Source organism: Actinoplanes palleronii, assembly GCF_016862315.1.
GTDB lineage: Bacteria > Actinomycetota > Actinomycetes > Mycobacteriales > Micromonosporaceae > Actinoplanes > Actinoplanes palleronii.
In genome coordinates this window covers 1-57134 of the sequence record NZ_BOMS01000033.1, presented here as the reverse complement: position 1 = coordinate 57134, position 57134 = coordinate 1, and the positions used below count along the sequence as shown (strand labels likewise).

At 70.6% G+C, this 57134-nt stretch carries 50 protein-coding genes (1 of these 50 running past the window's edge); 23 read left to right on the top strand and 27 right to left on the bottom strand.

Going from position 1 to position 57134, the window contains the following annotated elements:
- Positions 1–218, bottom strand: the beginning of a protein-coding gene (xylA, locus tag Apa02nite_RS12465) for a xylose isomerase (RefSeq protein ID WP_067695834.1). Its footprint begins 967 nt before the window's first position; the window shows 218 of its 1185 coding nt (coding positions 1–218); the start codon lies at positions 216–218; its stop codon lies beyond the left edge, outside the window.
- Positions 219–304: 86 nt separating this feature from the next.
- On the opposite strand from xylA, the gene Apa02nite_RS12460 reads away from it, so the two are divergent.
- Positions 305–1426: an ROK family protein gene (locus Apa02nite_RS12460; RefSeq protein ID WP_203825217.1), complete on the top strand. Its 1122-nt coding sequence runs from the start codon at positions 305–307 to the stop codon at positions 1424–1426.
- A gap of 68 nt (positions 1427–1494) precedes the next feature.
- On the opposite strand, the gene Apa02nite_RS12455 is transcribed toward Apa02nite_RS12460, so the two are convergent.
- Complete coding sequence (locus Apa02nite_RS12455) at positions 1495–3222, bottom strand: substrate-binding and VWA domain-containing protein (RefSeq protein ID WP_203825186.1); 1728 nt, start codon at positions 3220–3222, stop codon at positions 1495–1497.
- Between the two features lie 248 nt (positions 3223–3470).
- Positions 3471–4529 carry a lactonase family protein gene (locus Apa02nite_RS12450; RefSeq protein ID WP_203825185.1) on the bottom strand — a complete coding sequence of 353 codons (1059 nt, stop codon included), beginning with the start codon at positions 4527–4529 and terminating at the stop codon, positions 3471–3473.
- Positions 4530–4639: 110 nt separating this feature from the next.
- Between Apa02nite_RS12450 and Apa02nite_RS12445 the strand changes: the two genes are divergently transcribed.
- Both Apa02nite_RS12445 and Apa02nite_RS12440 read left to right on the top strand, forming a co-directional pair.
- Positions 4640–4837 carry a hypothetical protein gene (locus Apa02nite_RS12445; protein ID WP_067695843.1) on the top strand — a complete coding sequence of 66 codons (198 nt, stop codon included), beginning with the start codon at positions 4640–4642 and terminating at the stop codon, positions 4835–4837.
- A 74-nt stretch (positions 4838–4911) separates the two neighbouring features.
- Complete coding sequence (locus Apa02nite_RS12440) at positions 4912–5970, top strand: LacI family DNA-binding transcriptional regulator (protein WP_239164272.1); 1059 nt, start codon at positions 4912–4914, stop codon at positions 5968–5970.
- An 18-nt stretch (positions 5971–5988) separates the two neighbouring features.
- Here the strand turns inward: Apa02nite_RS12440 and Apa02nite_RS12435 are convergent, their stop codons facing one another.
- Entirely contained in the window at positions 5989–6768 is a 780-nt protein-coding gene (locus Apa02nite_RS12435; protein WP_203825184.1) for a hypothetical protein, read from the bottom strand.
- Positions 6769–6908: 140 nt separating this feature from the next.
- Between Apa02nite_RS12435 and Apa02nite_RS12430 the strand changes: the two genes are divergently transcribed.
- Entirely contained in the window at positions 6909–8387 is a 1479-nt protein-coding gene (locus Apa02nite_RS12430; RefSeq protein ID WP_203825183.1) for an AfsR/SARP family transcriptional regulator, read from the top strand.
- A gap of 50 nt (positions 8388–8437) precedes the next feature.
- Here Apa02nite_RS12430 and Apa02nite_RS12425 read toward each other — a convergent pair whose 3' ends face one another.
- Genes Apa02nite_RS12425 through Apa02nite_RS12410 form a run of 4 tightly spaced genes read right to left on the bottom strand, consistent with a single transcriptional unit; the run spans position 8438 to position 12641 of the window.
- Entirely contained in the window at positions 8438–9034 is a 597-nt protein-coding gene (locus Apa02nite_RS12425; protein ID WP_067695855.1) for a GTP-binding protein, read from the bottom strand.
- Complete coding sequence (locus Apa02nite_RS12420) at positions 9015–9401, bottom strand: DUF742 domain-containing protein (protein ID WP_067695858.1); 387 nt, start codon at positions 9399–9401, stop codon at positions 9015–9017. Before Apa02nite_RS12420 ends, Apa02nite_RS12425 begins: the two co-directional genes overlap by 20 nt.
- On the bottom strand, positions 9391–9810 hold the full coding sequence (locus Apa02nite_RS12415; protein ID WP_067695861.1) for a roadblock/LC7 domain-containing protein: 420 nt from the start codon (positions 9808–9810) through the stop codon (positions 9391–9393). Before Apa02nite_RS12415 ends, Apa02nite_RS12420 begins: the two co-directional genes overlap by 11 nt.
- Complete coding sequence (locus Apa02nite_RS12410; protein WP_203825182.1) at positions 9810–12641, bottom strand: sensor histidine kinase; 2832 nt, start codon at positions 12639–12641, stop codon at positions 9810–9812. Before Apa02nite_RS12410 ends, Apa02nite_RS12415 begins: the two co-directional genes overlap by 1 nt.
- Before the next feature lie 379 nt (positions 12642–13020).
- On the opposite strand from Apa02nite_RS12410, the gene Apa02nite_RS12405 reads away from it, so the two are divergent.
- Positions 13021–13725: a hypothetical protein gene (locus Apa02nite_RS12405; protein ID WP_203825181.1), complete on the top strand. Its 705-nt coding sequence runs from the start codon at positions 13021–13023 to the stop codon at positions 13723–13725.
- Between the two features lie 12 nt (positions 13726–13737).
- Positions 13738–14853: a hypothetical protein gene (locus Apa02nite_RS12400; protein ID WP_203825180.1), complete on the top strand. Its 1116-nt coding sequence runs from the start codon at positions 13738–13740 to the stop codon at positions 14851–14853.
- A gap of 76 nt (positions 14854–14929) precedes the next feature.
- Here Apa02nite_RS12400 and Apa02nite_RS12395 read toward each other — a convergent pair whose 3' ends face one another.
- The 3 genes from Apa02nite_RS12395 to Apa02nite_RS12385 form a co-directional block, all read right to left on the bottom strand.
- Positions 14930–15430: a hypothetical protein gene (locus tag Apa02nite_RS12395; RefSeq protein ID WP_203825179.1), complete on the bottom strand. Its 501-nt coding sequence runs from the start codon at positions 15428–15430 to the stop codon at positions 14930–14932.
- Positions 15431–15605: 175 nt separating this feature from the next.
- Complete coding sequence (locus tag Apa02nite_RS12390) at positions 15606–17543, bottom strand: M48 family metallopeptidase (protein ID WP_203825178.1); 1938 nt, start codon at positions 17541–17543, stop codon at positions 15606–15608.
- A gap of 173 nt (positions 17544–17716) precedes the next feature.
- A complete protein-coding gene (locus Apa02nite_RS12385; protein WP_203825177.1) occupies positions 17717–19108 on the bottom strand; it encodes a beta-N-acetylhexosaminidase in 1392 nt (463 codons plus the stop codon).
- Between the two features lie 25 nt (positions 19109–19133).
- On the opposite strand from Apa02nite_RS12385, the gene Apa02nite_RS12380 reads away from it, so the two are divergent.
- Positions 19134–19670, top strand: a complete 537-nt coding sequence (locus tag Apa02nite_RS12380) for a GNAT family N-acetyltransferase (protein WP_203825176.1) — start codon at positions 19134–19136, stop codon at positions 19668–19670.
- 102 nt (positions 19671–19772) lie between these two features.
- On the opposite strand, the gene Apa02nite_RS12375 is transcribed toward Apa02nite_RS12380, so the two are convergent.
- Positions 19773–20729, bottom strand: a complete 957-nt coding sequence (locus Apa02nite_RS12375; RefSeq protein ID WP_203825175.1) for a helix-turn-helix transcriptional regulator — start codon at positions 20727–20729, stop codon at positions 19773–19775.
- 62 nt (positions 20730–20791) lie between these two features.
- Here Apa02nite_RS12375 and Apa02nite_RS12370 point away from each other — a divergent pair, with 62 nt between their 5' ends.
- The 4 genes from Apa02nite_RS12370 to Apa02nite_RS12355 all read left to right on the top strand — a co-directional run bounded on the left by Apa02nite_RS12370 (position 20792) and on the right by Apa02nite_RS12355 (position 26562).
- Positions 20792–21718, top strand: a complete 927-nt coding sequence (locus Apa02nite_RS12370) for an ABC transporter ATP-binding protein (protein WP_239164271.1) — start codon at positions 20792–20794, stop codon at positions 21716–21718.
- A 2-nt stretch (positions 21719–21720) separates the two neighbouring features.
- Entirely contained in the window at positions 21721–22458 is a 738-nt protein-coding gene (locus Apa02nite_RS12365; RefSeq protein ID WP_203825174.1) for an ABC transporter permease, read from the top strand.
- Positions 22459–22538: 80 nt separating this feature from the next.
- A complete protein-coding gene (locus Apa02nite_RS12360) occupies positions 22539–23735 on the top strand; it encodes a magnesium and cobalt transport protein CorA (RefSeq protein ID WP_203825173.1) in 1197 nt (398 codons plus the stop codon).
- 229 nt (positions 23736–23964) lie between these two features.
- Positions 23965–26562: a lipopolysaccharide biosynthesis protein gene (locus tag Apa02nite_RS12355; RefSeq protein WP_203825172.1), complete on the top strand. Its 2598-nt coding sequence runs from the start codon at positions 23965–23967 to the stop codon at positions 26560–26562.
- Between the two features lie 88 nt (positions 26563–26650).
- Here the strand turns inward: Apa02nite_RS12355 and Apa02nite_RS12350 are convergent, their stop codons facing one another.
- Positions 26651–27283 carry a hypothetical protein gene (locus Apa02nite_RS12350; protein ID WP_203825171.1) on the bottom strand — a complete coding sequence of 211 codons (633 nt, stop codon included), beginning with the start codon at positions 27281–27283 and terminating at the stop codon, positions 26651–26653.
- Positions 27284–27518: 235 nt separating this feature from the next.
- Between Apa02nite_RS12350 and Apa02nite_RS12345 the strand changes: the two genes are divergently transcribed.
- Entirely contained in the window at positions 27519–27848 is a 330-nt protein-coding gene (locus Apa02nite_RS12345; RefSeq protein WP_203825170.1) for a hypothetical protein, read from the top strand.
- 88 nt (positions 27849–27936) lie between these two features.
- Here the strand turns inward: Apa02nite_RS12345 and Apa02nite_RS12340 are convergent, their stop codons facing one another.
- The 4 genes from Apa02nite_RS12340 to Apa02nite_RS12325 form a co-directional block, all read right to left on the bottom strand.
- Positions 27937–28923, bottom strand: a complete 987-nt coding sequence (locus Apa02nite_RS12340; protein WP_203825169.1) for a 3-oxoacyl-ACP synthase III family protein — start codon at positions 28921–28923, stop codon at positions 27937–27939.
- Between the two features lie 97 nt (positions 28924–29020).
- Positions 29021–29896, bottom strand: coding sequence for an MHYT domain-containing protein (locus tag Apa02nite_RS12335; RefSeq protein WP_203825168.1), 876 nt, complete (start codon positions 29894–29896; stop codon positions 29021–29023).
- Positions 29897–30226: 330 nt separating this feature from the next.
- Positions 30227–31108 (bottom strand): response regulator, encoded by an 882-nt coding sequence (locus Apa02nite_RS12330; protein ID WP_203825167.1) that lies wholly within the window; start codon positions 31106–31108, stop codon positions 30227–30229.
- An 82-nt stretch (positions 31109–31190) separates the two neighbouring features.
- Positions 31191–31748: a PadR family transcriptional regulator gene (locus Apa02nite_RS12325; RefSeq protein WP_203825166.1), complete on the bottom strand. Its 558-nt coding sequence runs from the start codon at positions 31746–31748 to the stop codon at positions 31191–31193.
- Positions 31749–31904: 156 nt separating this feature from the next.
- On the opposite strand from Apa02nite_RS12325, the gene Apa02nite_RS12320 reads away from it, so the two are divergent.
- Entirely contained in the window at positions 31905–33134 is a 1230-nt protein-coding gene (locus tag Apa02nite_RS12320) for an FAD-binding protein (RefSeq protein ID WP_203825165.1), read from the top strand.
- Positions 33131–33769: a maleylpyruvate isomerase family mycothiol-dependent enzyme gene (locus Apa02nite_RS12315; RefSeq protein ID WP_203825164.1), complete on the top strand. Its 639-nt coding sequence runs from the start codon at positions 33131–33133 to the stop codon at positions 33767–33769. Before Apa02nite_RS12320 ends, Apa02nite_RS12315 begins: the two co-directional genes overlap by 4 nt.
- 84 nt (positions 33770–33853) lie before the next feature.
- On the opposite strand, the gene Apa02nite_RS12310 is transcribed toward Apa02nite_RS12315, so the two are convergent.
- On the bottom strand, positions 33854–34276 hold the full coding sequence (locus Apa02nite_RS12310) for a rhodanese-like domain-containing protein (protein ID WP_067695920.1): 423 nt from the start codon (positions 34274–34276) through the stop codon (positions 33854–33856).
- Positions 34277–34347: 71 nt separating this feature from the next.
- Here Apa02nite_RS12310 and ftrA point away from each other — a divergent pair, with 71 nt between their 5' ends.
- Positions 34348–35364, top strand: coding sequence for a transcriptional regulator FtrA (gene ftrA / locus Apa02nite_RS12305; RefSeq protein ID WP_203825163.1), 1017 nt, complete (start codon positions 34348–34350; stop codon positions 35362–35364).
- Here ftrA and Apa02nite_RS12300 read toward each other — a convergent pair.
- Both Apa02nite_RS12300 and Apa02nite_RS12295 read right to left on the bottom strand, forming a co-directional pair.
- Positions 35343–35930 carry a hypothetical protein gene (locus Apa02nite_RS12300; protein WP_203825162.1) on the bottom strand — a complete coding sequence of 196 codons (588 nt, stop codon included), beginning with the start codon at positions 35928–35930 and terminating at the stop codon, positions 35343–35345. The genes ftrA and Apa02nite_RS12300 overlap by 22 nt on opposite strands.
- Before the next feature lie 10 nt (positions 35931–35940).
- Complete coding sequence (locus Apa02nite_RS12295) at positions 35941–37938, bottom strand: beta-galactosidase (RefSeq protein ID WP_203825161.1); 1998 nt, start codon at positions 37936–37938, stop codon at positions 35941–35943.
- A 45-nt stretch (positions 37939–37983) separates the two neighbouring features.
- Between Apa02nite_RS12295 and Apa02nite_RS12290 the strand changes: the two genes are divergently transcribed.
- The gene (locus tag Apa02nite_RS12290) at positions 37984–40086 is read left to right on the top strand and encodes a glycosyl hydrolase family 95 catalytic domain-containing protein (RefSeq protein WP_203825160.1); all 2103 of its coding nucleotides are present in this window, start codon (positions 37984–37986) and stop codon (positions 40084–40086) included.
- A 415-nt stretch (positions 40087–40501) separates the two neighbouring features.
- Here Apa02nite_RS12290 and Apa02nite_RS12285 read toward each other — a convergent pair whose 3' ends face one another.
- The 3 genes from Apa02nite_RS12285 to Apa02nite_RS12275 are packed head-to-tail and all read right to left on the bottom strand — an operon-like array spanning position 40502 to position 44048.
- Complete coding sequence (locus tag Apa02nite_RS12285; RefSeq protein ID WP_203825159.1) at positions 40502–41446, bottom strand: carbohydrate ABC transporter permease; 945 nt, start codon at positions 41444–41446, stop codon at positions 40502–40504.
- Complete coding sequence (locus Apa02nite_RS12280) at positions 41443–42444, bottom strand: ABC transporter permease (protein ID WP_067705165.1); 1002 nt, start codon at positions 42442–42444, stop codon at positions 41443–41445. The genes Apa02nite_RS12285 and Apa02nite_RS12280 overlap by 4 nt, the downstream gene beginning before the upstream one ends.
- Complete coding sequence (locus Apa02nite_RS12275) at positions 42441–44048, bottom strand: extracellular solute-binding protein (RefSeq protein WP_203825158.1); 1608 nt, start codon at positions 44046–44048, stop codon at positions 42441–42443. The genes Apa02nite_RS12280 and Apa02nite_RS12275 overlap by 4 nt, the downstream gene beginning before the upstream one ends.
- Positions 44049–44270: 222 nt before the next feature.
- Here Apa02nite_RS12275 and Apa02nite_RS12270 point away from each other — a divergent pair, with 222 nt between their 5' ends.
- From Apa02nite_RS12270 to Apa02nite_RS12260, 3 genes are all read left to right on the top strand, one after another.
- Positions 44271–45362, top strand: a complete 1092-nt coding sequence (locus Apa02nite_RS12270) for an ROK family transcriptional regulator (protein ID WP_203825157.1) — start codon at positions 44271–44273, stop codon at positions 45360–45362.
- Between the two features lie 202 nt (positions 45363–45564).
- A complete protein-coding gene (locus Apa02nite_RS12265; RefSeq protein ID WP_203825156.1) occupies positions 45565–48345 on the top strand; it encodes a glycoside hydrolase family 3 protein in 2781 nt (926 codons plus the stop codon).
- Positions 48346–48428: 83 nt separating this feature from the next.
- Entirely contained in the window at positions 48429–48824 is a 396-nt protein-coding gene (locus Apa02nite_RS12260) for a hypothetical protein (protein ID WP_203825155.1), read from the top strand.
- Between the two features lie 233 nt (positions 48825–49057).
- On the opposite strand, the gene Apa02nite_RS12255 is transcribed toward Apa02nite_RS12260, so the two are convergent.
- On the bottom strand, positions 49058–50722 hold the full coding sequence (locus tag Apa02nite_RS12255; protein ID WP_203825154.1) for a cellulase family glycosylhydrolase: 1665 nt from the start codon (positions 50720–50722) through the stop codon (positions 49058–49060).
- A 497-nt stretch (positions 50723–51219) separates the two neighbouring features.
- On the opposite strand from Apa02nite_RS12255, the gene Apa02nite_RS12250 reads away from it, so the two are divergent.
- Complete coding sequence (locus Apa02nite_RS12250; RefSeq protein ID WP_203825153.1) at positions 51220–51777, top strand: hypothetical protein; 558 nt, start codon at positions 51220–51222, stop codon at positions 51775–51777.
- Between the two features lie 4 nt (positions 51778–51781).
- Here the strand turns inward: Apa02nite_RS12250 and Apa02nite_RS12245 are convergent, their stop codons facing one another.
- Genes Apa02nite_RS12245 through Apa02nite_RS12235 form a run of 3 tightly spaced genes read right to left on the bottom strand, consistent with a single transcriptional unit; the run spans position 51782 to position 54664 of the window.
- Positions 51782–52396 (bottom strand): GNAT family N-acetyltransferase, encoded by a 615-nt coding sequence (locus Apa02nite_RS12245; RefSeq protein WP_203825152.1) that lies wholly within the window; start codon positions 52394–52396, stop codon positions 51782–51784.
- 4 nt (positions 52397–52400) lie between these two features.
- On the bottom strand, positions 52401–54026 hold the full coding sequence (locus Apa02nite_RS12240) for an APC family permease (RefSeq protein ID WP_307871961.1): 1626 nt from the start codon (positions 54024–54026) through the stop codon (positions 52401–52403).
- Positions 54023–54664 carry a GOLPH3/VPS74 family protein gene (locus tag Apa02nite_RS12235; RefSeq protein WP_067705180.1) on the bottom strand — a complete coding sequence of 214 codons (642 nt, stop codon included), beginning with the start codon at positions 54662–54664 and terminating at the stop codon, positions 54023–54025. The genes Apa02nite_RS12240 and Apa02nite_RS12235 overlap by 4 nt, the downstream gene beginning before the upstream one ends.
- A gap of 250 nt (positions 54665–54914) precedes the next feature.
- Between Apa02nite_RS12235 and Apa02nite_RS12230 the strand changes: the two genes are divergently transcribed.
- From Apa02nite_RS12230 to Apa02nite_RS12220, 3 genes are all read left to right on the top strand, one after another.
- Positions 54915–55763 (top strand): helix-turn-helix domain-containing protein, encoded by an 849-nt coding sequence (locus Apa02nite_RS12230; RefSeq protein ID WP_203825151.1) that lies wholly within the window; start codon positions 54915–54917, stop codon positions 55761–55763.
- A gap of 42 nt (positions 55764–55805) precedes the next feature.
- The gene (locus tag Apa02nite_RS12225) at positions 55806–56021 is read left to right on the top strand and encodes a DUF397 domain-containing protein (protein WP_067705176.1); all 216 of its coding nucleotides are present in this window, start codon (positions 55806–55808) and stop codon (positions 56019–56021) included.
- Positions 56022–56275: 254 nt separating this feature from the next.
- On the top strand, positions 56276–57094 hold the full coding sequence (locus Apa02nite_RS12220) for a trypsin-like peptidase domain-containing protein (RefSeq protein WP_203825150.1): 819 nt from the start codon (positions 56276–56278) through the stop codon (positions 57092–57094).
- Positions 57095–57134 lie beyond the last annotated feature (40 nt).

Below are 57134 nucleotides of genomic sequence, written 5' to 3'. Positions count from 1 at the left end.
GCGATGAGGCCGTCCCGGGTCTGCGCGTCGGCGCCGAACGGCACGAGGTCGTCGTCGTGGAACGTGATGCCGTACGCGCCGATCTCGGCGAGCTTGTGCACCGCCTCGATCGGGTCGAGGGCCGCGCGGGTGGCATCGCCGAACGGGTCGCGCGCCTGCCAGCCGACGGTCCAAAGACCGAAGGAGAACTTGTCTTCACGGGTGGGCTGAACCGACACGGTTACCTCCGGGAAACGCCTTCGATTTGTTTATTGGTTGAATTATTTGGCGGACGTATGGCATTGTCAAGGCCGTGACGGCCCGGATGATCAACCCTTCGAGTGTTCCCGTCCGGCAGTCGAGCATCCGAGCCCATAATCTCGCGCTTCTCCTGAACACCGTGGCGAACAGCGCGGATCCGCCGTCCCGGGCCGCCCTCGCGACCGTCACCGGGCTCACCCGGGCCACCGTCTCGGCGCTCGTCGACGACCTGATCGCGGGTGGCCTGCTGACCGAGCTGGACCCGCCGCCGCGCACCGGGGCCGGACGCCCGGCGGCCGGGCTCGCGCTCACCGCGGCCGGGCCGGCCGGGCTGGGCTGCGAGATCAACGTCGACTACCTGGCCGCCTGCGTGGTCGACCTGACCGGCGCCGTCCGGCAGCGCTTCACCGAGCACGCCGACCAGCGCCCGGCCGCCGCACCCGACGCGCTCGCCGCGCTGGGCCGGCTGGCCGCCCGGGCCCGGCTCGCCGCCGAGGCCGAGGGGCTCGTGGTGGCCGGGATGGCGCTCGCCGTGCCGGGCCTGGTCTCGCCCGCCGGCCTGGTCCGGGTCGCCCCCAACCTGGGCTGGCAGGACGTGGACGCGCCGGCGCTGCTGCGCGGTGTGCCGGAGATCGCCGACCTGCCGGTCGTCGTCGACAACGAGGCCAATCTCGCCGCTCTCGGTGAGCTGCGGGTCGCCGGGGCCGAAGCCACTTTCCTGTACGTGTCCGGCGAGATCGGCATCGGCGCCGGACTGGTGATCGACGGCGAGCTGTACCGCGGCGTGCGGGGCTGGAGCGGCGAGATCGGGCACCTCACCGTCTATCCGGACGGGCGGCCCTGCCGGTGCGGCTCGCGCGGCTGCCTGGAGCAGTACGCCGGCCAGGAGGCGCTCACCGCTGACGAGCCGCTGGCCGCCGCCGCGCTCGGTATCGCGCTGTCCGCGGCGGTCAACCTGCTCGACGTGCCGATGATCGTGCTGGGCGGGGCGTACGCGCTGCACTTCGAGCGGTTGCGCGCCGGGATCGAGACGGAGTTGCGGCGGCGGGTGCTGACCGCGGGGCTGGCGCCGGTCACGCTCCGGGCGGCACGACTGGGCACCGATGCCGCGGTGCGCGGAGCGGCCGACTCGGTGATCCGCGGGGTGCGCGACGACCCGGCCGGGTGGCTGCGCCGGGCGGGCTGAGGTCGTACCGGAAAAAGAAAAGCGGTCGCCGCCCCGGCAGGGACGGCGACCGCGATGACTTCCGAGGATTACTGGTCGACGCCGGTCCGGGAACCGATCGCCTGGAGGAAGATGTCGGTGATCTTCGCAGGGTCCGGCGCGAAGAAGACGCCGCTGCCCCTCACCGCCTTCTGGATCGTGTTCAGCTCGTTCTTGTCGACCTCGTCGCCGATGCCGATCAGCACCAGTCGCACGAAGTGCTTCGGGTCCTGGACCTTCTTCAGCTCGGCGAGCAGGGCTTCCTGCGAGATGCCGGCCTCGTCCTGGTTCTCGCCGTCGGTGAACAGGATGACCGAGTTGACCTTGCCGGGCTTCCAGTTCGCCAGGGCGTACTTGTAGGCGTCCCGCACGGTCGTGTAGAGACCGGTGTTGCCCTCCTTCTTCGGGAACAACTGCGGGATGGTCGCCTGGACCCGGTCACGTCCGGTGCCGGCCAGCGAGGTGATCGGGATGAGCTCCTGCCAGGGCCGGTTCTTCGGCCCCATGTCCGTGGAGAAGCGCCACACGCCGACCGACCACGCGTCGCTGAACAGCGACAGCCCGGTCACCGCGGCGGCCTGGGTCACCTGCGCCCGGGTCTTGTTGCCCGCGTTGGGCACGATGTTGCTCATCGAGCCGGAGACGTCGAAGACCGCGAGCACCCGACCGGCCTGCGTGATCGCGTTCCAGGAACCGACCACCTTGCTCACCGCGCTGGCGTCGAGACCGGCCGCGGCGGTGCCGCCCTGGTCACCGCCACCCTGAGCGGAGTTGCCGGTGGTGATCGCCGGGGACGCCGCGGGGGCGCCGACCGGAGCCACGAAGCCGGAACCGTACGTGCCGTCCGGCGACCGCAGCCCCTGCGCGGCCAGCAGGTTCTTGAACGAGCCCGAGGTCAGCTGCTGCAGGAAGGCCTGCGCGGCGCTGATCTTCTGACCGTCGACGACCTGCGGGAGCACCAGGTACGGGTAGTCCAGCGGCACGGAGCTGGGCTCCAGGTAGACCGCGCTGAGCTCGACCGGCGGACGCTTCGCGTTGTACGAGATCACGTCTTCCTCGGAGAGCGGCGCCGCTCCGAGACTGTCCGCGATGGAGGCCTCGTCGGCCGCCCGGGGGAATCGCTGCAGCAGCTCGTCCCGCAGCTGCGACAGGTTCTGCGACACGAAGGTGAGTGCCGAGACCTGCTTCTCCAGCGCACCGGCGCCGGTGCCGATCGACTGACCGACGGACATCAGTGTGATCAGACCGGAGGCGTCCCGGGCCGGGTTGACGATGCCGAACTTCAGCGTGTCAGCCGACGCGGTCAGCTTGCCCAGCAGGGCGTTCCAGGAGACCTTCTTGCCCTGCCAGCCGAGACTGTCGGCGATCGGCTTGGGCACCGCGATGACCAGCGGGCTCTGCGCCACCGAGGTGGACTTGGTCGGCACGAAGCCGGACGCCTCGTTCTGCAGGCGCAGCTGCCAGGTGGACGAGTCCGGGAGCCAGACGTCGGGCACCGCGACCGAGCCGGATGGGTCACCCAGTCCGGTCAGGTTCACGCCGTGCTCACGTGCGATCACGCTGGCGACGTCGGCAGAGGCCACGTCGGCAACGGCGACCGAGACACAGGTGCCGTCGATGTTGCCGCCCTCCTGCGACCACTTCTGGGCGGCCTGCGTGACAGCGGGTGATATTTCGGGAGCCGCCGCGACATTGAGCTTGATGGAACCGGTGCAGCTCGAATCCGTCAGACGGCTATATGCGAACCACGTACCCGTGATTACGACGACGATCGCCATCGCACCACCGACGACGCTCGCCCCTTTTAAGTTGAAGTTCCTACGATGGCGGCCAGACACGCGCTCCATACTGCGCATCCCAAGACCTGAATGCCATATACGTTCGGCCGAAACTTACTCAGATTGGCGTTCTTTGATCTAGAAGCGACAGAGAGTGACGGCTCGATCTCGATCAGTATCGCCTGCGGCCACCCGGGCGCCGGATTTAGTTGGAAAGATCACGGACATGCCCGGGTGACCGATGACGCCTATGGCCTGATCATCGTCGGGTTCCATCGGAGCAGACAGGTGGGGCTCGGCTCACTGGTCGGAGCCCCCTGCAAAGAGGGAATTCCGCTGTCCGGATCGACGCGGAATACCGTCACGTTGTGTGAACGCTGATTGGCTACGTAGAGGTGATCGCCAATCAAGATCATGTGTCGCGGCCACACTCCACCGGTCGGTGACTCGTCGATCGGAGTGGCGTTCTCACCGTCCCACGCGAAGGTCGACACGGTGTCCGGACCGCGGTTCGCCACGTATACGAACCGGCCGTCCCGGCCCATCGCCACCTCGGACGGATAGACCGCGCCGGTCGCGGTGCTCGCCGCCACCTCGCCGCGTGCCGCCCACGTCGGACCACCGGCCGGGCGGTACCAGCTCAGCGTTCCGGACAACTCGCCGGCCAGCACGAGCGCCCCGTCGGCCGAGTGGGTCAGGTGCCGCGGACCGGTACCGGGCTTGGCCTCCACCGCCGGCTCGGGCCGGCCGAGGCGACCGGAGATCGGGTCCAGCCGGGACCGCCAGACCCGGTCCGAGCCGAGGTCGGAGATCAGCACGTCCGGCCCGTTGCGGTCCGGCGCCACCAGGTGCGCGTGCGGGCCGGCCTGGCGCTCCTGGTCCGGCCCGGAACCGGCCAGGGTGAGCAGGTCGCTGCGCTCCCCCGGCGCGCCCTCGGCGTCCAGCGGGTGCACCGACACCGAGCCGCTCGCGTAGTTCGCCACGACCAGGTGCCGGCCGTCCGCGGTGACCGCGAGGTGGCACGGGTCGGCGCCACCGGTGGGCCGGACCGCGAGCGGGGTCAGCGAGCAGTCCGGGGCCACTGCGAAGGCGGAGACCGTGCCCTCGTCCAGCTCGTTCACCGCGTAGAGCACCGGGAGGGTGGGGTGCTGCGCGAGGAAGGACGGCGACGGGGTGCGCGCGGCCAGGCCGAGCCGGGTCAGCCCCCCGGTTGATGGATCCCGCCGCAGCAGGTCGATGCCGTCACCGTCGCCTCCCTTGTCACCTGTGTAGCAACCGACGAAGACGTGCTCAGCGTTCGCGCCCATGCCACAGATCCCACCACAGGCCGCACCGGAAACGTGGCAGGGTGCCCTCTTGACCGGTACAGAAGAGGGGCTTACTGTACCGGTATAGAAACCAGTCAGGGGAGGAAGTCATGGAACTGCCAACCACCTACCTCCGGGGTCTGCACGCCACGAACCGCGAACTCCTGAGCGCACGGCCGGACGCCCCGGTCGTGCCGGAGGCTCCGCCGCGACCGCCGTACCTGCGGCTCTCGCTCGCCCGCACGCTCTACCGGGTGTCCGCCGCGATCGCACCGGCCGGACGCCGCCCCGAAGCCCTCTTCCGATGACGGGGGCGCGCCTCCGGCCACCGTCCGGCTGGAGGCGCGCCGCCGGCCCGACCTACGGTGTAGGGGTGCCCAGGGTGACGTTGCAGACGATCGCGGACCGCGTCGGTGTGAGCCGGATGACCGTCTCCAACGCGTTCTCCCGCCCCGACCAGCTCTCGCCGGAGCTGCGGCAGCGGATCCTGGACGCCGCTCAGGAGCTCGGCTACGCCGGGCCCGACCCGACCGCCCGGGCGCTCGCGAAGGGCACCACCGGCACGATCGGCATCCTGCTCACCGACTCGCTGCGGTACGCGTTCACCGACCTGGTGGCCGGCGGCTTCCTCGGCGCCATCGCCGACGAGCTGGCGCCCACCGGCCTGGCCATCACGCTGCTCACCTCGGCCGGCACCGGCGACCTGATCCCGGCCCGGGACGTGGCGATGGACGGCGCGCTCGTCTACTCCTGCGACCCGACCTCACCCGCGGTCTCCTGGCTGCACCGCCGCCGGCTGCCGCTGGTCTTCGTCGACCAGGCCCCGGTGGACGGCTACGCCTGCGTCAACGTCGCCGACCGGGACGGCGCCCGCGCCGCCGCCCAGCACCTGATCGACCTGGGTCACCGCCGGATCGCGTACGCGGTGGTCGGCGCGCACGGGCCGTTCGGGCTGCTCACCGACGCCGCCACGCCCGTCGAGGGATACGCCTCGGTCCAGCGCCGGCTCGGCTGGGACGACGTGCTGACACCGGCCGGCATCCACCCGCCGGTCATCCGGGAGCCGTTCGAGCGGGTCGACGACGTCCGCCGGGACGCCCGGGAACTGCTCTCCCGGCCGGACCGGCCGACCGCCGTGCTCTGCTTCTCCGACGTCACCGCGCTCGGCGTCCGGCAGGCCGCCGACGACCTCGGGCTGCGGGTCCCGGAGGACCTGTCCCTGGTCGGCTTCGACGACGGCCCGATCGCCACCCAGATCCAGCCCGGCCTGACCACGGTCCGGCAGGACGTGGAGGAGAAAGGCCGCAGTGCCGCAGCGCTGCTGAACGCGGCGCTGCGGCTCTCCCCCGGCGAGGCGCCGCACCTGGTGCTGCCGGCGACCCTGGTGGTCCGTGGCAGCACCGGGCCGGCGCCGGCGGAGGGCGCGCGGGCCCCCGTCTGACCCGCGCGCCGTCCGCCCTCAGCCGTTCAGCAGCTCGTACGCCGCCTTCGGCGCCGCCACCTGGGCCGAGCCGGCCGGCGCCTGCGGGGACGGGGCGCTGCCGTACCGGTCGTAGGTGACCAGGTAGGTGTCGGCCTTCACCTTGCCGGCCGCGGGCACCTTCACGGTCGCCGTGCTGATCCGGCCCCGGTCGTCCAGGACCGCCTCGAACGGCACCGCCTTGGCCTTCGCACCCAGCGCGGTCAGGGTGGCCGCCTCCACCACGTCGGCCTCGGTCGCCTCGGTCAGGTCGACGGTGCCGGTGAAGTGGCCGGGCGACGTCTCGGTCAGCCCGTCGGCCGCGTCGATCAGGGTGCTCACGAAGCCGGGGTCGCTCTGCCCGTCGTACGTCAGGTCCTTCTTCGCGTCGGCGCCCAGTCGGGACAGGTCCAGCTTCATCCACTTCTTCGGCAGCTTGGGCAGGCCCAGGTTCGCCGGGGCGTCGCCGAACGAGATCTTCGCCCAGGAGTCCTCGCCGACCACCATGAACGTCATGCTCAGGGTCAGGCCGGCCTCCGGGATCTTCTCGTTGATCTCCGTCGTCATCGCCTTGCCCGCGGTGTCGACCACACCCGACAACCCCTGGGTCCCGCCCTTGATCACGTAGTGGAACGGTTCGGCCGACGCCGCCGGCACCGCCTTTTTCAGGGTCTCCGCGGGCGTCGGCGGTGTCGGCTGCTCGGCCTCGGTCGCCTGCCCGCAGCCGGCCAGGATTCCGATGGCGGCCACCGCGGCCAGTCGCTTGGTCAGCACAGTCATCGCCTTGTCTCTCTACGAAGGTCACATCGACACATCGAAGCCTCCGGGGTGGGTCTGCCGTCGCGCTGCGGATATGCTGCTGCCGGCTGCCGTCCCGCTGCCGTTTCCGTAAAAGTGCTGCTCACAGGGGGTAACCGGCGGTGGAGCCGGAACCGCGGTTCGAGATCCTCGGCACGTTGCGTGCCTTCCGGGGAGCCGATCCCGTCGACCTGGGCCCGGCCAAACAGCGGGCCGTGCTGGCCGTCCTGCTGCTGCAACCGGGCCGGGCGGTGCCGACCCACCGGATCGTCGACGCGGTGTGGGGCGAGGACCCGCCGGAGAACGGCGCCAACGTGGTCCAGAAGTACGTGGCCGGGCTGCGCCGCACCCTCGGCCGGGAACGGCTGCCGCTGACCGGCGGCGGGTATTCGCTGGAGGTCGACGCCCGCGCGGTGGACGCCGAGCTGTTCCGTACCGAGATCGCCCGGGCCGGCGCCGAGCACCGGGCGGGCCGGCCCGAGCCGGCCGCCGCGATCGTCCGGGACGCGCTCGCCCGCTGGCACGGCGACGCGCTCGCCGGGCTGACCGGGCCGGTCTTCGACGCCGCGCGCACCCGGCTGAGCGAGGACCGGGCCGGCGCCTGGGAGCTGTGGGCCGAGCTCCGGCTGGCCGGTGGCGACGAGCACGGCCTGGTGACCGAGCTGACCCGGCTGACCGGTGAGTTCCCGCTGCGCGAGGGGCTCCGGGCGCACCTGATGGTCGCGCTGCACCGGGCCGGCCGGCAGGCCGAGGCGCTCGCGGTGTTCCGGGACGCCCGGGAGTACTTCCTGGACGAGATCGGCGCCGAGCCGGGCGAGCGGATGCAGGAAGTGCACCGGCGGATCCTGCGCGGCGAGCTGGAGCAGCCGCCGTCACCCGACCCGGTCTCGCCACCTCCGCAGCCCTACAGCCCGCCGGCCGCGCCGGTGTCGCCGATGCCCGGCATCACGTTCCCGGCCGCGATGACCCAGCCGCGGCGCGACGCCGCACACTGGTTGGAGATCGTCGGTGCCGGGCTGCTGCCGCTGTTCACCTGCGGGCTCGCGGGCTGGGTCTACTTCCTGTACGCGGCGATCCAGCGCGGCCGGCGACGGCACTACCTGGTCGCCGCGCTCTACTTCGCCGCCGTGCCGTGGATCGTCGTGTGGTTCGCGATCGACCCCAGCCCGCTCGACTCCGACATCACCAGCACCGCCGAGGACGTCGCGGTCGCCTCGCTGTTCGTGCTCACGCTGTCGTCCATCCTGCACGGCGTGATCCTCGCGTCGCAGCGCGGCGACACCCGGGCCGCCCGCACCCGGCGGGACCTGGCCCGCCGGTTTGCCGCGGTCAACCCGCTCGGCGCGGTGCAGGCCGGGATCGGCCGGCCCGACCTGCTGCGGTACTTCGACGACGGCGGGCTGATCGACCTGAACCACGCCCCGCCGCAGGAGTTCACCCGGCTGCCCGGGGTCACCCCGTTCGACGCGCACCGGATCGGCCTGGACCGGCACCAGAACGGGCCGTTCCGGCAGCCGGCCGACCTGGTGCTGCGCGGCCTGCTGCCACCTTCGCGGCTGCGGCGGGTCGAGTCCTGGCTGATCTGCCTGCCGGGGCTCTAGCTCGTTGCCGGCTTCCCAGCGGCTGCCGGCTCCCCAGCGGCTGCCGCTTCCTAGCGGCTGCCGGCGGACGCGTATTGGCGGCGGGCCACGTACTCGACCAGCTCGATCAGGACGTTGCGGGCGGCCACCTGGTCACGGGCGTCGAACAGCACCACCGGCACACCAGGGTCCAGGTCGAGGGCGCGGGACACCGCCTCCGGGCCGAACCGCTGGTCGGCGCCGAAGCAGTTCACCGCGACCACGAACGGCGTGCCCCGCTGCTCGAAGTAATCGATCGAGGGGAAGCAGTCCGCCAGCCGGCGGGTGTCGGCCAGCACCACGGCACCGAGCGCACCCTGCGACAACTCGTCCCAGAGGAACCAGAACCGGTCCTGCCCGGGCGTGCCGAACAGGTAGAGCTGCAGGTCCTCGGTGATCGTGATGCGACCGAAGTCCATGGTGACCGTGGTGGTGGTCTTGCCCTCCACGCCGGACAGATCGTCGGCGCCCTCGGCCCCGGTGAGAATCTCCTCGGTCTGCAGCGGCCGGATCTCGCTGACCGAACCGACCATGGTGGTCTTACCCACGCCGAAGCCGCCCGCGATCAAGATCTTGAGCGCGACGGGGATGCGCGAGCCGCCACTGCGGTCAGAGCGCACGGAGTCCATTGACAACCGCCTTGAGTACGTCGACGTCGTGCGGCTGAGTGGCCGCCGGGGGTTCGTACAGCGAGATGAGACCCGCTGAGCGTAGATCACCAAGGAGAACCCGGACCACGCCGATCGACAGGTCCAGGTGGGACGCCACCTCGACCACGGAGATCGGCTCCCAGGCCGCGGCCACGATGGCGTGGTGCTCGGGTTGCATCTGGATGCCGGACGCCAGGTCCGGGACGGTGGCCACCACGAACGCGACCAGGTCGAAGTCGCCACCGGACGGTGCGACACGACCCTGGGTCATCGCGTACGGGCGGACCACCGGACCGGCGTCATAGTCCATCCAGTCGTGCGCCGTGTTCGAAGGTTCAGAGGGCATCGGGCGCCAAAATGGTGCGCTCCGGGGCGCTCATCGTCTGTCCGACCCGGGTGACCAGCATCGCCATCTCGTACGCGATCAGGCCCAGGTCGGCGTCGGCCGACGCGAGGACGGCCAGACAGGCGCCCTGCCCGGCGGCGGTGACGAAGAGGAAGGCCTCCTCCATCTCCACCACCGTCTGGCGGACCTGCCCGGCCTGGAAATGCCGGCTCGCACCCTTGGCCAGGCTCTGGAATCCGGCCGCCATCGCCGAGAGATGCTCCGCGTCCTCGCGGCTCATCGCGGCCGAGGCCCCGAGCATCAGGCCGTCCGCGGAGAGCACCACGGCCTGCTGTGCGGTCGGCACCCGCTCGACGAGATCGTCGAGGAGCCAGGTGAGATTCGCGCTCTGCTTCGTCGTCTGTGCCACTATGCGTCCTTCTCCGGCCTGTTCACTTGAATGCCGCCAGGGCTGTCGGCATGGTCGCCGTCCGCGCCGTCCCCCGCCCCGGATGCTGTCTCGTCACCGGCGCCCGCGAGATCCACGAGAGCCGGGAAAATGACGGTAGCCGCTTCCGCGAACCCGGTGCCGCTCGCCTGCGCGGCACCCCCGTCATGGTCGCCGTCCGTGCTGACCGGCGGTTTCTCCTCGTTCGGCGCCGCGGGCGTCCGGGACGCCTGGATGCGGCCCCGGGCGGTGCCCATCTGCAACGCGCTCATCAGCGTACGTACCTGTTCCGGGGTGCGTTCCGGTGCGGTGGACTCCTGCTCCACCACCGGCTGGCGCAACTGCGGCGCCAGGCTGGCCTGCCGGACCCGCTTGGGCAGGCCGTCCACGCCGAGCTGCACGGTCTCCTCGTCGGGCACGACCGGCGTGGCGGGCTGCGCCTCCGCCTCCGGTGTGACCGCCGGCGGTGCGGACGTCGGTGCGGCCGGCGCCGAGTTGCGGGGCACCGATCGGGCGCCGAGCGCGCCGGCCACGTCGTCGAGTCGTCCGGGGGTCGCCTCGGGCGGCAGCTCGGCGGGCGGGATCTCGGGGATCCGCCGCACCCGTCGCCGCTGGACCAGGCCGTCCGGCGTGAACCCGGAGGCGACCGAGCTCGGCGCCGGTCCCTTGTTCTCGGCGGTGGCCCGCTTCCCGTTCTCCAGGCCGGCCGGCGCGGCCACCGCGGCCGGTCCGTTCTCGCCGTTGACCCGCGGCCGCGGGATCGAGGGCACCTGCTGCAACTCGCCGCTGCCGGACCACTGCAGGGCGGCCAGCGAGTTGCGGGACGGATCGTCGCGGCCGGAACCGACCAGCGGGGTGTTCCCGCCCTTCGGGGAGCCGCTGCCGCCACCCTGCGGGTTGCCGTTGGAGGCGCCGGCCGGCATCGCCGGACCGGGCGCCTCGGTCACCAGGTCGCCGGGGACCAGCACGATCGCGGTGATGCCACCGTACGGCGAGGGCTGCAGCGACACCCGGATGTTGTGCCGGGTGGCCAGCTGAGCCACCACGAACAGGCCGAGCCGGGCGCTGTCGGCCGGGTCGAACTCGGGCGGCTCGGCCAGCCGCCGGTTCGCCTCCTCGAGCCCGGCCGGGGTCATCCCCAGGCCGCGGTCCTCGACCTCGATCGCGTAGCCGTTCGGCAGCACCTGGCCGGAGACCTGCACCCGGGTGTGCGGCGGGGAGAACGACGCGGCGTTCTCGATCAGCTCGGCGAGCAGGTGGATGACGTCACCGACCGAGCGGCCGTACAGCGCGGACTGGCCCACCGAGCGGATGTCGACCCGCTTGTAGTCCTCCACCTCGCTGATCGCGCCACGGACCACGTCGATCACCGGGACCGGGTTGCGCCAGCCCCGGCCGGGTGCCGCGCCGGCCAGGATGACCAGGTCCTCGGCGTGCCGCCGCATCCGGGTGGCGAGGTGGTCGACCCGGTAGAGGTCCTCCAGCTCCTGCGGCTCGGTCTCCCGGCGTTCCATCTTGTCCAGCAGTGAGAGCTGGCGGTGCAGCAGCGTCTGGCTGCGCCGGGCGATGTTGAGGAACACCTCGTTGATGCCGCGCCGGACGTTCGCCTCCTCGACGGCGGACTGCACCGCGGTGCGCTGCACGTCGTTGAAGGCCTGGCTGAGCTGACCGATCTCGTCCCGGCCGTACTCCAGCGGGGGCGTCTCGACGTCCACGTCGACGGCCTCGCCGCGCTGCAGGCGGCGGACCACGGTGGGCAGCCGGTCGGTGGCCATCTCCAGGGCTTCCCGGCGCAGCTTGATCAGGCGGCCCACGATCGACCGGCCGACGCGCACCGACACCCAGATGGCCAGGATGAACGCGACCAGGCCGAGCAGCGCGGACAGGCCCAGCCAGAGGAAGACCCGGACCGCGAACGGGGTCGCGTCCTGGGCCACCTCGTCGACCGTGCGCAGCTCGAACGCGCGCAGGTCGGCGGAGACCTGGTCGTAGATCGGCTGCCACTCGGCGCCGCTGACCGGCGGCTGACCACCGGTGTAGCTCTTGTTGATCAGCAGGTTCTGCAGCTCGTCCAGCCGGACGAAGGACTTGCCGCTGGTGATCAGCTGGGAGTAGTCGCCCTGCGCGCCCTCCGGCATGTCCTCCACGCCGGTCTTGAGCAGGTAGCGCGAGGTGGCGATGTACTCGATCAGCCGGCCCCGGGAGGGCTGGTCGATCGTGCCGGCCGCGTTCGCGCCGGCCAGCATCGCGTCCACCCGGCTCAGGTACTCCTGGCCGCGGTAGCCGGTGATCAGGCCACGGACCTCGCGGTCGACCCGCTCGTGGAAGAAGACCGCGGCGGCCGACGAGACGTTGAAGCCGGCGTCCACCACGTCGTCGTACGCGGTCACCATGTTGAGCAGCTCGACCTCGCGGCGGTCGACCCGGGTCCGGGTGCCCTCCAGGTCGTCGAGCTTGGAGAACAGTGCCTCGGACCGGACGTGCAGGTCCTCGCTCATCTCGAGCTCGCCGGCCGCCGCGCGGAACCCGGCGATCGCCTGATCGGTGGCGGCCCGCTGGGCCTTCAGATCGGTGATCGGGGTCTTCGGCGCGGACAGGTAGACAGCGGAGAAGTGGCGCTCGCGCTGCAACTGCGCGATCAACTGCAGGGCCGGGTCACCGAGCCGGTGCACCGCGTCGCGAGCCGAGAGCAGGTCCATCGCCGGACCGATCGTCGCCGCGGTCGCAAAACCCCAGAGCGCGAGCAGCGCGACCAGAGGCACCGAGACCATCGCGATGATCTTCGATCTGATCGACCAGTTGCGGCTTCTCATCAAGCTCCGCCCGAGTGGGTCCGGTAGGGGAAAGGCGGCACACCACCGATCCGGGAAACGACCGATCAGAAGCAGACGGCTGCGCCCCGGGCAAGATGCGCTCCGGAAGAATACGTAAAGACGTGCGTCACAGCTAGCTCTCAAGTCATCGAAAACTTACCTTCCATTCCGTTTGTCCACCGGAGACCGTGGTTGATCTTCGTTCCCCGATCGTCGGAGTTACGACAGATCACGTCCGGCGACCCGTCCCGGCTGCGAACTCTCGGCCACCGGAGGGTGACAGCCCGGCATCGGGCCCGATTTCCGGCCGGTTTCGCCGAACGCGATTGATGAACGGGTCCGAGTGGGAATACCTACCGGGGAAGAAGGAGGAAGCCTGATGTCCCCCACCGCCACCATCGTCCTAATCGTCGCTGTCCTGCTCGTGCTGGCCGCGATCGTGCTCGGGGTCCGCGCCGCGCGGCGACGCCGGTTGCAGCAGACCTTCGGGCCCGAATACGACCGCGTGGTCGCCGACACCGGCAACCGCACCGAGGCGGAACGCGAACTGACCGAGCGCACCAAGCGGCACGCCAAGCTGGAACTGAAGCCGCTCTCCGCGGAGCACCGGGCGACGTACGCCGCCGCCTGGGAAGAGGTCCAGATCCGGTTCGTGGACAGTCCGAAGGAGGCGGTGGAGACCGCCGACGAGCTGGTCACGAGCTTGATCGGCGAACGCGGCTACCCGACCGGCGACTACGATGAGCGGTTCGCCGACCTCTCCGTCGAGCACGCCACCACCCTGGAGCACTACCGCGCCGCGCACGAGATCAGCCAGCGCAGTAAGAACAACACCAGTGAGTCCGGCGAGAATGACGAGACCGGCACCGAGGACCTGCGCCAGGCGCTGGTCCACTACCGGGCCCTCTTCGCCGACCTGCTCGGTGAGGACCCGGTGTCGAGCGCCGGCAGCACCGCGTCAGTACCCGCACCGCGTACGGCCACGGAGGACGTCACCACGACCGCCGAGGACCGTTCCGTGAGCGAGCAGCCCGCCCCCGAATCCGGCGTCGCCCCTTCCCGGCCCGACGCCACCAGCCGCTGAGGAGCACCCACGATGCGCTTCTTCTCCAACGAGGCCAAGGACAACGTCGACGACCAGGACGAGCGCACCGGCGCCGTGCCGCAGCAGCGGGCCGGATCGCCGTGGCAGGACGCACCGGCCGGTGACGGCCCGGACGGGCGGCCGGCCGAGTCCGGCGCCCACCGCGATCTGAGCGACGACGACACCACGAAGATCAATGACGTGCACCAGGACGCCGGCAGCGACGTGACCCAGCCGATCGGCGGCCACCGGAGCGACCTCGACGATCGCCCGGACCTCGGCGACGACACGTCGTTCCGGACCGACACGTCGGATAAATCCGACAGCAGCACGACCGATTGGTCCGGCAGCGGCGCCAAGACCGACGACAACAACGCCGTTGACCTCGATCTCGACGACCGCACGAACGACGACGACCGCAAGGACGTCATCGACCGCAAGGACGATCTCGACCGCAGGGACAGCCTCGACGATCACACGACCGACGAGGCTGCTGCCGAGGCCGGCCGCGACACCGCCGGGATCGACCACGACACCGTCGAAGCCGGCCGCGACACCGCCGGGATCGACCATGACACCGTCAAGGCCGACCAGGACGCCCTCGACGGCGACCGGGACACCACCGACGTCGAGGACACCACTGACAAGGCGGCCACCTGGGATCGGGCCGGCGAAGAGGATCGGGTCGCCGACGAGCAGGTCGCCGACGAGGAGCAGGCCGAAAAGGACGAGGCGGAGCGTTCCATGGGACAGGGCACTGTCGAGAAGGTCGAAGAGGCGAAGGCCGACGACGTCGTGGTGACCGAGCCGGAGCCGGTGGTGGCGGTCGCCGCCGTACCGGCCGTGGCGCCGGTGACCTCGGAGATCAGCGGCTCGAAGTCGTTCTTCCCGGAGGCCGAGACCCAGCCGCTGCGGGACCGGTGGCGCGACGTCCAGCTGCACTTCGTCGACGACCCGAAGGCGAGCACCGCCGAGGCGGCCGCGCTCGTCGACGAGACCATCGAGAAGCTGACCACCGCGCTGCGCGAGCACCGCGGCTCACTCTCCGGCGGCGGCGACGACACCGAGACGCTGCGGGTGGAGCTGCGGGCGTACCGGGACATCCTGGACCGGTTGCTCGGGCTCTGAGCTCAGGTCGTACCGAAAAAGGGGGAGCCTGAATCGGCTCCCCCTTTCGCATGTCCAGCGTCCTTGACCAGCGCTTTTACAGCTCCGACTCCGGGTGGTCGGGACCGGGCTCGGTCGGCTCGTCACCGGGGTCCGCCGACGAGGTGGACGGTTCCGGCTCGGGGGTGGACTCGGTGGGCGGGTCGCTCGGCTCGGACGACGGCTCGGACGGCTCCGCCGACGGCGTCGGCGACTCGGTGGCCTCGGGAGTCCCCGGCGAGTCGGAAGCACTGGGCGAGACCGACGCCGACGGGCTGGCCGAAGCACTGACCGACGGCGAGGGTGACGGGCTGGCGGTCAGTGGACGCCGGTTCGACGCCGGCACGGTCCACCGGACGGTCGGGGCGCTGGTCTCGGACTCCTCGCCGGCCCCGGCGCCACCCGGGTCGGCCTCGGCCGCCGGAAGCTGCTGAAGAATGGTCGTGCCGGGCGGCCTGACCGGCGCGTCGACCGCGCCGAGCTGCACGCCCAGCCACAGTGCCGGACCCACTCCGACCGCGACGATGGCCCCGAACAGCGCCATCGGGCCCCGTTCCATCAGCGCCTCCCCAGCGTCCCTGCCATCGTCCCGGCAGGGGACGGACTCCTGCTACCCATTTAAGGCGTACCCGAAGCCAACAACTGAGGTCATTGTCGCCTGATGTGACGCCCGGGGTATTCATTCGTCGCAGACGAGACTCGGGATACTTCCGGGCCCGGACCGGACCCGCGGGTCACCGGGTGCCGGCCAGGAAGGTGACCGCGTCCTCCCAGGCCGCCCAGCCGCCGGGAAGTTCCTCGGTGTCCAACGACGACCGCAGGGTGAGGCTGCCGCCGTCGTGCAGGCCGAGCACCCAGCCCCGCCGCCGCCCGGGCAGCGCGGTCACCGCGGCCACGTCCACGAACGGTACGAACCGACGCCCGTCCACCGGTGCTTCCATGGTGGCCACCGCGGTCTGCCCCTCCGGAGACTCCGGAACAGCAGAAGAGACCGGGACACCGGTCGCCGCGATCTGGTGGAGTCGCCGCTTCGCATCGCCGCCCTTGCCCCGGGCCAGCCCGGGGACCAGCAGAAAACCGAGGTCGGTGACGAGCAGGTCGGTCCGCCCGCCGTCCGCCGACAGGTTGACCAGGCCGCCGAGCACCTGCGCCCGGGCCGCCGGGCGGTCGCCGACCGGTGCGGCCAGATCCACCCCGATCTGGGTGAGGTAGGCGCGGACCGCCTCGGCCTGTTCCGGGTCGGCGGCGGCCGCGGCCACGTCGGTGAGGTTCAGGTGGTTGCCGTCCCGGGCCACCAGCTCGGCGGTGCCGGTCCAGTTGTGCCGCCAGCGGGCCACGTCGCTGCGCAGCGCGGCCAGGGCCAGCATCAGGGAGAGCAGGTCGACGATCCGGTCGGCGGTCTCCTCCGGGGAGAGGCCGGGGAAGATGGTGGCCGCGGCGGTCTTGAGGCGGCCGTCGGCCGCCAGTTCCAGGACGCGTTCGGCATCCGGTACCGGCACACCGACCGCCCGGGACACGGTCGCGAGTGCTGCCTCGGCTTCCCGTTCCATCTCGGCGGTGCGCGCCACGCTGAGGAAGCCGTCCCACCCCACTTCGGTACGACCGTGCGACGGGAAGGCCACGGCCTGCAGCGCCTTGCCGAGCCCGGGAAGGTCGGGAACCAGCTCGTCGGCGGTCTCCTCCACCACCGGCGCCGGCTCGGCGGCAGGCGCCTCGTCGGTAGCCGCCTCCTCGGAAGGGGCCGGCGGTGTCAGCGCGGCCAGCCGCTCGGCCAGCGGCGGATGGGTGTCCCAGGCGCCGCCCGGCTCCGCGCCCCGCGCTCGCAGGATCGCCACGTCCTCCCCGCGCGCCGCGAGCACCCGCAGGAACCCGCCGAACACGTCCTCCGGCACGTGCCCGGCCTGCCAGCCCGGCCCGACGTACTCGGCGTGGAACAGCCGCTGCATCCCGGCCAGCACCGGCAGGTCGCGCAGCACGGCGACGGCCGCCACCGGGCCGGCGTACTCGGCCGCGATCCGGTCGGCGGCGAGCTCCTGTGCCCGGCTGAACGGCGCGTCCCGGCGGCGGTAGACCTCGGCGTACGCCCGGAGGACCACCGCGACCGGGTTGCGGCCGCGACCCCAGCGGGACGCCAGCCGCCCCACCACGACCCGGCCCCGGTACGCCGCCGGCGCCCACCGGCCCAGCCGCGTCGACCCGTGCGCCAGCTCATGGGCGACCGCGGCGCGCACCCGCGCGGTGTCCCAGGCCTGCAGCAGCGGCAGCCCGAGGTACAGATCGCGGCGGCCGCCGACCAGGCCGAGCGCCCGGGTCTGCTCGCCGGTCACCACGGTGGCGTCGGCGACCACGGTCAGCCCGTCCGGCGGGCTCACCCCGGCGGCGGTTGCCGCGCCGTCGACCAGCGCCCAGAGTTCCGGCGCGTCGGCCCGGGTCACCGCGACCCCGGCCGGCACCCGGCGGCGGCTGTGCAGGGCGCGCCAGGTGGCGTACCCGAGCGCGCCGAAGGTGGCCAGGCTCAACGGCACGCCGGCGCGCAACGCGAAGTCCGCGGGCAGCAGTTTCAGCACCGTCCACAGCACGGCGAGCACCACCGCCAGCTGCAGTCCGGCGACGACCAGGAACCCGGCCAGGGCGGTGGCCGACCTGGTTGCCGCTCGCGCGTCGTTGCTCAAGCCGCTCTCCTCCTACCGATCAAAGCCGGTCACCCGACCCGGCTCCTCAACAAGCCGACACCGGCCTCCCGGCCGAAACGACGGACGGGCCGACACCTGCTCCCGGCCGAAACGACGGACGGGCCGACAGCGTAGGCGTGTGGTTGGAGGTACGGCTGGGAGCCCCGAGCCGATCAGGCCGACGGCCAGTCGATCTCCGGGGAGCGGAAGTAGTTGACCCCGGCGGCCTCCCAGCGCGGCCCGAACGCGGCCACCCGGTCGCGGAAGGACGCCCAGTCCCGGCCGCTCTGCGGGGTCCACGCCACCTCGGCGACGGCGGGCAGCCGGGGGAAGGTGAGGTACTGCACGTCGGCCGGGCTGCGCAGGGTCTCCGACCAGAGCGGGGCGGCGACGCCCAGCACCGACTCCTCGGGGAGGCCGGCGAGGCGGTGTGCCGGGTCCCAGTCGTACGAGCGGGCGACCGGGACCAGGCCGGCCCAGTCCAGCCCGATCGGGGTGGTCTCGTCGTACTTCATGTCCAGGTAGACCCGGTCGGCCGGTGACATGATCACCTGGCGGCCGGACGCGACCACGCTCGGCGCCTCGGCTTCCGGGCGCCAGTACTGCACGACGGTGTCCGCGGGCAGCTCGACGCCGGCGATCTCGTGCCAGCCGATCGCCCGTTTGCCGTACTTCGCGGGCAGCGGCAGCACCCGGGCCAGGAACGCGCGGTAGTCCTCGGGCGAGGTGGAGAGGCACTCGTCGCCGCCGATGTGCAGGTACGGCCCCGGGGTGGCGTCGGCGACGGTCTTGAGGACGGCCTCGACGAAGGCGTACGTCTCCTCCTTGCCGGCCACCAGCGAGCTGTACCCGACCTCGGCGTCGGTACGCGGCGCGATCGGCTGCCCGTCCGCGGTCAGTTCCGGATACGCCACCAGCGCCGCGTTCACGTGCCCGGGCATGTCGATCTCCGGGATCACGGTCACGAACCGCTCGGCGGCGTACGCGGTCACCTCGGCGTACTCGGCCAGGGTGAGGAAGCCGGGCCCGGCGCCGTCGCAGCCGGTGCCCGGGCCCCCGCCGATCTCGGTGAGCCGGGGCCAGCCCGGGATCTCCAGCCGCCAGCCCTGATCGTCGGTGAGGTGCAGGTGCAGGTGGTTGATCTTGAATTGGATCAACAGGTCGAGATGCGCCTTGATCTCGTCGACGGTGAAGAAGTGCCGGGCCAGGTCGAGCATCGCCCCGCGGTACGCATAGCGCGGCCGGTCCTCGATCACCCCGCCGGGCAGCACACCGTCCCCGGCGGCCAGCTGGCGCAGCGTCTGCACGCCCCAGAAGAGCCCGGCCCGGGTGGCGGCCCGCAGTGTCACGCCGTCGCCGGTGATCGCCAGGCGGTAGCCCTCCGCACCGAGCCCGGCGGCGTCGTCCAGCTCGAGGCGGACTCCCCCGTTCTCGTCACCGGCGCCGGGGAGAGCAGCCAGCCAGATCGTCGTGTCAGGGGAGAGAGTGAAGGTCACGGCCGGTTCCGGAACTACCAGAGCGGGCGCCGGGATCACATCGCCGAGCCGCTTCGTCAGAGGGCGCACTCTGAACACTCTAAACTGTTTCGCTATGGCGATAACTGTGCGTCACGCCACCCATGGCGACGAGCAACCTTTACACGCCCTGGCGACACTTACCTTCGGATTAGCCTGCCCACCGGGCACTGAACAGACGGACATCGATACGTTCATCGCCACCCACCTGTCCGTGGCCCGGTTCGCCGACTACCTCGCCGACCCGGACCGGACCGTGCTGATCGTGTCGGATCAGGATCAGCCGCTGGGCTACGCGATGCTGGTCCGCGGCCCGATCGCGGATCCGGACGTGGCCGTCGTGGTGGACCCGGACACCAGCGTCGAGCTGAGCAAGTTCTACCTCACCGCCGAGCGGCACGGCTCGGGCGCGGCCGCGGCCCTGATGGCGGCCACTCTGGACGCGGCCGCCGCGACCGGTGCCGCGACCTGCTGGCTCGGGGTGAACCAGCAGAACGTCCGGGCCGCCAAGTTCTACGCCAAGCACGGCTTCGACATCATCGGCGTCAAGCGGTTCCTGGTCGGCGCGGAGTGGCACGACGACCACATCCGCAGCCGGCGCCTCATCACCTGATTTTTATATAAGTCACGACCGAAACGTGACGCGAAATTGTCGCACCCGGTCGCTACCTTCATTGATGCGGACCGACGCCACGGGGGCGTCGGTCCGTCCACATCAGAGTGACCCTTCGCGGGACAGCGCCGCGCTCGCCGTGCGGACCAGTTCGCGCAGCTCGTCCGGGGATTCGACGGTGAAGGGCGCGCCCAGCACGCCCAGCACCATGGCCGGCCAGCGCAGGTCGTCGACGTTCATCCGAAGTCGACAGACGCCGTCGCGCACCGGTTCACAATCGCCCCAGTTGCCGACGAAGGCGCGAATCGCCTCCGGTGACTCCCGGATCAGCACGGACACCTCGTACCGATTGGGGATTGCCCTGATCCGCGACCGCAACCAGGCCACCGGATCTCCGCCCGGGATCTGCCGGGGCCGGAAGCGGGCGCCGGCCGGCAACGGGCCGGCGATCCGGTCCACCCGGAAATTGCGCCAGTCGGCCCGGTCCAGGTCCCAGGCCAGCAGGTACCACTTGCGGCCGAGCGGTACCAGCCGGTGCGGTTCGACGTGCCGCCGCGAGCCGGCGCCGTCGCGCGGCGTGTAGTCGAAACGCAGCCGTTCCTCGGCCCGGGTGGCCATCGCGATCGTGGTCAGCACCCCGGCGTCCAGGGTCGGGCCGCCACCGAAGACGCCGGGGCTGGTCACCGCCTGCAGCGCGTCGATCCGGCGGCGCAACCGGGGCGGCAGCAGCTGGATCACCTTGGCCAGCGCCCGCACCGAGGTCTCCTCGAAGCCGGCGACCGCGCCGGCCGCGGCGCTGCGCAGCCCGACCGCGATGGCCACCGCCTCCTCGTCGTCGAGCAGCAGCGGTGGCATGGCTGCGCCGGCCTGCAGCTGGTACCCACCGGCCACGCCACGGTTGGCGTCCACCGGATAGCCCAGCTCACGCAGCCGGTCCACGTCCCGGCGCAGGGTGCGCGGGCTGACCTCGAGCCGGTCGGCCAGCTCCGTGCCGGGCCAGTAGCGGTGGGTCTGCAGCAGCGACAGCAGTCGCAGCATCCGGGCACTCGTGTTCGCCATCAGCCCAGACAACCTTTCATTGCGGACAGGAGTTGGCCGCAATGAAAACTAGCGTCGAAGCCATGATGATTGCGACACGAGAACTGACGAAGCGGTTCAAGAGCGTGACCGCGGTCGACGGCATCACGCTCGAGGTCGCGGACGGCGAGTTGGTCGCCCTGCTCGGGCCGAACGGCGCCGGCAAGTCCACCACGCTGCGGATGCTCACCACGCTGATCCCGCCGACCGGGGGCAGCGCCGAGGTGGCCGGTTTCGACGTGGTCGCCAAGCAGCGCGAGGTGCGGCGCCGGATCGGCTACATCGGACAGGGCAACGGCGCCGGGCACAGCCAGCGCGGCCGGGACGAGCTGATCAGCCAGGGCCGGGCGTACGGCCTGCCGGTCCGTCAGGCGCGCGCCCGGGCCGGCGAGCTGATCGAGTCGCTGGGCCTGGGCGAGGTCGCCGACCGTACGGTCTCCTCGCTCTCCGGCGGCCAGCGCCGCCGCCTGGACATCGCGATGGGCCTGATCCACGCGCCCGAGCTGCTCTTCCTGGACGAGCCGTCCACCGGGCTGGACCCGCAGAACCGGGCCAACCTGCAGGAGCACATCGTCGGGCTGCGTCGCGAGCACGGCACCACGATCGTGCTGACCACGCACTACCTGGAGGAGGCCGACTCGATCGCGGAACGGGTGATCGTCATCGACCACGGCCGGATCATCGCGGACGACACCCCGCAGCGGCTGAAGGCCAAGCACGTCGGCGACCGGGTGTTCCTCGGCTTCGGCTCGGAGGCCGACGCGACGACAGCTGCCGGGCTGCTCAACGGGGTCCGTGAGGGCGACCGGGTCCAGGTCTCCGCCGACGACGGGCCGCGGATGGTCCCCGGCGCGATCGAGGAGCTGCGGACCGCCGGCGTCGCGGTGCACTCGGTCGAGGTCACCCGCCCGACCCTCGACGACGTCTTCCTGACCCTGACCGGTCGCAGCCTGCGCAACGAGGAGGCCTGATCATGAGTTCCCTGGTCACCGACACCCGCGTGGTCTTCAGCCGGGAGCTTCGCCCGGTGCTGCGCAGCCCGTTCTCGATCGTCTTCTCGATGGTCCAGCCGCTGTTCTTCCTGGCCCTGTTCGCGCCGTTGCTGCCCGAGGGGTCGTCGCTGCAGTGGTTCGTCCCCGGGATCATCGTGATGTCCTGCCTGTTCGGCTCGTCGATGACCGGCTCGAACCTGCTCTACGAGATCCAGACCGGCTCGCACGAGCGGATGCTGGTCACCCCGCTGCGGCGGCCCGCGCTGCTGATCGGACGGGCGCTCAAGGAGATCGTCCCGATGATCGCCCAGGCCGCGGTGATCGTGCTGGCCTGCCTGCCGTTCGGTTTCCGGCTGCACCTGACCGGCGCGGTGCTCGGGCTGCTGATCCTGGCCGGGTTCTGCGTCGGGCTGGGCGCGCTGTCGTACACCCTGGCGCTCGCCTCGAAGAACCAGGAGTGGCTGTTCTGGACCGTGCAGCAGACCCTGCTCTTCCCGCTGTTGTTGCTGGCCGGGGTGCTGTTGCCGATCGACAACGGTCCGGGTTGGTTGCGGTTGCTGTCCCAGATCAACCCCATGACGTACGTGGTGAACGCCGAGCGGGCGCTCTTCGACGGCGACATCTGGTCCCGGACGACGGTCTACGGACTGATCGCCGCGGCCGGGGTGGGACTGCTCGGATTGTTCGTCGGTGTCCGGGCGATGCAACGCTCCGACTGACCCGCCCGCCCGCTACCTTCTTTCTCGCATCGCCCGGCGAAACCGCGACCGGGGTGATGGGGCAGGAAGGCGGCGGGCGGATGCTCGGTCGGGAACGAGGCCGGCGTGACACTGCTCGGGACGAGTCCCCGCGCAGGATCCTCCAGCGGCCCGGCGCCCTGCTGCGCGGCGAGCTGCTGCCCGGGCATTTCCGCCAGTTCTTGGACGGATTGCGCCTGGACGGGCTGCGGCGACCGACCGGCCACGCACCGGCGCAGCGCCACGGCAACCCGGACGCGGTGGTGGACTGCGCGGTCTACGCCGGTGGCGCGCGCCGCGCCGAGCCGGGTCACCCGCGCCAGGTGCCCTACCCGGAGGCAGCCCGGATCGCCCGGCGCCGCCGCAACGCGTTCGTCTGGCTCGGCCTGCACGAGCCGGACCAGGCCACCATGACCGTGGTCGCCGAGGTGTTCGGCCTGCACGAGCTGGTCGCCGAGAACGCCACCAGTGGCGGCCACCGGCCCGGGGTGGAGACCGTCGGCGAGGTGACCCGGCTGGTGCTGCGCGCCGCGCGCTACGTCGAGCACGACCGGCTGACCGCCACCTCCGAGGTGGTCGAGACCGGTGACATCACCGTGCTGATCGGCCCGTGGTTCGCGATCACCGTGCGGCACGGCCCGGTCGGCCCGCTCCGGGCGGTGCGCGAGGAGCTGGAGACCCGCCAGGACGTGTTGCGGCACGGACCGTGGTCGGTGGCGTACGCGGTCGGCAACCGCCTGGTGGAGAACTACCTGGAGGTGGCCGCCCACGTCGAACGCGACCTGGAACGCCTCGAGGAGGAGACCTTCGCGACCGTCCGCACTGACGGGATCGCCCACATCTACCAGCTCAAACGGGAGATGGTGGAGTTCAAGCGCGCGGTGCTGCCGCTGGCCGAACCGCTCACCCGGCTGCTGGAGGCCCGGAACCTCCCGGCCGGGCTGCAGCCCTACCTGGAGGACGTGCGTGGCCGGCTGAGCCGCGCGGTGGACCGGGTGGCGAGCTTCGACGACCTGGTCAACTCGATCCTGCAGGCCCGGCTGGCGCAGATCTCGATCGACCAGAACGACGACATGCGCAAGATCGCCTCGTGGGCCGCGATCGCCGCGGTACCGACGGTGATCGCCGGGATCTACGGGATGAACTTCGCGGTGATGCCCGGACTGGACTCGCCGTACGGTTTCACCGGCGCCATCGCGGCGATGGCCGGGCTCGGCGGCGGCCTCTACTGGCGGCTCAAGAAGGCCGGCTGGCTCTGAGCGCCAGCAATCACCCAGAGTAGTGGCGACCAAGGTCACAGCGAGCAGCCGTCCAGAAGTCCACTTCGGACCGCTATCCTCGCTGAGCTGACCCTTTTCCCCTGATCGGGTCGAGTCGGCTATCCGTTCGGCCGACTTCTACACCGGACGGTAGGCGAAGCCCAGCGGCTTACCCTCTCCCCGCAAACACGGCGAGTTACTAGTTTCTGGTGGCGTCGATCTTTGGGGGATGACTGAAGTGACGGCACTAGACGCCGCACCGCGGCAGGGCACGGCACCGCCCGGCGAGCGCGGCGTCCTCGCCTCGCTGCGCGGTCACGTCGACCTCTTCCTGAACGCCGGCTCGTTGATGGCGACCACGCTGATCACGTCGGCGTTCGGTTTCGCGTACTGGTGGGTGGCCGCGCACGTGGCCTCCCCCTCGGCCGTCGGCCAGGCCTCCGCGGCGGTGTCCGCGATGACCCTGATCGGCACGATCGGCATGTTCGGCATGGGCACCATGCTGATCTCCGACCTGCCCTCGATCTCCCGCGGCAAGTGGGACCTGATCTCGACGTGCCTGCTGGTGGCGGGCGCCGCGGCGACCGTCGGCGGTGTCCTCTACGTGGCCGTCGCGCACCTCTGGATCCCGAGCCTGCAGCAGGCCATGGGCGGCGTGCCGGCCACCGCGCTGCTGGTCACCGGCATCGCGCTGAACGCCATGACACTGGTCCTCGACGAGGCCATGGTCGGCCTGCTCCAGGGCCCGCTGCAGCTGATGCGCAACGCCTGGTTCTCGGTGATCAAGCTGGTGCTGCTCGGCCTGCTGGCGCTGCTGCCGATCACGCTGACCGGCGGCGAACTGCTGCTCACCTGGGTGGCCGGCGTGGTCGCGTCGACAGCGATCCTGCACGGGGCGATCCGCCGTCGCGGGATGCTCGACTCGCTGCGGCCCCGGGTGTCGCTGCTGCGCGGCCGCGGCCGCGCCACCCTCGACCACAACCTGCTGAACCTGGCCACCTACCTGCCCCGGGCGGCCCTGCCGCTGATCGTCACCGCGGTGCTGTCGGCCGAGGCGAACGCCGCCTTCTACACCGCGTTCATGGTGCTGTCGTTCCTGGCCATGGTGCCGGGCAACGTCGCGCTCACGCTCTTCGCGGTGGCCAGCGGGGACCGCGCCGCGCTGCGCAGCAAGGTCCGGATGGGCCTGCTGATCTGCCTCGGCGGCGGGCTTCCGGTCGCGCTGGTGGTGATGGTGCTGGCCCACCCGATCATGTCGGTCTTCGGCAAGCAGTACGCGGACACCGCCGGCACCGCCCTGGCCATCCTGACCCTGACCTACGTGCCGTTCGTCTTCCACCACTTCTTCCTGGCCGTCTCCCGGGTGCAGAACCGGGTCCGTGGCGCCGGGATCTTCTCGGTCTTCGCCGGCGCCGCCGAGCTGCTGGCCGCCTGGTGGGGTGGCAGCCACGGCGACCTGAACGACCTGGTCACCTGGGTGGCCGTGGTGATGGCGATCGAGGCCGTGCTGGTCGCGCCGATCGTGCTGAAGGTTGTATTCGCGCCCGTCGTCGACGAGACGGCGATGGCAGAGGGAGTGAATGTCATGTCCACCACCAGCCTGACCCTGCACGAGCGTGCCTGGCTGCCGCTCGAGTACATCCGCACGGTCGGCCCGCTGACCGGTGTCACCGCGGACCGGCTGCGCGCCGCGCTCGTCGGCCTGCACACCGCCGACGCGACGCACCGCGCCGTCTCCCGGCTGGACCGGGCCGGCGCGAACTGGCAGCACATGGACGCGGCCAGCTTCGCGACGTACGTGCTGGACGCGGTCACCGATCTGGGCCCGGGCCCGGTGGACTTCGACGAGATGACCCGGCGGTTGCAGGCCGAGCCGCGGGCACACCACCCGGTGCGGATCCTGGCCGGCGGCGGGTACGTGGCGCTCAAGGTGTCCCACGCGTACGGCGACGCCGGCCCGGTGAACACCCTGCTGCACGAGCTGATCCAAGCCGCGAACGAGGGCCGGGCGGCGCGGATCGCCCCGTCCGTACGGCACCGTGCGGCGCTGCCGAAGGCCTGGTGGAAGCAGTTCGGCCTGCACCCGGACCGGTGGAAGGCGGGACTGAGCTTCCCGAAGCCGCCACACCAGGCACCCGCGCCGACCCGGCCGTGGCGGGCCGACCTGACCGTGCGCACCGCGCGCTCGGCCCTGGTGCTCGCCGACATGCGCAGCTGGCGCGACGAGTACGCCCCGGGCGTCACCACCTCGGCGATCACCTTCGCGGCGTTCACCTCGGCGCTGGTCGAGCTGGGCCTGCGACCCGACCTGACCGGCGGCACGTTCCTCGCCGACGCCCGGCGCTACCTGGGCAAGGGCGTCAGCATCGACAGCAACTTCTGCATGGGCCCGTACCTGCGGCCGGCGAGCCTCACCGACCCGCTGTCGATCCACCGCACGCTCAAGGCCGAGCTGGCCACCGGCCGGTTGCTGACCATGATGGTGCTGCGCGAGGGCAAAATCATGCTGACCGGCGCGCCCGGCATGCCGGACCCGTTCCCGGCCGAGATCGCGGTTGAGCCGCAGCCCCGGCTGACCTTCAGCAACCAGGGCCGGCACGACATGCTCAGCGACCTGCCGTGGGCGGTCGACGCGACCGGCCGGATCAACCAGAGCGTGCCGACGCTCAACGGTCCCGAGGGCATCACGCTGACCACCAGCGAGATGAACGGCGTGCTGCACCTGGAGGCCACGTTCCACGCCTCGACCTACGACCCGCAGCTGCTCGAGCGCGCCCTGGACCTGGTCTGCAGTGACCCGGCCGGACTGATCATGGCTCGTCGCTGACGATTCACGACCCCGATTTTGTACGCGTGAAGAAGGCGCACGGCCGGGGGGAAGCCGGCCGCGCGCCCTCTTTCATCCGGGGCTCAGGTCAGTGGTGACCGCCGCCCTGCCCCGGCCCACCGTGGTTCGAGCCACCCTGGTCACCGCCGCCGGGCTGGCCGCCGCCGGGGTGGGCGCCGCCCTGGTTGTGGTTGCCGTGGTTGCCCTGGCCGGTGGGCCCGCCGGGGTGGCCGGTCCCGGGAGCGCCCGGACCGCCGTGACCCCCCGGCGAGGTGGAGCGCAGCACCGGCAGTGAGAGCACCGTGGTGCGCGTCTGAGTGCGAGCGCGCCGCCCGCAGTCGTCGTACGAGATGGTCGCCCAGAGTTTGGTCACTCCGACCAGGTCGCGGTCCGGGGTGACCCGGATCCGGGTGACGTCGCCGCGCCGCGTGGAGAGCGCGGCACCGCGCAGGAACATCGCTGAGCGGCGGTTGCCCGCGTAGTCCACCCGGACCCGCTCGCCCCGGACCTGCACCTGCGCGTCGCAGATGTTCCGGTCGGTCCGCCACGCGATGTCGACCCAGCTGGCCGCGCCGGCCTGCACCGGCTTGAGCCACATGCTGGTCGGCTGGGGGCCCCGAGGCGCCGCGGGTGCCGCAGTCGCCGGCGTCGCCGCGACCGTGGTGGCCATCCCGGCCGCTGCGGTGGCAAGCGCGAAAATTGTTCCGATTCGCCGACTCATGTGCATTACGAATCCTCCGATGCCCTCTGTTCAACCGGTCGGCGGTGGGCCGCCCGGCGAAAAGGACAATATGGGAAATAGCCTACCGAACACCCCTTAATTTCCGGCGTTTCCGGACACCAGCCTTAGTGTGGACAAATCGCCACCATTCGGTCATCCGAAAAGCCGATGCCGGGCCGCGCGAGATTTCCGTTACGCGTGACTGAAACGAGCCCGGCGGGGTAAAGCCACGCCCATGACGGAGAACGCGGAAGACCTCGGCGAACCGGTCGCCTACCTGGTCCTTCGGGAGGGCGTCCCGGTCTGCACACCCAGCGGCGACCCGGTCGGCACTGTCACACGCGTGCTCGCCGACGAACGCGAGGACATCTTCCACGGACTGCTGATCAGCACACCGGACGGGCCACGGTTCGCCGCCGGCGACCAGGTGGCCGGCCTCTACGAGCACGGCGCGATCGTCACCGAGCCGGCCGAACGCCTGGCCCGGCCGAGCGCCGACCTGCCCGCCGCGCACCAGGACAGCGGCCTCAGAAAAGCCTGGAACTGGCTGGTCCAGCCGAAGTAGCCCAGCGCAGGGTTTCTCCGGCTGGTGGTGACGGCTGCCTCAAGACCCACGAGGCAGCCGTCACCACCAGCCGGAGGAGCGGGAGCGGTCAGCGGCCCCAGCGGAGCAGGCACGCGCCCAGGGACATGCCGCCGCCGAACCCGGCCAGCAGCACCAGGTCGCCCGGCCGGAACGCGCCGGACCGGTTCGCGTCGTCCAGGGTGACCGGCAACGACGCGCTGCCCACGTTGCCGTACCGCTGCAGGGTCAGGTGGGTCCGCGCGCTCTCCAGGCCGGCCGCCGTGACCAGCTCCTGCAGCATGATCCCGTTGGCCTGGTGCGGCACGAAGTGGTCCACGTCGCCGGCCTTGCGCCCGGAGCGGGCCAGCAGCGCGGTCAGCGCCGGCGGCACCGCGGTGGCCACGAAGTCCCGCACGCCGCGGCCGTTCATCCGGAAGTAGTGCTCGCCGGCCGCGACGGTCTCCGGTGAGGCCGGCAGGCGGCTGCCGCCGGCCTTGACGTAGATCAGGCCGTTCGCCGCACCGTTCGAGGTCAGGTCCAGGTCGATGATCCCGAACCCGTCCGGTACGGCGCCGACCACCGCCGCGCCCGCACCGTCGCCGAAGAGCACTGCGGTGCGCCGGTCGCCGAAGTCCAGGATCCGCGAGTAGACGTCCACCGCGATCACCAGGACCAGCGCGCCCGGGTTCGTGGCCACCAGGCCGTTCGCCACACCGAGGGCGAAGACCCAGCCGGCGCAGACCGCGTTCACGTCGAAGCAGGCGGCCCGGTCCGCGCCGATCAGGTTCTGCACCAGGTTGGAGGTGGGTGGCTGGGGCGAGTCGCCGGTGGAGGTGGCGACCACCACGTAGTCGATCTCGGCGGCCGCGACCCCGGCGTGCTCCAGGGCGGCCCGGGCGGCGTGCGCGGCGAGGTCGGAGGCCGCCTCGTCGGGGGCGGCGAACCGGCGGGCCTCGATCAGGGTCTTCCGCGCGACCCAGTCCGGGTCGGCGTCCGGCACCCGCGCCGCCAGGTCCACGTTGGTCACCACCTGAGCCGGGAGATACGAACCGGTCCCGAGAATCCCGACCGCCATGACTGCCTCCACTTGACGGAAATAGACGGATATTTTGCCCAGCACTAGAAGAGCCCCCGGCCGGTGTGGACCGGGGGCTTCGTCAATCGGGGTGGCGCTACTTCTGCGATCGGTCCCGGTACGTCCAGGCCCCGTTGCCGAGCGTGCCCCGGCCGGTCGCGCTCGCACTGGCCTGCTGCTGCTCCGCCTGCTTGGCCAGCCGGGCGTCGATCCGCGCGTTGAGGTAGTCGGCCGCCGCGCGGTCCTCCTCGTTGGGCGCGGCCATCAGCGCGTACACCATGCCGATGATCCCGAAGATCACCGCGAGGCCGATCGGGACCAGCAGCGAGCCGGCCGTGGCGCCCTCGATGGTGCCGAAGCTGGGCTCCTCCACCACCGACATGGCGGACATGCCGGTGAAGTGCATGCCGTTGACCGCGATGCCCATCACCAGCGCGGAGACGAACAGGATCGCCGGCTTGCTGACCACCAGGGTGAGCCAGAGGGCGACGGTGGCGGCGACCACGGCGATCACGACCGAGAGGCCGACCCGCGCGCCGGCGTAGTGGATCTCGCCGTTCAGCCGCATCGCGGCCATGCCGGTGTAGTGCATGGCGGCCACGCCCAGGCCGGCCAGGACGCCGCCGGTCAGGATCCGGACCTGCCGGGCCGCGGTGCCGAGCAGCGCGATGGCCAGCCCGGCGCCGACCGCCACCAGGGCGATCACGATGCTGGCCGCGGTGAGGCCGACGTCGTAGCGGATCGGGGTGCCCTGCACCTCGAAGCCGAGCATCGCCACGAAGTGCATGCTCCAGATACCTGTCGCGCCGATCGCCACGGTGGCCAGGACCAGCCACCAGCCGCGCTCGGCACCGCTGCGGGCCGACCGCAACCGGACCGCGCTGGTCAGACCAAGCAATGAGCCGAGCACCGACAGCAGGTAACTGACTGCCGGGGTAACCCATCCGTGATCGAAGTGATGGATCTCCGCCATGGTGCCGCGCTCCCTCTCTGGTGAAGAGCCTTGCCGCGCTGCATACTGCCCCACACTCGTTGCAGCCGTCACCGATTGTGATCCATGTTTCGTTACGTGCGCACGAGCAGATGATCTCGATTTGGGGTCATGGCCGATGAAGCATCATCCGAATCACCGATACCACGACCCGTTTTGCCTAATCAAGGGCCTTGATGTCAGATCCGTCATGATCCGACTACAAATCGGACGATCTTATAGCTGCAAGATTAATAGTAACGTTCAGTAACTAAAACGACATTCACCGGCCCCCATGGGACCGGTGAATGTGACGAGCGCAGCGTGATGGCGTTATGACGCAGCGGACGCGTGCCCCGCCGGGGAGAGCAGATCCAGCGCCGAGATCCGTTGCGAGTGCAGGATCTGCACCGTGCTCTCGGTGCAGGCGCCCGGCGTCTCGGACATCACGCAGAGGGTGCCGACGATGTGGCCCTCCGGCGAGTGCAGCGGGACGCTCGCGTACGACCGCACCCCGCTCACCGCGAACAGCGGCGTGTCCGCGTACTCGTCGCCGGCCCGGCTGTCGCCGATCAGCACCGGTACGTCCTCGGCCACCACGATGGTGTCCGGCGACCACTCGGCCAGCACCCCGCCCGCCTCCCGCACCCACGTCGGCAACCCGTACGACCCGGCCACCACCACGGTGTCGTTGAGGACCAGGGTGATCGCCGCAGTCGGCACCCCGGCGAGCTCGGCCAGCCGCTCGGCGAACGCGTCAAGCCCGGCGGCGAAGTCCGGCCGGGCGAGGAAGCCGGAGACGGCGAGCAGCCGGGGCACGTCGGTCATCTGGTTGGCGATCTCCGGGGCCACCCGGTCCACCGCCCGCGCCGCGAGCAGGTCGTCGGCCGCTTCCAGCAGGTGCTTGGCGCGGACCGGCTTGGTGATGGTGATGTCGCAGAGCCCGCGCGCGGCGGCCGGGGTGGCCGCGGACAGCATGATCACCGGGATCGCCGCGGTGGCCTTCTCCGAGCGCAGCCGGTAGGCCACCTCGATGCCGCTCATCCCGGGCATGTGGTGGTCGAGGATGACCAGGTCGGGTGCGACCCGCACGATCATGTCCAGCGCCGCCGGGCCGTCCGGGACGGCCTGCACGGCATGTCCGGCGCCGGCCAGCACCGCCGACAGCACGTCGGCGATGTCCTTGTCGTCCTCCGCGATCACGATGGACGCCATGACCTGCCCCCCTCGGTCGGTCGCACGATGGCACCGACTGTAGACCCGCGGAAGCCCCGATATCCGCAGAATCGGGACATGGTCAGGAGGGCTGGGCCGCCCAGGCCAGCTCGGCGCTCCGGATCCGCTCCACCAGGGCAGCGATCCAGGCCAGCTCGGCCGAGACCAGGCCACTCCAGTACCCGTGCTCGAGGGTGTGCAGCTCGGCCATCGCCCCGGACCCGGACGGCAGCCCGGCCTGCTCCGCGGCCAGCCGCTCGGCCCGGGCGGTCAGCAGGGCGACCGCCTGATCGGCAGGGAGGCTGCCCAGGTAGGCCACCGCGAGCGCGAAGTCGATCGAGGCGACCGGGCTGTCCCGCAGCCCGGACTCGAGCTTGGCCCGGAAGCCGGAGATCCCGCGGGCGGTCAGCTCGTACTCGGTGCGGGGCGGCCGGTTGCCGACCTGGCCCGGCTCGCGGGCCGACACCAGCCCGTTGCGGTGCAACGACTTGAGCAGCGTGGTCACCGTGCTGCGGGTCGCGGTGAGGTGTGCGTACCGCTCCTGGAGGCGGGTCGCCAGATCGTAGGCATGCGCCGGCCGCTCCCCGAGGAACCCGAGGATCGGCAGCACCAGACTGTTCCGTGAGGCATCCAGCGGCATGGACCAACGTTATGGGCGTATACACCTAGAGACAACCCAATATTGACCCTGATCTCCGATTAGGCCGGTGTTGGCACCTGCCGTCCCACAATGTGGCCTCACCGGCCTGATGGATCACGCCGATCGCGGGCCCGCCGGTGGTCGTAGGCTGGCTCGGTGGAACCTCTGACGAACTGGGCCGGCAACATCACCTTCGGCGCGCGGCGGGTGCTCCATCCGCGCTCGGTCGACGAGGTCCGCGAGATGGTCGCGGCCGCCTCGAAGCTCCGCGTGCTGGGCAGCGGGCACTCGTTCAACCGTCTCGCCGACACCGACGGCGACCTGCTGTCGCTGGCCGGCCTGCCGCGGATCGTCGAGATCGGACCGGACCGGACCACGGTCCGGGTGGACGGCGGCATCCGGTACGGCGAACTCGCCACCCGCCTGCACGCCGAGGGCCTCGCCCTGCACAACATGGCGTCGCTGCCGCACATCTCGGTGGCCGGCGCGGTCGCCACCGCGACACACGGCTCCGGGGTCCGGCACGGCAACCTGGCCACCGCGGTGGCCGGCCTGGAGATCGTCCGCGCCGACGGCGAGCTGATCACGCTGGCCCGGGGCGATGCGGACTTCCCCGGCGCGGTGGCCGCCCTCGGCGCCCTCGGCCCGGTCGTCGCGCTGACCCTCGACGTGCAGCCCTCCTTCGAGCTCCGGCAGTACGTCTACGAGAACCTGCCGGTCGCCGCGGTCCGCTCGCAGCTGGAGCAGATCCTCGCCGGCGGGTACAGCGTCAGCCTGTTCACCACCTGGGCCGGCACCGACATCGACCAGGTCTTCCTCAAGCGGCTCGAGCCGATGACCGGCGACGACTACTTCGGCGCCACCCTGGCCGACGGCCCGCGGCACCCGGTGCCCGGCATGCCCGCCGAGAGCTGCACCGAGCAGGGCGGCGTGCCCGGCCCGTGGCACGAGCGACTGCCGCACTTCCGGATGGAGTTCACCCCGAGCAGCGGCGAGGAGCTGCAGTCCGAGTGGCACCTGCCCCGGTCGGTGGCCGGTGCCGCGATCGAGGCGGTGGCCGAGCTCCGCGAGCGGGTCGCGGCGGTCCTGCAGGTCTGCGAGATCCGTACGATCGCCGCCGACGACCTGTGGCTCTCCCCCAACCACCAGCGGGACAGCCTGGCCCTGCACTTCACCTGGATCGCCGACACCGACGCGGTGCTGCCGGTCGTCGCCGACCTGGAGAAGGTGCTCGGGCCGCTCGGCGCACGCCCGCACCTCGGCAAGGTCTTCACCACCGCGGCACTCGCCGAGTACCCCCGCTTCGCCGACTTCACCGCACTGGCGGGGCGCTTCGACCCGGCCGGCAAGTTCCGCAACGAGCTCCTCGAGCGACTGCTCGGATGAGCACGGTCCTGGCGACGTTCCGGGCGGAGGCGGACGCTCTCGGGCACGTCGCCTCCCGGTGGGCGCCGGACGACTGGGGCCGGCCGACCCGGTGCGCACCGTGGTCCGTACGCGAATTGTTCGCCCACGTCCACGTCGCCCTCGCCTGGCTGCCCGGCATGCTGACCGCGCCGGCGCCGGAGGCGGCGCAGGTCTCCGCCGCCGGTTACTACCGCCCGGACCACCGCTTCTCCCCGGAGGCCGACGCGGCCCGCATCCGGTTCGCCCAGGACCGGGCGCCGGGCCTGGACGTGCGCGAGTTCCGGGCGTTCACCGCCGACCTGGCCGACCGCTGCGCCGCGGAGCCGCCGGGCCGGGTGGTGCGCACCCGGCACGGCGACGCCATGCTGCTCGACGACTTCCTGACCACCCGGGTGGTCGAGCTGGCGGTGCACGGTCTCGACCTGGCCGACGCGCTGGGCCGCCCGGCCTGGCTCACCCCGCCGGCTGCCGACCTGGTGCTCGGCCTGCTCTTCGGCCGCCCGGCGAGCGAACTGCCCGGCCCACCCGACCGCCTGCTCCGCCAGGCCACCAACCGCGAACCCCCCAGCCCCGCCCTCACCCGCCTGAACCTGACTCCCCTCACCCTCAACTGACCCCGAATCCCGGCTGGGTCCCAGGGGTGCCTCCGGCACCCCGAGACACCCCCGACAACCAGCCGGGGCCGTGACCGGCCGGGGTCAGCAGCCGCAGGTGACGCCGGCGGGGGCGGTCAGCTCGTCGGCGGGGCGGGAGTGGTCGCCCGCCGCCGACCGGACCGGGAAGCCCTCGCGGACCCAGTACTCGTAGCCGCCGATCATCTCCTTGACCGGGTAGCCGAGCCGGGCGAACTCCAGCGCGGCCCGGGTCGCCCCGTTGCACCCCGGCCCCCAGCAGTAGGTGATCACCGAGGTGCCGGCCGGGATCAGCTCGGCGGCCCGGGCCGCGATCTCCCGGGTCGGCAGGTGCACGGCGCCCGGCAGGCGTCCCTGGTCCCAGGACTCGGTGCTGCGCGAGTCGACCACCACCACGCCGGGCGTGCCGGCCTCCAGGTCGTGGTGCACGTCGCTGACGTCGGTCTCGTAGCGGAGCCGGTTGCTGAAGTGCTCGATAGCGCTGGTCATGGCACTGATCGTGCCGCCGCACGACCGATCGGCCCAGTGGCGCGAATGCCATCCACCGCTAAGATTTCGCCATGTCACGACGGACGGTCACCGTGCTGGCCTACCCCGGCATGTCGGTCTTCGAGCTGGGCATCGTCACCGAGGTGTTCGGCCTGCCGCGCCCGGAGTTCGACCGCCCCTGGTACGACCTGACCATCTGCGCCGAGACCCCCGGCCCGGTCCGGGTGGTCGGCGGCGCGGCGCTGCATACCGAGCACGGCCTCGACACGTTCGCCGCCGCGCAGACCCTGATCGTCCCGGGCGTGCCCGACGTCCGGGCCGACCCGTCGCCGGCCCTGGTCACGGCCCTGCGCGCGGCGCACGCCCGGGGCGCCCGCATCATGTCGATCTGCTCGGGAGCGTTCGCGCTGGCCGGAGCGGGTCTGCTCGACGGCCGCCGGGCCACCACGCACTGGCGGTACGCGGAGATCCTGCGCGCCCGCCACCCGCAGGTCGAGGTCGACGCGGACGTGCTCTACCTGGACGACGGCGACGTGCTGACCAGCGCGGGCAGCGCCGCGGGCCTGGACCTCTGCGTGCACGTGGTCCGCCGTGACCACGGCCCGGCGATCGCCAACGCGGTCGCCCGGCGCCTGGTCGTGCCGCCGCACCGGGACGGCGGGCAGGCGCAGTTCATCGAGGCGCCGGTGACCGACGACCCGGCCGACGACCGGCTGGCCCGGAGCATGGAGTGGGCGCTCGACCACCTGGCCGAGCCGATCACCGTCGAGGTGCTGGCCCGGCGCGCGCACATGTCGGCGCGGACGTACCTGCGGCACTTCGCCCGGGCCACCGGCGGCTCTCCGATCCGCTGGCTGATCGACCAGCGGGTGCACGCCAGCCTGGCGCTGCTGGAGACGACCGGGTCACCGATCGAGGAGGTGGCGGCCGCGGTCGGTTTCGACACCGCGGTCACCTTCCGGCACCACTTCACCCGCACCATGCGGACGTCACCGTCCGCCTATCGCCGGGCGTTCCGCGACAAGAACGATCCGGCGGCCGGCGCCGAAAAAGGTGACACGAACGCTCAGGCGGTCGGCGCCTGGTAGGTCAGGCTCGCGAACAGGCCGTCCGGGCTGCTCCAGCCGTTGTAGAGATACCGTCCGGAGCCGTTCTTCTCGGTCGGTTCGGTGCCGTAGGCGTCGAACACGCCGGTCCCGGTGGGCTTCGTCGTCAGGGCGTCCCGGCAGCTGGTGGCCGCCTCGGCCCGGGCCTCGCCGACGATCCGGTTGCCGACCCAGTCACCCAGCGCGGTGCAGGCCTCCGCGGTCCCCGGGGACACCGACCAGACCACGGTGAACGTGGTGTCGCCGACGAGCACCGGCACGCCGTCACGGTCCTCCCAGGTGCCCGCGTCGACCACGTCGGAGTTGTCGGTGGACTGCAGAAGCGGTTCGCGGACCGCGGTCCAACCGGCCGGGCCCCCGGTCGCCAGGACGCCACTCAGCGCGGTGTCCCGCATCGTGGTGGCCGACGGCGGGTTGAGCCGGCCCCAGAGGACGAGCACCAGCACCACGGCCACCAGGACGCCGAGCGCGATGAAGGTCGCCTTTCGGCGGCGGCGAGGGGCCGGGGCCGGCGCGTCGACGGGCTGTTCGGTGCCGAGGTCACTCACCGCACCAGTGTCACCCGGCCGGGCAACCGGCGTCGGAGCGGGACTCGAGTTCGACGGCCATCGTTCCGCCGGGCGGCACCGTGACCGATTCCGATAGCGGCCGCCGGGTGATCGCGTTCGTGGCCGGTGCGGGCAGCGGCACCGTTCCCGGGGCCTCGCCGTGGTTGAACAGGAACACCAGGTCACCGCGGCGGACCGCTTCGACGTGCGGTGGCAGGCCGGGCAGCACCGGTGGCACGCCGGCCTCGGTGGCCACCCGGTCCAGCAGCCGGCGCAGCGCGTCGTCGTCCAGGCCGGGCGAGACGTACCAGGCGGTGCCGGCGCCGTGCCGGTGACGGGTGATCGCGGGGGCGCCGGCCAGCACGTCGCCGGCGTACCGGACCAGGGTCTCGGCGCCGGCCGTCTCGACCCGTTCACTCCAGCGCACGCCCTGGTCGCCGTTGTCGAGGGCGATCGTCGTACCGATCGGAAGCGGTCGCCACTCGACCACCCGGACCCCGAGGAAATCCCGGAAGGCGCCGGGATATCCGCCGAGGCGGATCCGGCCGGCCGGGTCCGCGATCCCGCTGAGATGCCCGGCCACCAGATGTCCGCCGCTCGCGACGAAGTCGCGCAGCGCCGCCGCGACCTCATCCGACACCAGGTAGAGATGCGGCAGGACAATTATTTTGTACGCACTGAGCCCCGCCGCGAACCCATCCCGCCCCGGGAAGACAAAGTCGGTGGCCACCCCGGAGGTCCACAGTGCCCGGTGTGCCTGCTGCACCGCGCCCAAGTAATCAATGTCGGCCGCCGGCAGCCCGCCCCCTTGCAGCGCCCACCACGACGGCGCGTCCCAGGCGATCGCCACCTGCGCCTGCGCCGGCGCGGTCACCTGCCCGTCCAGCGCCTTGAGGGTCCGCCCCAGCCCGACCGCCTCCCGGAACACCGGACTGTCCGGACCGGCGTGCGGCACCAGTGCCGAGTGGAACAGTTCGGCGCCGCCGTGCGGTTGCCGCCACTGGAAGTACATCGCCCCGCGCGAGCCCCGGGCCAGGTAGTTCAGGCTGTGCCGGGTGAGCCGGCCGGGCTCCTTGGCGTGCATCCGGCCGGGCGTGTAGATCAGGTTCGGCCCGGTCTCCATCAGCAGCCACTCGCCGCCGCCCGCCCAGCCCCGGGCCAGATCACCGCCGAACGCCGTCTCGGCCTCGGCGTTCCGGTCCGCGGCGGCCGGGTAGTGATCGACCGCAACGAGATCCATTTCGGACGCCCAGCGCGCGTGGTCGACGCTGACCCAGCCGCCCTGCACGAAGTTCGTGGTGACCGGGATGTCCGGGTTGGCCGCGCGGAGCAGGTCCCGCTGCTCGACGTACGCGCCCAGCAGCTCGTCGGAGAGGAACCGGCGGAAGTCCAGCACCTGCGCCGGGTTCGGCAGGTACTGGGTGGCCCGGGGCGGCGTGATCTGCGCCCAGTCGGAGTAGCGCTGGCTCCAGAACGCGGTGGTCCACACGTCGTTCAGGGTGTCCAGGTCACCGTGCCGCTTCTGCAGCCAGCCGCGGAACGCCGTGGCGGTCAGGTCGCAGCGGCAGTCCGTGCCGTACTCGTTGTGCACGTGCCAGAGCGCCAGCGCCGGGTGCCGGGCGTAGCGCGCGGCCAGCTCGCCGGCGATGCCCCGGGCGGCGGCGCGGTAGGCCGGAGCGGACACGCAGTAGGTGTCCCGGCTCCCGTGGGTGAGGCGTACCCCGTCCGCGGTGACCGGCAGTCCCTCCGGGTGGGCCAGGGTGAACCAGGGCGGCGGCGAGGCGGTCGGGGTGGCCAGCGCGACCTTGATCCCACCGGCGTGCAGCTGATCCATGATCCGGTCGAGCCAGCCGAAGTCGAAGCGGCCCTCCTCCGGCTCCAGATGCGACCAGGCGAAGACGCCGAGCGAGACGATCGTGACGCCGGCTTGCCGCATCAGCGCGACGTCCTCGGCCCAGACCTCTTCCGGCCACTGCTCGGGGTTGTAGTCGCCGCCGAAGAACAGCATCGCACCACCTTGACTTTAGTTTTGACTCTAAACAAAGTAGGTGGCGTGAGCATCAACGTCAATCCGGCCTTCCACTCCCCGATCACCACGGACGACTGGGAGCACGCGCTGATCAGCGGGAACGGGCGGCAGGGCGCGCTCTGCTACGGCTCCCCCGCCGCGCTGCGCTTCACCCTCGCCCACGAGGCGGTGTTCCAGCCGGTCACCGAGCCGCTGCCGGCGCCGGACACCGCCTCGGCGCTGCCGCGCCTGCGGAAAATGCTGTCCGAGGACCGGTTCGCCGAGGCCGCCACCGAGGTCGGCGACCTCGCGATCAAAGACCATCCGGGGTACGCATCGACGCGCTGGATCGACCCCCTGATCGGTACGGCCACCCTGACGTTCACCCCGGACCGGCCGGGGCCGGGCTGGTCGCGGGGCACCGACTTCCGCACCGGTGTCGTGGTGTCGGCGTGGGACGGGGTGACCTGCGAGGCGTTCGTGTCCCGCCCGGCCGACGCCCTGATCATCCGGGTCACCGGGTGCGGCGGGACGGTGTCGCTCGCCCCGATCGACGGCACCCCGGAACGCCCGATCGACGTGCGCGTCGACGACCTCACGCTGACCGCCCGCTTCACCGGCGTGGACTGGCCGGAGGCGCTGCCCGGGTACACCGTGACGGCGCGCTCATGGCGTACCGGAGATGGGGTCTTGATCGTCGCCCGGACCACCCCCGGCCTGGAACCGGACGCCCTCCCTGATCTGCCTTCTTTTGATCAGCTGCTCGCCGCGCACGCGGCGGAGCACGGCGACCTGTTCGACCGGGTCCACCTCGAGCTGCCCGACCCGCGCACCCAGCAGCTCTTCGACGCCGGCCGCTACGCGATCATCAGCAGCACCGGCACCCGCCCGCCGACCCTGCAGGGCGTCTGGAGCGGCACCTGGTCGCCGCCGTGGCGCAGCGCCTGGACGATCGACGGCAACCTGCAGGCCGCACTGCTCGCCGTGCACACCACCGGCACCCCGGAGCTGATGCCACCGCTCTTCGACCTGCTCGACGAGCTCCGCGACGACCTGCGCGAGAACGCCCGCCGCCTCTACGGCCTGCCCGGCCTCTACGCCCCGGCGCACCTCGGCACGCACGGCCGGCAGAACCACTTCGGACCGATCTGGTGCCTGACCTTCTGGACCGCCGGCGCGGCCTGGCTCGGCCGGCTCTACCTGGAGCACTGGCAGCACACCGGCGACGTGGCCTTCCTGACCGATCGTGCCCTGCCCTACCTGCGCGAGGTCGCCGCGTTCCACCTGGCGTTCGCCGAGATCGTCGACGGCCGCGCCCGGTTCAGCCCGTCCTACTCACCGGAGAACCACCCGCGCAACACCGGCTCGCAGGCCACCGTGGACGCGACCCTGGACGTGCAGGCAGTCGGCGACGTGCTGCGCGCGCTGCTCCACCTCGACCCGGCGGCAGCCGACGCGCCGCGCTGGCGCACCCTGCTGGACGCGCTGCCGCCCTACCGGATCACCGCCGGCGGCGAGCTGGCCGAGTGGCTCGACGCGCGCTTCGACGACAACCACGCACACCGGCACTGCAGCCACCTCTACCCGTTCTATTACGCCGGCGACCCGGTCATCGAGGAAGATCCGGCGCTGCGCGCCGCGGCGGTCAAGGCGGTCCGCTCCCGGTTGCGGTGGTGGCTGAGCGAGGCCTCCGACGAGATGGGGTACGGCCTGGCCCTGCTCGGCGTCGCCGCCGCCCGCCTGGGCCTGGCCGCCGAGGCGCACGCCGCGCTGACCCGCATCTCGTCGGCCTACTGGCGCCCGAACCTGGTGCCCACCCACAACCGCGACCACATGTTCAACGTGGACCTGGCCGGCGGCCTGCCCGCCCTGGTCGCGGCCATGCTGCTGGCCAGCCGCGACGTGCTCCCGGACGGCGTGGCCCGGCTGCGCCTGCTGCCCGCGCTACCCGCCGAGTGGCCCACCGGGAGCGTCACCGGCTTGCTCGCCCGAGGCCCGGTCCGCGTCGACCTGTCCTGGGCGCCCGGCTCCTTGAAGGCCACACTGACCTCCGCCGCCCCCCGCACCGCGGTGATCACCTGGCCAGGCGGCACCCGCACCGTCACCCTCCCCGCCGCCACCCCCCTCCACCTGCACCTACCCCGCTGACCCACCCCACCCCCGCACCGCCCCCGCCGCCGCACCGCACCGCCGCCGCACCGCTTCCGGCCGGTCAGCGCGCGATGTCCGCGGGCGGGGCGATGGCAGCGCGCGTCCCGGCCCCGGCTGGTGTCCAGGGGTGCCTCAACCGCGTCGAGGGACCTCTGGACACCAGCTGACCGGGCCGGGCTGGCTGTCAGGGGTGCCTCGATGGCCTTGAGGCACCCCTGACAGCCAGCCGAGGTCGGGACGCGCCCCGGCGATCGTGGCGGGGCGGGCGGGCACGGCGCGAGACAGGGACGGCGGGGCGGGCACGGCGTGAGACAGGGACGGCGGGCTGGGGCCGTGACCGGGGAGCGGACGTGAAACCGCCGGGTAGGACGGAGCTGGGATCCGGCCCACCCGGCGGTGGTCTGTGCGGGCGTCAGCCCTTGACCGCGCCGACGATCACACCCTTGGTGAAGTGGCGCTGCACGAACGGGTAGACGATCAGCGCCGGGATCAGGGTGATCACCACGACCGCCATCTTGATCGCGAGGTTGGGCGGGGCGACGTAGCCGAGGCCCGGGATGTGCACGACAGCGCCGGAGCCGACGTTCGTCGGTGCCTGGCCGGCCAGGATGAACTGCTGGAGGATCCGCTGCACCGGCTGCAGGTCGTTGCGGTCGAGGTAGAGCACGGCGTTGAAGAACGAGTTCCAGTAGCCGACCGCGTAGAACAGCCCGACGACGGCGGTCACCGCGCGGGACAGCGGCAGCACGATCTGGAACAGGATGCGCCACTCGCCGGCGCCGTCGATCCGGGCGCTGTCCAGCAGCTCGGACGGGATCGACATGAAGAACGCCCGCAGCACCACCAGGTTGAACGCGCTCACCGCGGTCGGCACGATCAGCGACAGCAGGTTGTCCTTCAGCCCCAGCCCGGTGACCACCAGGTACGTCGGGATCATGCCGGGGTAGATCAGGAAGGTGAGCAGGAAGTAGAACAGGATCGGGCGGTGCAGCAGCGTCCCGGTACGGGACAGCCCGTACGCCGCGAGCACCGTCACGCTCAGGCTCAGCGCCGTGCCGACCACCGTCACGAACGTGCTGACCAGGATCGCGTCGGTGACCTGGCCACCGGAGAAGATCGCCACGTACGCGGAGGGGTTGAACTCACGCGGCAGGAAGACGTAGCCACCCGCGTTGTTGATGGTGTCCGCGGAGGACAGGCTGGTGACCACCACGACCCAGAGCGGCACCACCACGACCAGGACGACGAGGGTGAGGATCGCGCCCTTGCCGATCTGACCGGCGAGGGTGGGCTTCTCCTCCCAGACCGGGCGCAGACTCGGGCGCCGGGGCTTGAGGGTTTCCGCAGCGGTAGTCATGACTTCGAGTAGATCCCTTGCTCGCCGAGCTTGTGGGCCACCTTGTTGGCCCCGAGGATGAGCAGCAGCCCGATCAATGCCTTGAACAGGCCCGCCGCGGCGCCGACACCCCATTGCTGGACACCGATGCCCTGGTAGTAGACGTACGTGTCGAGCACTTCGGCGGCGTCCCGCCCGACCGCCTCGCGTTGCAGGTAGAACTGCTCGAAGCCGACGTTGAGCGCGTCACCGAGGCGCAGGATCAGCAGCAGTACGATCACCGGCCGCAGACCGGGCAGGGTGATGTGCCACATCCGCCGCCACCGTCCGGCGCCGTCGGCGGCGGCCGCCTCGTAGAGGCTCGGGTCGACAGCGGCCAGCGCGGCCAGGAAAACGATCATGCCCCAGCCGGCGTCCTTCCAGATCGCCTGCGACGTGATCAGCAGCATGAAGGTGTCCGGGTTGGTCATCACGTCCGGCGCGGTCATCCCAGCCTCGCGCAGGGTCTGCGCGATCAGGCCGGAGCCGCCGAGCATCATCTGGAACAGCGAGACGACGAGCACCCAGCTGAAGAAGTGCGGCAGGTAGACGACGCTCTGCACGAACGACCGGAGCCGCGGCGACAGGATGCTGTTCAGCAGCATGGCCAGCAGGATCGGGATCGGGAAGTAGAAGACCAGCTGGAACGCGGTGATCGCCAGGGTGTTGCGGACCGAGTCCCAGAACGCCGTGGTCTCGAACAGGTACTGGAAGTTGCCGAAGCCGATCCACTCGCTGGACAGGAACGCCTGCAGCGGCGAGTCACCGGCGAACGGGTTGTAGTCCTGAAACGCGATGACGTTGCCGAGCGCCGGCAGGTAGTGGAACACCGCCAGCAGCAGCATCGCCGGGACGCACATGAGCATCAGCGGCCAGTCCCGGCGCAGGCGCGCGCCGAAGGACATGGTCTTCACGGTGTGCACGGCGGGGGCCGGCGCCGTGACGGCGCCGGCCTCCTCCACGATCGGCGAGGAACTCATCGGCCGTTGTCAGCCAGAACCTTGGCGTAGAACTCGCGGGCCGCGTCGCCGCCACCCTTGCGCCACTCGTCGACCACCTTGGGCAGGTCGCTGACCGGACGCCGGCCGCGCTGGATGTCGGTGATCTTGTCGTCGGTGGGCTGCTGGATCGCCGCCTGCTGGGTCGGCACCTCGACCTTGATGCCTTCCCAGGGGTTCTTCTCCAGGTACTGGGTGGCGTCGTTGCCCCAGGTCACCAGGTCCTTGGCGTAGTTCGGGATGTCCGGCCCGCCGAGCACGACGGGCGGCCGGCCGCCGAGGAAGATGAACTGGTTGGCGAACTCCTTGGAGTACAGATCGTTGGTGACCGGCGCCCCGTTGGCGTCCCGCTTGAAGTGCACGCCCTCCTGGCCGAAGTTCTGCAGCTCGTACTCCTTGGTGCCGATCGGCGCCGCGGTGTAGTTGAGCACGCGCAGCAGCTCCTCGACGCGGGCCTGGCCGACGCCCTTCTTGATGAAGGTCCACATGATCGACGGGGTGCCGCCCCAGCGCACCGGCGGCTTGCCCGCGTCCGCGCCGAAGACCTTCACGGCCTGCATGTTGAAGGCCGGCACGGTCTTGACGATGTCCCGCTGGACCTCTTTCCAGCCGCCGACACCGTCCGCGAACATGAAGATCTTGCCGCCCTTGAACAGCGTCTTCACGTCACCGCCCTTGGTGCTGGCCAGCTCGGGGTGGATCAGCTTCTCCTTGTAGATCCGCGCCATGAACTCGACGGCCCGCGCGTACTCCGGGGTCTCGTACCGGTGGAAGACCTTGCCGTCGGCGCCCTTGGCCCAGCCGTTCTGCGATCCGGTGTTGCCGCAGATCTGCAGCACCTCCTGGAAGATGTCGCCGAAGGCCCACTCGCCCTTGGCCTCGTTCGTCATCTTCTTGCCGAACTCGTAGATCGCGTCGAGGCTGGTCGGTGCGGCGACGCCGCGCTGGTCGAGGACGTCCTGACGGGCGAAGAGCGCTGTCGGGTACGGCGAGTCGGTCGGGAACGGGACGCCCATCAGCTTGCCGCCCCAGACCGAGTCCTTCCAGGCCGCGGTGTCCAGCCCGGCCAGCAGCGGGTAGGCGTTCACCTTGTCACCGGCCAGGTACGGCGTCAGGTCCTCGAACAGCACGTGCACGCCGTCGTTGAACCGCGCCAGCTTGTTGATCTCCCAGCCCGGGATGCAGAGCAGCTCCGGCACGTCCCGGGCGCCCAGCATCGCGTTCAGCTTGTCGCCGTACGTGTTGCCGTCCTGGATGCTGAACGTGATCGTCCCGCCCAGGTCGGCGGAGACCGCCTCGACGAACTTGTTCGAACTCGGCGGCACCGGGCCCCACCACGGCGTGGTCGCGGTGACCGGCTTGCCGCTGGTGATCGCCTTCTCGGTGATCCCGTCGACCAGGTTGGTCGGGTACTTCGTGTAGCCGTCGGCCATCGGGCGGATGCCCTTGATGTCCGGCTGCACGAGGGTGGATTCCTTGAACGTCGGCACGACGCCGGCGGCCTGCTCGGCGTTGGTGGCGGAGCCGGTCGAACCGGGCTTCTTGCTGCAGCCGAAAGCCAGGGACGTTGCGCCGAGGCCGGCCAAGCCCAGGAAATTACGCCTGCTCGTAGACGCGCCCACGGCGCACCTGCCTTCCTATCTGACTGGATTCCCTCTTGGGATTAGTTTGTCTAGGCTCTAAACTAAGTGCATCGAAGACAAGCTAACTGACGCGGCGCTACCCGACAAGACACAGTTGGGAGCGCACCCACGATGTGGTGCGGCAAGATGACCACCAGAGATGGCCGGGCGAGAGCGGAGCTTGACGTGACCACCACACGGGCCGAACCTCAGCCTGCCGACTTCGCCGACGTGCGCACCACGAACCTCGCGGTGGTGCTGCGACACCTTCGGACACACGGCCCCAGTTCCCGGGCCGCGATCGCGGCGACCACCGGACTGACCAAGGCCACCGTCTCCAGCCTGGCCGGTGACCTGATCGGGCACCGGCTGCTGCGCGAGACCGGCCTGAGCGGCAACCGGATCGGCCGGCCGGCCACCGTGCTGGCACTGGACGGCACGGCGTACGCGTCGATCGGCATCCAGGTCGCCGACGGCCAGCTCAGCGCGCTGGCCCTGGACTACTCGGGCGAGCGCCTGCTGCTCTGGCACCGGGCTCTGGACGGCCGCCGGGAGACCAGCGAGATCGTCGCGCTGGCCCAGCGCGCCGCGTCCCGGGTACGTCAGCAGGGCCGGCACCTGCTGGGCCTGACCATCGCCGCTTCGCCTCCCCGCGAGGAGTTGCGTTCCGCGGTGGCCGGGTCGTTGCGGCAGAAGGACCTGGTCATCACGGTGGCTCAGCACGCGGCCCTGGCCGCGGTCGCCGAGCACCGGCACGGCGGACACCTGGCCGCCGACCTGGCTTACGTGTCAGGTGCGACCAGCTTGGAAGCCGGGCTGATCCTGGAGGGGCGACTGCTGCGCGGCGGCCCGCTCGGCCGGTTCACCCTCGGCCCGCCCGGCACGCCCACCCTCCAGGACCACGCCGGGATAGAGCCGCTGATCCGGCGCGCTCTGCCCGATTTTGATCCTGAGGCGCTTGCCGATCCCGGCCCGGCCGTCGAGCAGGTGGCGATCCGGGCGCGGGCCGGCGACGCCGTCGCGACGAAGGCCCTCGAGCACACCGCCGGCTATCTGGGTCAGGGCCTGGCCGTGCTGACGAACCTGGTCAGCCCGGAAGTGATCGTGCTCGGCGACCACTACGCGACGCTGGCCGAGTGGCTGATCCCCGGCGCCGAGCGGTTCACCACCGCGCGCCTGACAGCATCCACATTGGGCCTGCATGCGGCCGCTCTGGGTGGCGCGGTGTCCCATCTTGATCATGTCGACACCGGACGGATCCCCCGACCCGTTGACTAGTTCATCGATGTAACGATCGATGACCAAACATGCCTGCTGCACCTTGACCTAGCCGTGACAAGGGTGCAAGCCTCATGGAACTCCGTCCGAAACATTCGCGAAACCACTCGCGTGGATTTCTTCGCCCGACTGTCGAAGCGCTTCGACGAGTCCCCGCCAAGCGCTGCGGCAGCCGGGCACGGCCCCGAAGGAACACGTTGTGATGACCGAATCCCCCTCTCGCGTCGTCTTTCGCGACCCGCGGCAGAAACTCGCCACGCGCGTCTCCGACCTGCTCGACCGGCTCAGCCTGCCGGAGAAGATCGCCCTGCTGCATCAGCACCAGGCGCCCGTGCCGGCCCTCGACATGGCCGGCTTCCGGACCGGCACCGAGGCCCTGCACGGCGTCGCCTGGCTGGGCACCGCCACCACCTTCCCCCAGGTGGTCGGCCTGGCCAGCAGCTGGGACCCGGACCTGATCCGCCGGGTCGGCGCGGCGGTCGGCGACGAGGTCCGCGCCATGCACCACGCCGACCCGGCGAAGGTCGGGCTCAACGTGTGGGCGCCGGTGGTGAACCTGCTGCGCGACCCGCGCTGGGGGCGCAACGAGGAGGGCTGGTCCGAGGACCCGTCGCTGACCGGGGAGCTGAGCACGGCGTACGCGAACGGCCTGCGCGGCGACCACCCGCAGTGGCTGCGCACCGCGCCCACGCTGAAGCACTTCCTGGCCTACAACAACGAGACCGACCGCTGCCTGACCTCCAGCACCCTGCCGCCGCGGGTGCTGCACGAGTACGAACTGCCGGCGTTCCGCCCGGCCATCGCGTCCGGCGCCGCGGTCGCCGTGATGGCCTCGTACAACCTGATCAACGGGCGGCCCACACACGTCAGTCCGCTGATCAACGAGGTGCTGCGCGGCTGGGCGCCCGCCTCGTCGGGTGAGCTGATGGTCGTCGGCGACGCCATGGCCGTGCACAACATCGCCGGTGACCAGGACTGGGAGGACGACCACGTGGCCGGGTTCGCGGCCGCGCTGCGGGCCGGCGTCGACTGCGTGACCGAGGACGGCGACGACCCCGCGCCGACCATCGCCCGGTTCACCTCGGCGCTGGACCGCGGGCTGATCACCGAGTCCGACGTGGACGCCGCGGTGCGCCACATCCTGTCGGTGCGGATCCGGCTCGGCGAGTTCAACCCCGACGAGGACCCGTGGCGGGCGACCGGGCCCGAGGTGATCGACTGCGCGGCGCACCGGGACCTCGCCCGGGAGGCCGCCCGCTCCTCGATCGTGCTGCTCGGCAATGACGGCATCCTGCCCCTGGACCCGGCCACGACGAGCCGGATCGCGGTGATCGGGCCACTCGGCGACGCGGTCTTCGAGGACTGGTACAGCGGCACCCCGCCGTACCGGAGATCCCTGCGCGCCGCCCTCGGGACCGCCCTGTTCCACGAGGGGGTGGACCGGGTGCTGTTGCGCGGCGCCGGCGGCACGCTCACGACCGAGGGCGGCTTCCTGCAGATCAAAACCGTTTCCGGTACGCCCACGGCCGCGCTTTTCGACGTCCTCGACTGGGGACAGGAAACGATCTCGCTGCGTGCCGTGGACAACGGGCTGTGCGTCGGCTTCGACGGCGACCGGTTGCCGAACGACCAGCCCGGCCCGAACGGCTGGGAGGTCAAGGAGACGTTCACGTTCGTACCGGCCGGTGACGGGACCGCGCTGCGCCACGTGCAGACCGCGCGATTCCTGCTGGCCGGCCCGGACGGGGTGGTCCGCCCCACCGCCGAGCGGCTCGAGGACGCCACCGTGTTCACCGTCGACGTGCTGATCGACGGGGTGGCGGCGGCCGCCGAGCTGGCCGCGTCGGCCGATCTCGTGGTGCTGGCACTGGGCAACCACCCGATGGTCTGCGGGCGCGAGACGATCGACCGCCGGGATCTGGACCTGCCGGGCACCCAGGACGCGCTGCTGCGGGCCGTGCGGGCCGCCAATCCGCGCACGGTGCTCGTGTTGACGAGCAGTTATCCGTACGCCATCGGTTGGGCCAAGGACCACCTGCCGGCCGTGCTGTGGTCCGCGCACCTGGGCCAGGAGCACGGCGCGGCCTTGGCCGACGTGCTCCTCGGCGCCGAGCCGGCGGGCCGGCTCACCCAGACCTGGTACACCGACGACAGCGAGCTGCCGGACCTGCTCGACTACGACATCATCGCCACCGACGCGACCTACCTCTACTACCGCGGCACCCCGCTCTTCCCGTTCGGCCACGGCCTGAGCTACACCCGGTTCCGCTACGACGACCTGCGGCTCAGCGCGGACACTGCCGACGCCGACGGCCTCGTCACGGTCAGCGTCGACGTGGTCAACACCGGCGACCGCTCCGGCGACGAGGTGGTCCAGCTCTACACCCGCCAGCAGCGCTCCCGGGTCAAGCAGCCCCTGCGCCGGCTGCGCGCCCACCAGCGGGTCCGGCTCGCCCCCGGCGAACGCACTCGCGTCTCGTTCTCCCTCAACGTCGCCGACCTGGCGTTCTGGGACGTCACCCGGTCCCGCTGGGTGATCGAGAAGGCCGCGCACACCATCGCCGTGGGCAGCTCCAGCACCGACCTGCGCCAGACCGCGACGCTCCGCGTCCGCGGCGAGGAGATCCCGCCCCGCACGGCCCGCTCCGGCTTGCGATCGATCGACAATGACGCGTACGCCGGAACGACCCACGTCGCGGTCACCGACGAGCCGGGCGAGGCGCTGCGCAGCGTGGTCGCCGACGCCTGGGCCGCCTTCCACGACGTGGACCTGAACGGCGGCCTGCAGCAGGTGTCCGTGCTGGGAAGCGGCGGCGGCCCGCTCACCCTGCGCCTGTCCGACCCGCTCTCCGGACCGGTTCTGGCCACTCTGCCCGCCACCGCCGGAGCCACCGCCACGATCGGCCCGGTCAGCGGTGTCCACGACCTCTTCCTCGTCTTCGAGGACCCGGACACCACCGTCACCACCCTCAGCTTCACCTGACCGCCCGCCACTGAAATCACCGGCTGGCGCTCCCGGGCCTCGAGGCAGCCCTCAGCGCCAGCCGCAGCCTCTATATTGCGGCCATGAACAGCTCCACCGGGAAGTCCCGCGCCCTGATCGGCACCGTAGTCGTCGCGGTGCTCTCCGCGGGCGCCTGGTTCGCCTGGCTGGGATGGGACACCGAGTACCAGACGGACCCGGCGACCGGGGTGACCAGTGGTCCGTACGAGGCGTGGCAGGTGGCCGGCTGCGCGCTGACGTTGCTGGTGGTCTTCGTCGGCGCGCTGCTGGCCCGGGTGCCCGCCCTGCTCGCCTCGCTCGCCCTGACCTTGGCGTTCACCGCGGTCTGGACCGCGCAGGCCGCCGCCGAGGACAGCACCGGCATGTACGGCGTCGGCACCATCATGCTGCTTCTCGGCCTCGGCACCGCAACCCTCGTCGTCACCGCCCTGGCCACCGCCATCCGCCACCCGCACTAACCACTGCGTGTGAAGTTGGGGCGCGCTCCGCACCAAAACTCCCCACACAAGACGCGACCAGACACTGCGTGGGGAGTTGGGGCGCGCTCCGCACCGAAAGTCCCCACACAAGGCGCGACCAGACACTGCGTGGGGAGTTTGGGTGCGCTCCGCACCGAAAGTCCCCACGCAAGGTGTGTGCGGGCCCAGCCGTGGCGTTCCGCCGGCCCCGGCGAAACGTCACGGCTGGGGGCTCAGGCGGTGCCGGTGACCGTGCTCCCGGCGCGGGTCACCTGGTAGGTCACGGTGGCGCCGCTCCAGAAGATGAACGTCAGGGTGACCGGGGCGGCGTCGGTGACCTCGGCGAAGAAGTCCGCGGTCAGGGCGATCGTGCCGGCGGTGTAGTCCGGCGCGAAGGAGCGGTCGTACTCCTTGTAGGCGGTCCAGTTCTGCGGGCCGGCGTACGACCCGTCGGCGTACGTGGCGGTCATCGTGGCCAGCCGGTCACCGTTGAAAGCGGTCGGGACGGTGAACCCGGTCGTCGTCCCGGTGCTGTCAGAAACGGTCGGGGTGTCGTAGCTGAGCACGTCGAGGCGCCACGGCACACCCCGGTCGAAACGGAGCGAAAGGGTGCTCTTCACCCCGTACGATCGATCTTTGAGCAGTCGCTTCAGCAACCCGGAGCGGAGCGTGAGTTGATCGCCGGACCTGGTGTAGTCGCTGCCGCGCCGCAGCGCGGTGCGGCCCTGGTAGAGGCCGGTGAAACCGGTGCCGTTGAGGTTCAGCGTGATCGTCTTGTCGGCGATCGGCGCGGAGCGGGCGGTGAACAGCAGGTCGCTCTCGGCGGTGCCGGACCGCGTGCGCCAACTCGACCGAATCTGGTCATACAGTGCGGGGTCGCGCCAGGTCAGCGCGGAGCGGTCGAGGTGCTGGCCGTTGTCCCAGAGCATCGTGGTGACCTGATTGACCCGGGCCTGCTGTCCGAACAGCTCGAAGAACTTGAGTTTCTCGCCCTGCTCGATGGTGCCGGTGCTGCGGTCGAAGCCGAGCAGGCCGTACTCCCCGATGATCACCGGGATGCCCCGGGCGACGAACGTGTCGCGCACCCGCTGGAACGTCCCGAGCATCTCCTGCTGCGCGGTGGCGTCGAAGCGGTAGCCGCCGGCGATGTTCACGCTGAACGGCCAGTAGCCGTAGTAGTGCACGGTGGCGATCAGAAACGGGTCGTGCAGCGCGGTGACGGTGCCGGCGAGCTGGTCCAGGTACACCTGGTCGGCCGAGGTGTGCAGAGTGGGCAGCACCAGCAGACGGGTGGCGTTGCGGCCGCCGGAATCGCGGACGATCCGGTGGAAGGACGTGGTGAGCTCGGCCAGCAGGGCCGCGTCGTCACCGCCGGCGGCGAACTGCGGCTCGTTGACGCTCTCCAGGACCAGCCGGGGTGAGGCGTCCCGGAAGGCGGCTGCGACCTGCGTCCAGATCGCGGTGTACTCGGCCAGCACGGCGTCGTGCGCGGCCGGCATGTTGTTGATCCACTGCCACGAGTCGTGATGCACGTTGATCATCACGTAGAGACCCTCGTCCAGCGCCCAGCCCGCCACCTCCTGGAGCCGGGCGAGCGCCGCGGGGTCGATGGTGAAGTCCGGTGCGGCGCCGAGGTGCTGGCTCCAGGTGACCGGGATCCGGATGCTGCGGAAGCCCTGGTCACGGACGCCGGCCAGCAGCTCCCGGGTGACCCGCGGGTTGCCCCAGGAGGTCTCGTCGGCGCCGGTGGCGTCAAACGTGTTGCCCAGGTTCCAGCCGGGCTGCATCGCGGCCACCGCGGCCGTCGCGGTCTTCGGCGCGGCCTGCGCGCCGCTGGGCTGCAGCAGACCCAAACCCATGATGAGTACGGCGAGCAGGCTTCGAAATCTACCGGGCATGACGCTCCTCAAACGACGTGGCCTCGGCAGATTATGTTTTGAGCCTGAACTATGTCAATCGGCGGACATGGATGCGGACCATCCGGCGGGCGGGGGGACATACGCCGCACGGGATGGCCCGCGGTGTCCGGCCGCGTCGCTCCCGTCCCGCCCTCGAAGCGGTCCCGCCATATCGCAGATAGGCGAATCCTCCGCGTTCAGCGCACGGAGTCCAGTACTCGGTGCATTCCGCAAAAAGGCCGACTCGCGGAATACTGAACCTTTCCCGGAACCAATTCCTCGGGGCTCGAGCGGGTTCGATACGGCTTGTCACCTGCCACTTTGCAACTTGCACACGATTTCCCTAAGGCACCCTCCTTTCTGGAAAGTGGCACACCAATTTCCTCGGCACGCATTGTCCCGAGACGATTGCTGTACGTACTCTGTTGGTCAACCATCATCGATCAACTTAAGTACGATGAAACGGGCGGCTACACGGGGCCCGTGGGGGAGCAGCCATGCTTGTCAAGATCGTCGACCAGATCCCTGATGAGATGCAGAAGGCCGCGTGGGATCTCTACCAAGGCGCCTTCGAGGACCTGCGGGCACTGGCCGTACAACGACACCTGATGTACCGGTCCGAGTTCGACGAGGTCATGAACGACCCGAGGATCGACAAGTACCTGTGTCTCGACGACGGTGGCCGGCTCTGCGGGCTGTCCACCTTCACCAATGATCTTCCTGCTGTGCCGCTGATCGCCCCGGAGTACTTCGAGCGCCGATGGCCGGATCTCTATCTCCAGAACAAGATCTGGTATGTCGGCTTCACCGCGGTCGGCACGGACGCCCGGGACACCCGGGCATTCGCGGAACTGGTCGAGGCCATGCACCGCACGGCCTACGACCGGAACGGGATGATCGCTATCGACTACTGCCGCTTCAACGACGACGAGCGCAATTTCGGCAAGGTCGTCAGGTTGATGCTGCGCCGGTTGTCCGGTGGCCCCATCCGTTCCGAGTGCATGGACCAGCAGTCGTTCTGGATCTACGAATTCCCGACGGCGGCCGCCGCTTAGGAGTTCAGGCCATAGGCGCCCGCCACATCGCCCACAGCGGCGGGCCGTCGGGAAGCTGGATGACGGACCGGACCTGGTATCCGTGCCGGAGGTAGAGATCGCGATTACGCGGATCGTTCGCCTCCAGATAGGACGGGAGCCCGGCCCGGTCCAGCCGGGCGTGATGACGGCCGAGCAGTGCGCTGCCGATCCCCTCGTTCTGCCGGGTCGGCCGGACCGCCAGGAAGGCCAGATAGTGGTGCGGCTCCAGCGGATGCTCCGCCTCGAGCGCCGCGTCGAGCTGCTGCACCCGGTCGAACGCCGTTTCGGTGATCTCCTTGACCCGGCGCTCGTAGTCGATCGGCGGCGGGATCATCGCGGTCAGCGGGAACCAGAGCGCCACTCCGCACATCCGGCCGTCGTCGGCGTCCGCCGTGCTGTACACCTCCCCGTACTGGAGGGCGTACTCCACGAAGATCTCGAAGTAGCGGGGCGACGTGCGCCGGCGCATCACCGGGTCCGGGTTCAGCCAGCGGGCGACCGGCCCGTCCCACATCGCCTCGGCCACGAGTTCAGTGATCTCCTCGGTGTCGAACGGCGACACGTGCCGGATCACGAGTTCCTGGATGGCGTACGTCATCGGGTCAGTCCCTACTACTTGTCGGCGCCGGATAGTGGCTCTGGAACGCCATCGCGTGCGAGTGCGGCAGGGGCGGCTCGAGATACTCCGGAACCGCCCGGTTGTCCACGCCCCGCCCGATGGCCGCGTACACGTCCGGCCGGGAGTAGCGCACGATCGCCGCCCAGAGGATGCCGAGCAGGGCGAGCACGCCGTATCCCGCCGAGAACGCCCAGTTGAAGATGGAGTCGTCCGCCAGCCCGAGGATGTCGCCGAGGCCCACCACGGTGGCGAACAGGATCACGCTGAGCAGGAAGAACGCGGTGATCGGGGCTACCTTGCTGCGCCACATGTTCTCCCGGTGCGGGTGCCGCAGGAAGAACGCGATCACCGCGGCCGAGGTGGCCCACATCAGGATGAGCACGCCCAGGCCACCGACCGAGGTGAGGTAACCGAACAGCTGGACCAGCGGGTCCGCCCCGGCCGCCCAGTAGCCCAGGATCACCGCGAGCGAGAGCACGCTCTGGGTGATCGAGCCGACCACCGGAGCGCCGGTCCGCGGGTGGGTGTAACCCCAGCGGCTGGGCAGGATCCGTTCCCGGCCGAGCGCGAACTGGTAGCGGGAGACCGCCGCGTGGAAGGCCAGCAGGGCGGCGAAAATACTGGTCATGAAGAGCAGATAGCCCATCGTGATCATGATGTCCGGCACGTGCGGGCCGACCAGGCTGAAGACCAGGTTCGTCTCCTGGGTCCGGGCGTCGGCCACGATCCGTCCGGCACCCGCGCCGACCGACATGGCCCAGGCGGACAGCGCGCACATCAGGCCGGCCAGCAGCACCGCGAGGTGGGTGGCCCGGGTGATGGTCTTCTTCGGGTCCTTCGCCTCCTCGGAGAGCACCACCGTCGCCTCGAACCCGGTGAACCCGCCGATCGCCAGCACCATCATCGCGACGACTTCGGGGGTCAGCAGCTGGTTCGGGTTGAGCGTGGCGACGCTGATCGAGCCGTCGCCCGGGTTGGCCACCATGACCAGGTCGTAGACCAGGACCACGGCGATCTCGGCGACCAGCAGGACGCCGAGCACCTTCCCGCTCAGGTCCACCCAGAGCATGCCCATGATCGCAACGAACACCCAGGCGACCAGGGCACATGCCACCCAGGAGGCGTTCAGCCCGACCGCACCGAGCACGTCCGAGGACACCACGCCGAACAGTCCGAAGAGCCCGGCCTGCATCGTCGAGTACGCGCCGAGAGCCACCAGCGCCCCGGCGATGCCCAGTTCCCGGCCCAGCCCATGACTGATGTAGGAGTAGAACGCGCCGGAGTTCACGATGTGCCGGCTCATCGCCACGAACCCGACCGTGAAGATCGACAGGATCGCGGCGACCACTATGTACACCAGCGGCAGCGCGGTGTTGCCGACCACCGCGTAGATGGTCGAGATGGCACCGATGATCACTGTCAGCGGCGCCGCGCCGGCCACCCCGAAGAACACCACCGACGAGACGCCGAGCCGGTTGCTGGCCAGGGTCTGGCTGATGATGTCGCCAGGTCCCCCGGACGACGACGGCCGGCTGTGCAGCTCGGTGAGCATCGTCCCGGCCCAGCGGTCGACGTTGTCGCGGCGGCGCTGATGGCGCCCGCGGCTCACCGGCGGCCGACCGTCAGCGCCGACCCGACCAGGGACTCGGTGGCCTCGACGAGCTCGCGGAGATCATTGGGAAGGGAGCTGATCATGCTCGGCAGCGCGTGGTAGATGTGCGGGTACATCTCGAAGCCGTACATGACGTGCCGGGTGAGCCCGGTGGCGACCACGACGCCGATCAGCATCCGGTCGGCGGCACTGAGGTCCATCCCGCGGACCAGCATGTTGGCGATCCGGGTGGAGGCCCAGGCCGCGGCGTTGCGCTGGCGGGCGGTGTTCGGCATGTAGAGCGTCTGTGCGCCGCCGAGCATCCGGCGCCGGGTGACCGCCTCGACGGCACCGACGCGGATCAACCGCTCGGCGACCCGGAGGGCCGAATCCTGCGCCAGGAATGACAGCCAGGTGCGGACGTCCCGGTGCTGCGACTGCGCACAAAGAAGATCAAGAATGTCGTGGGCGAGGGCGTCTCGTGGCGGGCGCTGATCGATGATGAATAGGTCGCCCTCGGCGATGCCGATGCGCCCTTCCAGCACTAACTCCGAGAGTAATGCGGCGGCCAACCCGAGGCCGGTCGCACGGGGATGTAGCCTGGACCGCCCGGTGCGGTCCTCGTGTGCGATCAGGTAGTACTGGTCAGCCAACACTTGCGCCACGCCCCTTAGACGCCAGTTCCAATGATCAATTCGCCTATGTAGCAAAGAAGACAGAACTCGATGTCCTCGGCATCATGTCCCCTACAGCAAGGTCAATGCAAGAAGTACTAGACTTCTTATTCAGGCCCCGCTGCCCACCACCGCCTCATTGATCATCAATTGTCGATCATGAATGGTGGGTACCCGGATCGTGAGGAACGCTCGTAATATCAACTTCCTAGGGACCGTTAGGGAGTCACAGGTGTCCGATATTGAGGGTCCGACACTGCGCCGCCGGCGACTCGGGGCGGAGCTCAAGCGGTGCCGTGAGACGGCACGTTTGACCCAGCAAGAGGTGTCCAAGCATTTCGAGTGGCACTCCGCGAAGGTCACTCGGATCGAGACCGCACGGGTCGCCGTCACTCCACGCGATGTCCGAGATCTACTAACCCTCTACCGAGTCGAGGACACCGAGTACCGGGACGCCCTCGTCGAGCTCGCCCGGATGTCCCGGGAGCGGACCTGGTGGACCGACTACCGCGACATCATGCGGCCGGGGAACTTCGTCGGGCTGGAGGCGGCCGCCACGTCGATGCGGTCCTGGGAGCCGATCATCATTCCCGGCCTGCTGCAGACCGAGGCGTACATGCGGGCACTGATCAGTACCGGTCGATCGAACGATCCGCCACAGCACATCGATCGGCGGATCTCACTGCGACTGACCCGGCAGAGCCGGCTGAGCGGCGAGCGCCCGCTGGAGCTGGTCGCGGTCGTCGACGAGGCGACGGTCCGGCGCATGGTCGGCGGCACGGACGTGATGAAAGCCCAGCTCGAGCATTTGATTGAAATAGCTAAATTGCCAAATGTATCGCTGCAGATCATGCCGTTCGACGCCGGTGAACATCCGTTTCTCGGCGGCTCCGCTACCCTTTTGGAGTTTCGGGATACCACTCTTTTGGATGTTGTCTACCTCGAAGGACTTGCGGGAGACTACTACGAGGAGCAGCCACCTGAGGTTGCTCGCTACAAGCAGGAGTTCGAGCGATTGAGCACGAGGGCGCTCGACCATCGCACCACCATCAAGATGATCGAGGGCCTGCTCACCGCTTAGCGGCTCCCGAAGTATTTCTCATACTGGAGGGAGGTGCACGAGTTGCTCGCGCACCAGCTCAACGGTGCCGTCTGGAAAAAAGGCAGTCGCAGTAACGGCAACGGCGGTAACAACTGCGTCGAGGTCGCATTCCTCGATGATGGAATCGCCGTCCGTGACAGCAAGAACCAGACGGGCCCAGCTCTCATGTTCACGTCGGCGGAGTGGACCGCCTTCGTGGACTCTGCCAAGGACGGCGAGTTCGATATCGCTTCGTGAGCCTACCGAGGGGTTTGCACCGACGGAAGGGCTCAACTGAACTTCTTCGGTGCATGATCTGAGGAAAGCCTTCGAGGGAAGCCGCAGCACCCGTGGGGTGTTGCGGCTTTCTGTATGGTCACTTCCAGTCAAGATCAATGACCATTGACATAGAAGAATGCCGATGCGAGGGTACGTGCACCGTTGAACGATCGGTGACGATCCCCGCCCACTCGGCCGTGGGTCCGTCGCCTGACTGAAGGGACGACCCCCGCATGCGCCTTCGTCGCGCAGTCGCCGTCGTGGCCGCCGCCATCGCAGCCACCACCGCCGTTCTGGCCGGACCCACCCCCGCGCAGGCGGCCACCGGCCTGGCCTCCACCATCACTCTGAGCAACTGCTCCGCGTCACTGGTTCGCTACCCCACCTCGGTCAGCACCGACCAGGCCATGATGCTCACGAACGGACACTGTTACGAGGGCGGGCTGATCCCGGCCGGCACCGTCCTGCAGAACCGCACAAGCACCCGTTCGGGCACCCTGCTCAGCAGCAGCGGCAGCTCGCTCGGCACGGTCCGCGCCGACCGCATCCTGTACGCCACGATGACCGGCACCGACGTCACGCTGTACCGGCTGACGAGCACCTTCGCGACCCTGACCAGCCGCTACGGCGCGACCGCGCTGACCATCTCGGCCACCCGCCCGACGGCCGGCATCAGCATCAGCATCCCGTCCAGCTACTGGAAGCGGATCTGGTCCTGCAAGATCGACAGCTTCGTGCCGACGCTCCGCGAGGCCACCTGGACCTGGCGTGACTCGATCCGGTACGACACCGCCTGCGACACCATCCACGGCACCTCGGGCTCCCCGATCGTGAGCACCACCAGCGGCCAGATCGTCGGCATCAACAACACCGGCAACGACGACGGCGAGATGTGCACGCTCAACAACCCGTGTGAGGTCGCCGCGGACGGGACCACGAAGGTCTACCAGGGGCAGAGCTACGGCGAGCAGACGTACTGGTTCACCACCTGCCTGACCAGCACCCGCACCATCGACCTGACCATCTCCGGCTGCCTGCTGACCAAGCCGTAGGCGCCGGGCCCGCGTCCGGCCGGAGGTCCCCCGGCCGGAC

Coding starts and splice junctions, on each gene's coding strand:
- Apa02nite_RS12365 (WP_203825174.1), top strand. CDS start 21,721: ATGAGTTCCCTGGTCACCGACACCCGCGTGGTCTTCAGCCGGGAGCTT.
- Apa02nite_RS12325 (WP_203825166.1), bottom strand. CDS start 31,748: ATGCCGCTGGATGCCTCACGGAACAGTCTGGTGCTGCCGATCCTCGGG.
- Apa02nite_RS12330 (WP_203825167.1), bottom strand. CDS start 31,108: ATGGCGTCCATCGTGATCGCGGAGGACGACAAGGACATCGCCGACGTG.
- ftrA (WP_203825163.1), top strand. CDS start 34,348: ATGTCACGACGGACGGTCACCGTGCTGGCCTACCCCGGCATGTCGGTC.
- Apa02nite_RS12380 (WP_203825176.1), top strand. CDS start 19,134: ATGGCGATAACTGTGCGTCACGCCACCCATGGCGACGAGCAACCTTTA.
- Apa02nite_RS12335 (WP_203825168.1), bottom strand. CDS start 29,896: ATGGCGGAGATCCATCACTTCGATCACGGATGGGTTACCCCGGCAGTC.
- Apa02nite_RS12400 (WP_203825180.1), top strand. CDS start 13,738: ATGCGCTTCTTCTCCAACGAGGCCAAGGACAACGTCGACGACCAGGAC.
- Apa02nite_RS12360 (WP_203825173.1), top strand. CDS start 22,539: ATGCTCGGTCGGGAACGAGGCCGGCGTGACACTGCTCGGGACGAGTCC.
- Apa02nite_RS12410 (WP_203825182.1), bottom strand. CDS start 12,641: ATGAGAAGCCGCAACTGGTCGATCAGATCGAAGATCATCGCGATGGTC.
- Apa02nite_RS12255 (WP_203825154.1), bottom strand. CDS start 50,722: ATGCCCGGTAGATTTCGAAGCCTGCTCGCCGTACTCATCATGGGTTTG.
- Apa02nite_RS12450 (WP_203825185.1), bottom strand. CDS start 4,529: ATGGGCGCGAACGCTGAGCACGTCTTCGTCGGTTGCTACACAGGTGAC.
- Apa02nite_RS12280 (WP_067705165.1), bottom strand. CDS start 42,444: ATGAGTTCCTCGCCGATCGTGGAGGAGGCCGGCGCCGTCACGGCGCCG.
- Apa02nite_RS12285 (WP_203825159.1), bottom strand. CDS start 41,446: ATGACTACCGCTGCGGAAACCCTCAAGCCCCGGCGCCCGAGTCTGCGC.
- Apa02nite_RS12350 (WP_203825171.1), bottom strand. CDS start 27,283: ATGAGTCGGCGAATCGGAACAATTTTCGCGCTTGCCACCGCAGCGGCC.
- Apa02nite_RS12265 (WP_203825156.1), top strand. CDS start 45,565: ATGACCGAATCCCCCTCTCGCGTCGTCTTTCGCGACCCGCGGCAGAAA.
- Apa02nite_RS12310 (WP_067695920.1), bottom strand. CDS start 34,276: ATGACCAGCGCTATCGAGCACTTCAGCAACCGGCTCCGCTACGAGACC.
- Apa02nite_RS12455 (WP_203825186.1), bottom strand. CDS start 3,222: ATGGCGATCGTCGTCGTAATCACGGGTACGTGGTTCGCATATAGCCGT.
- Apa02nite_RS12295 (WP_203825161.1), bottom strand. CDS start 37,938: ATGCTGTTCTTCGGCGGCGACTACAACCCCGAGCAGTGGCCGGAAGAG.
- Apa02nite_RS12345 (WP_203825170.1), top strand. CDS start 27,519: ATGACGGAGAACGCGGAAGACCTCGGCGAACCGGTCGCCTACCTGGTC.
- Apa02nite_RS12375 (WP_203825175.1), bottom strand. CDS start 20,729: ATGGCGAACACGAGTGCCCGGATGCTGCGACTGCTGTCGCTGCTGCAG.
- Apa02nite_RS12315 (WP_203825164.1), top strand. CDS start 33,131: ATGAGCACGGTCCTGGCGACGTTCCGGGCGGAGGCGGACGCTCTCGGG.
- Apa02nite_RS12445 (WP_067695843.1), top strand. CDS start 4,640: ATGGAACTGCCAACCACCTACCTCCGGGGTCTGCACGCCACGAACCGC.
- Apa02nite_RS12420 (WP_067695858.1), bottom strand. CDS start 9,401: ATGCCCTCTGAACCTTCGAACACGGCGCACGACTGGATGGACTATGAC.
- Apa02nite_RS12245 (WP_203825152.1), bottom strand. CDS start 52,396: ATGACGTACGCCATCCAGGAACTCGTGATCCGGCACGTGTCGCCGTTC.
- Apa02nite_RS12425 (WP_067695855.1), bottom strand. CDS start 9,034: ATGGACTCCGTGCGCTCTGACCGCAGTGGCGGCTCGCGCATCCCCGTC.
- Apa02nite_RS12220 (WP_203825150.1), top strand. CDS start 56,276: ATGCGCCTTCGTCGCGCAGTCGCCGTCGTGGCCGCCGCCATCGCAGCC.
- Apa02nite_RS12355 (WP_203825172.1), top strand. CDS start 23,965: ATGACTGAAGTGACGGCACTAGACGCCGCACCGCGGCAGGGCACGGCA.
- Apa02nite_RS12250 (WP_203825153.1), top strand. CDS start 51,220: ATGCTTGTCAAGATCGTCGACCAGATCCCTGATGAGATGCAGAAGGCC.
- Apa02nite_RS12370 (WP_239164271.1), top strand. CDS start 20,792: ATGATGATTGCGACACGAGAACTGACGAAGCGGTTCAAGAGCGTGACC.
- Apa02nite_RS12405 (WP_203825181.1), top strand. CDS start 13,021: ATGTCCCCCACCGCCACCATCGTCCTAATCGTCGCTGTCCTGCTCGTG.
- Apa02nite_RS12435 (WP_203825184.1), bottom strand. CDS start 6,768: ATGACTGTGCTGACCAAGCGACTGGCCGCGGTGGCCGCCATCGGAATC.
- Apa02nite_RS12395 (WP_203825179.1), bottom strand. CDS start 15,430: ATGGAACGGGGCCCGATGGCGCTGTTCGGGGCCATCGTCGCGGTCGGA.
- Apa02nite_RS12260 (WP_203825155.1), top strand. CDS start 48,429: ATGAACAGCTCCACCGGGAAGTCCCGCGCCCTGATCGGCACCGTAGTC.
- Apa02nite_RS12340 (WP_203825169.1), bottom strand. CDS start 28,923: ATGGCGGTCGGGATTCTCGGGACCGGTTCGTATCTCCCGGCTCAGGTG.
- Apa02nite_RS12460 (WP_203825217.1), top strand. CDS start 305: ATGATCAACCCTTCGAGTGTTCCCGTCCGGCAGTCGAGCATCCGAGCC.